50 protein-coding genes (2 of these 50 cut by a window edge) are annotated in these 57671 nt (G+C 60.8%); 28 read left to right on the top strand and 22 right to left on the bottom strand.

Annotation, left to right across the window (positions count from 1 at the left end; all coding sequences use genetic code 11):
- Positions 1-76 carry the beginning of a RimK family protein gene (locus HBO19_RS08635; protein WP_178121143.1) on the bottom strand. Its footprint begins 1511 nt before the window's first position, so only the first 76 of its 1587 coding nucleotides appear in the window; its start codon is at positions 74-76; its stop codon lies beyond the left edge, outside the window.
- Between the two features lie 92 nt (positions 77-168).
- Here HBO19_RS08635 and HBO19_RS08630 point away from each other — a divergent pair, with 92 nt between their 5' ends.
- Complete coding sequence (locus tag HBO19_RS08630; protein WP_170057288.1) at positions 169-1260, top strand: GNAT family N-acetyltransferase/peptidase C39 family protein; 1092 nt, start codon at positions 169-171, stop codon at positions 1258-1260.
- Here the strand turns inward: HBO19_RS08630 and sfnG are convergent.
- Entirely contained in the window at positions 1249-2358 is a 1110-nt protein-coding gene (gene sfnG, locus HBO19_RS08625; protein ID WP_170057287.1) for a dimethylsulfone monooxygenase SfnG, read from the bottom strand. The two genes, HBO19_RS08630 and sfnG, sit on opposite strands and share 12 nt — an antisense overlap.
- Positions 2359-2631: 273 nt before the next feature.
- Between sfnG and HBO19_RS08620 the strand changes: the two genes are divergently transcribed.
- Complete coding sequence (locus HBO19_RS08620; protein WP_029291538.1) at positions 2632-3411, top strand: TSUP family transporter; 780 nt, start codon at positions 2632-2634, stop codon at positions 3409-3411.
- On the opposite strand, the gene nudC is transcribed toward HBO19_RS08620, so the two are convergent.
- The 4 genes from nudC to HBO19_RS08600 form a co-directional block, all read right to left on the bottom strand.
- Positions 3379-4212 carry an NAD(+) diphosphatase gene (gene nudC, locus HBO19_RS08615; protein ID WP_169951847.1) on the bottom strand — a complete coding sequence of 278 codons (834 nt, stop codon included), beginning with the start codon at positions 4210-4212 and terminating at the stop codon, positions 3379-3381. The two genes, HBO19_RS08620 and nudC, sit on opposite strands and share 33 nt — an antisense overlap.
- Positions 4213-4218: 6 nt before the next feature.
- A complete protein-coding gene (locus tag HBO19_RS08610; protein WP_169951849.1) occupies positions 4219-5031 on the bottom strand; it encodes a crotonase/enoyl-CoA hydratase family protein in 813 nt (270 codons plus the stop codon).
- A 255-nt stretch (positions 5032-5286) separates the two neighbouring features.
- Positions 5287-6582, bottom strand: coding sequence for an ATP-binding protein (locus tag HBO19_RS08605; RefSeq protein WP_169951851.1), 1296 nt, complete (start codon positions 6580-6582; stop codon positions 5287-5289).
- 4 nt (positions 6583-6586) lie between these two features.
- Positions 6587-7288, bottom strand: coding sequence for a response regulator transcription factor (locus tag HBO19_RS08600; RefSeq protein ID WP_170057286.1), 702 nt, complete (start codon positions 7286-7288; stop codon positions 6587-6589).
- A gap of 198 nt (positions 7289-7486) precedes the next feature.
- On the opposite strand from HBO19_RS08600, the gene HBO19_RS08595 reads away from it, so the two are divergent.
- The 4 genes from HBO19_RS08595 to HBO19_RS08580 all read left to right on the top strand — a co-directional run bounded on the left by HBO19_RS08595 (position 7487) and on the right by HBO19_RS08580 (position 13123).
- The gene (locus HBO19_RS08595) at positions 7487-8644 is read left to right on the top strand and encodes an efflux RND transporter periplasmic adaptor subunit (protein WP_169951855.1); all 1158 of its coding nucleotides are present in this window, start codon (positions 7487-7489) and stop codon (positions 8642-8644) included.
- Positions 8645-8662: 18 nt separating this feature from the next.
- On the top strand, positions 8663-11755 hold the full coding sequence (locus HBO19_RS08590) for an efflux RND transporter permease subunit (RefSeq protein WP_170057285.1): 3093 nt from the start codon (positions 8663-8665) through the stop codon (positions 11753-11755).
- An 80-nt stretch (positions 11756-11835) separates the two neighbouring features.
- Positions 11836-12477 (top strand): DUF1345 domain-containing protein, encoded by a 642-nt coding sequence (locus HBO19_RS08585; RefSeq protein ID WP_170041349.1) that lies wholly within the window; start codon positions 11836-11838, stop codon positions 12475-12477.
- A gap of 184 nt (positions 12478-12661) precedes the next feature.
- Positions 12662-13123 (top strand): hypothetical protein, encoded by a 462-nt coding sequence (locus tag HBO19_RS08580; protein WP_170041348.1) that lies wholly within the window; start codon positions 12662-12664, stop codon positions 13121-13123.
- A 64-nt stretch (positions 13124-13187) separates the two neighbouring features.
- On the opposite strand, the gene HBO19_RS08575 is transcribed toward HBO19_RS08580, so the two are convergent.
- The 4 genes from HBO19_RS08575 to HBO19_RS08565 form a co-directional block, all read right to left on the bottom strand.
- On the bottom strand, positions 13188-14915 hold the full coding sequence (locus tag HBO19_RS08575) for an autotransporter outer membrane beta-barrel domain-containing protein (protein ID WP_346266484.1): 1728 nt from the start codon (positions 14913-14915) through the stop codon (positions 13188-13190).
- Between the two features lie 6 nt (positions 14916-14921).
- Positions 14922-15452 carry a hypothetical protein gene (locus HBO19_RS28695; protein ID WP_346266483.1) on the bottom strand — a complete coding sequence of 177 codons (531 nt, stop codon included), beginning with the start codon at positions 15450-15452 and terminating at the stop codon, positions 14922-14924.
- A gap of 259 nt (positions 15453-15711) precedes the next feature.
- Entirely contained in the window at positions 15712-17730 is a 2019-nt protein-coding gene (locus HBO19_RS08570; protein WP_170057284.1) for a hypothetical protein, read from the bottom strand.
- 195 nt (positions 17731-17925) lie between these two features.
- On the bottom strand, positions 17926-19158 hold the full coding sequence (locus tag HBO19_RS08565) for a hypothetical protein (RefSeq protein ID WP_170057283.1): 1233 nt from the start codon (positions 19156-19158) through the stop codon (positions 17926-17928).
- 265 nt (positions 19159-19423) lie between these two features.
- Here HBO19_RS08565 and HBO19_RS08560 point away from each other — a divergent pair, with 265 nt between their 5' ends.
- The 5 genes from HBO19_RS08560 (at position 19424) to HBO19_RS08540 (ending at position 24558) form a co-directional block, all read left to right on the top strand.
- Positions 19424-20443 carry a LacI family DNA-binding transcriptional regulator gene (locus HBO19_RS08560; RefSeq protein ID WP_170057282.1) on the top strand — a complete coding sequence of 340 codons (1020 nt, stop codon included), beginning with the start codon at positions 19424-19426 and terminating at the stop codon, positions 20441-20443.
- Between the two features lie 63 nt (positions 20444-20506).
- Positions 20507-21289, top strand: a complete 783-nt coding sequence (locus tag HBO19_RS08555; protein WP_170057281.1) for a TIM barrel protein — start codon at positions 20507-20509, stop codon at positions 21287-21289.
- Positions 21282-22226, top strand: coding sequence for a sugar kinase (locus HBO19_RS08550; protein ID WP_170057280.1), 945 nt, complete (start codon positions 21282-21284; stop codon positions 22224-22226). Before HBO19_RS08555 ends, HBO19_RS08550 begins: the two co-directional genes overlap by 8 nt.
- 59 nt (positions 22227-22285) lie before the next feature.
- Positions 22286-23581, top strand: a complete 1296-nt coding sequence (locus tag HBO19_RS08545) for an MFS transporter (RefSeq protein ID WP_169951876.1) — start codon at positions 22286-22288, stop codon at positions 23579-23581.
- The gene (locus tag HBO19_RS08540; protein WP_170041341.1) at positions 23581-24558 is read left to right on the top strand and encodes a D-glycerate dehydrogenase; all 978 of its coding nucleotides are present in this window, start codon (positions 23581-23583) and stop codon (positions 24556-24558) included. The genes HBO19_RS08545 and HBO19_RS08540 overlap by 1 nt, the downstream gene beginning before the upstream one ends.
- A gap of 568 nt (positions 24559-25126) precedes the next feature.
- On the opposite strand, the gene HBO19_RS08535 is transcribed toward HBO19_RS08540, so the two are convergent.
- A complete protein-coding gene (locus tag HBO19_RS08535) occupies positions 25127-26752 on the bottom strand; it encodes a methyl-accepting chemotaxis protein (protein WP_169951880.1) in 1626 nt (541 codons plus the stop codon).
- A 234-nt stretch (positions 26753-26986) separates the two neighbouring features.
- On the opposite strand from HBO19_RS08535, the gene HBO19_RS08530 reads away from it, so the two are divergent.
- Genes HBO19_RS08530 through HBO19_RS08520 form a run of 3 tightly spaced genes read left to right on the top strand, consistent with a single transcriptional unit; the run spans position 26987 to position 29444 of the window.
- Positions 26987-28414, top strand: coding sequence for a nucleobase:cation symporter-2 family protein (locus HBO19_RS08530; protein WP_169951882.1), 1428 nt, complete (start codon positions 26987-26989; stop codon positions 28412-28414).
- An 8-nt stretch (positions 28415-28422) separates the two neighbouring features.
- Complete coding sequence (locus tag HBO19_RS08525) at positions 28423-28890, top strand: LEA type 2 family protein (protein ID WP_170041338.1); 468 nt, start codon at positions 28423-28425, stop codon at positions 28888-28890.
- Between the two features lie 5 nt (positions 28891-28895).
- Entirely contained in the window at positions 28896-29444 is a 549-nt protein-coding gene (locus HBO19_RS08520) for a GNAT family N-acetyltransferase (RefSeq protein WP_170057279.1), read from the top strand.
- A 17-nt stretch (positions 29445-29461) separates the two neighbouring features.
- On the opposite strand, the gene HBO19_RS08515 is transcribed toward HBO19_RS08520, so the two are convergent.
- A complete protein-coding gene (locus tag HBO19_RS08515) occupies positions 29462-29713 on the bottom strand; it encodes a hypothetical protein (protein WP_038441493.1) in 252 nt (83 codons plus the stop codon).
- A 165-nt stretch (positions 29714-29878) separates the two neighbouring features.
- On the opposite strand from HBO19_RS08515, the gene HBO19_RS08510 reads away from it, so the two are divergent.
- Positions 29879-30199, top strand: a complete 321-nt coding sequence (locus HBO19_RS08510) for a DUF883 family protein (protein ID WP_169951888.1) — start codon at positions 29879-29881, stop codon at positions 30197-30199.
- Between the two features lie 39 nt (positions 30200-30238).
- Here HBO19_RS08510 and HBO19_RS08505 read toward each other — a convergent pair whose 3' ends face one another.
- The gene (locus HBO19_RS08505) at positions 30239-31270 is read right to left on the bottom strand and encodes an Ldh family oxidoreductase (protein ID WP_170057278.1); all 1032 of its coding nucleotides are present in this window, start codon (positions 31268-31270) and stop codon (positions 30239-30241) included.
- Between the two features lie 129 nt (positions 31271-31399).
- Here HBO19_RS08505 and HBO19_RS08500 point away from each other — a divergent pair, with 129 nt between their 5' ends.
- Positions 31400-36541 (top strand): DUF6543 domain-containing protein, encoded by a 5142-nt coding sequence (locus tag HBO19_RS08500; protein ID WP_170057277.1) that lies wholly within the window; start codon positions 31400-31402, stop codon positions 36539-36541.
- 11 nt (positions 36542-36552) lie between these two features.
- Here the strand turns inward: HBO19_RS08500 and HBO19_RS08495 are convergent, their stop codons facing one another.
- On the bottom strand, positions 36553-36822 hold the full coding sequence (locus HBO19_RS08495; RefSeq protein WP_170041335.1) for a PepSY domain-containing protein: 270 nt from the start codon (positions 36820-36822) through the stop codon (positions 36553-36555).
- A gap of 151 nt (positions 36823-36973) precedes the next feature.
- Between HBO19_RS08495 and HBO19_RS08490 the strand changes: the two genes are divergently transcribed.
- The 7 genes from HBO19_RS08490 to HBO19_RS08460 all read left to right on the top strand — a co-directional run bounded on the left by HBO19_RS08490 (position 36974) and on the right by HBO19_RS08460 (position 43003).
- Positions 36974-37972, top strand: a complete 999-nt coding sequence (locus HBO19_RS08490) for a FecR family protein (protein WP_170057276.1) — start codon at positions 36974-36976, stop codon at positions 37970-37972.
- A 328-nt stretch (positions 37973-38300) separates the two neighbouring features.
- The gene (locus HBO19_RS08485; RefSeq protein ID WP_170041333.1) at positions 38301-38759 is read left to right on the top strand and encodes a hypothetical protein; all 459 of its coding nucleotides are present in this window, start codon (positions 38301-38303) and stop codon (positions 38757-38759) included.
- Positions 38756-39304 carry an adhesin gene (locus tag HBO19_RS08480; protein ID WP_169951902.1) on the top strand — a complete coding sequence of 183 codons (549 nt, stop codon included), beginning with the start codon at positions 38756-38758 and terminating at the stop codon, positions 39302-39304. The genes HBO19_RS08485 and HBO19_RS08480 overlap by 4 nt, the downstream gene beginning before the upstream one ends.
- A 68-nt stretch (positions 39305-39372) precedes the next feature.
- Complete coding sequence (locus tag HBO19_RS08475) at positions 39373-40128, top strand: hypothetical protein (RefSeq protein ID WP_169951904.1); 756 nt, start codon at positions 39373-39375, stop codon at positions 40126-40128.
- 59 nt (positions 40129-40187) lie between these two features.
- Positions 40188-40868, top strand: coding sequence for a C39 family peptidase (locus tag HBO19_RS08470; protein ID WP_170041332.1), 681 nt, complete (start codon positions 40188-40190; stop codon positions 40866-40868).
- Positions 40869-40905: 37 nt separating this feature from the next.
- Entirely contained in the window at positions 40906-41652 is a 747-nt protein-coding gene (locus HBO19_RS08465; RefSeq protein ID WP_169951910.1) for a hypothetical protein, read from the top strand.
- 49 nt (positions 41653-41701) lie between these two features.
- The gene (locus HBO19_RS08460; RefSeq protein ID WP_169951912.1) at positions 41702-43003 is read left to right on the top strand and encodes a hypothetical protein; all 1302 of its coding nucleotides are present in this window, start codon (positions 41702-41704) and stop codon (positions 43001-43003) included.
- A gap of 83 nt (positions 43004-43086) precedes the next feature.
- Here the strand turns inward: HBO19_RS08460 and HBO19_RS08455 are convergent, their stop codons facing one another.
- The gene (locus tag HBO19_RS08455; RefSeq protein ID WP_169951915.1) at positions 43087-44412 is read right to left on the bottom strand and encodes a sigma-54 dependent transcriptional regulator; all 1326 of its coding nucleotides are present in this window, start codon (positions 44410-44412) and stop codon (positions 43087-43089) included.
- 341 nt (positions 44413-44753) lie between these two features.
- Here HBO19_RS08455 and HBO19_RS08450 point away from each other — a divergent pair, with 341 nt between their 5' ends.
- Together HBO19_RS08450 and nhaB are read left to right on the top strand one after the other, a co-directional pair.
- A complete protein-coding gene (locus HBO19_RS08450) occupies positions 44754-45020 on the top strand; it encodes a hypothetical protein (RefSeq protein ID WP_170057275.1) in 267 nt (88 codons plus the stop codon).
- 216 nt (positions 45021-45236) lie between these two features.
- Positions 45237-46739 carry a sodium/proton antiporter NhaB gene (gene nhaB / locus HBO19_RS08445; protein WP_170041330.1) on the top strand — a complete coding sequence of 501 codons (1503 nt, stop codon included), beginning with the start codon at positions 45237-45239 and terminating at the stop codon, positions 46737-46739.
- Here the strand turns inward: nhaB and HBO19_RS08440 are convergent.
- The 3 genes from HBO19_RS08440 to gnd are packed head-to-tail and all read right to left on the bottom strand — an operon-like array spanning position 46727 to position 50048.
- A complete protein-coding gene (locus tag HBO19_RS08440) occupies positions 46727-47551 on the bottom strand; it encodes an HAD family hydrolase (RefSeq protein ID WP_170057274.1) in 825 nt (274 codons plus the stop codon). The genes nhaB and HBO19_RS08440 overlap by 13 nt on opposite strands.
- Positions 47548-49071: a glucose-6-phosphate dehydrogenase gene (gene zwf / locus HBO19_RS08435; protein ID WP_169951935.1), complete on the bottom strand. Its 1524-nt coding sequence runs from the start codon at positions 49069-49071 to the stop codon at positions 47548-47550. The genes HBO19_RS08440 and zwf overlap by 4 nt, the downstream gene beginning before the upstream one ends.
- Positions 49068-50048 carry a phosphogluconate dehydrogenase (NAD(+)-dependent, decarboxylating) gene (gnd, locus tag HBO19_RS08430; protein ID WP_169951938.1) on the bottom strand — a complete coding sequence of 327 codons (981 nt, stop codon included), beginning with the start codon at positions 50046-50048 and terminating at the stop codon, positions 49068-49070. The genes zwf and gnd overlap by 4 nt, the downstream gene beginning before the upstream one ends.
- A 266-nt stretch (positions 50049-50314) precedes the next feature.
- On the opposite strand from gnd, the gene HBO19_RS08425 reads away from it, so the two are divergent.
- From HBO19_RS08425 to HBO19_RS08415, 3 genes are all read left to right on the top strand, one after another.
- The gene (locus HBO19_RS08425) at positions 50315-50479 is read left to right on the top strand and encodes a DUF6026 family protein (RefSeq protein WP_169951417.1); all 165 of its coding nucleotides are present in this window, start codon (positions 50315-50317) and stop codon (positions 50477-50479) included.
- A gap of 147 nt (positions 50480-50626) precedes the next feature.
- Positions 50627-52372, top strand: a complete 1746-nt coding sequence (locus tag HBO19_RS08420) for a phosphoethanolamine transferase CptA (RefSeq protein WP_170041328.1) — start codon at positions 50627-50629, stop codon at positions 52370-52372.
- A 134-nt stretch (positions 52373-52506) separates the two neighbouring features.
- Positions 52507-52728 carry a hypothetical protein gene (locus HBO19_RS08415; RefSeq protein WP_170041327.1) on the top strand — a complete coding sequence of 74 codons (222 nt, stop codon included), beginning with the start codon at positions 52507-52509 and terminating at the stop codon, positions 52726-52728.
- A gap of 43 nt (positions 52729-52771) precedes the next feature.
- Here the strand turns inward: HBO19_RS08415 and HBO19_RS08410 are convergent, their stop codons facing one another.
- From HBO19_RS08410 to HBO19_RS08395, 4 genes are all read right to left on the bottom strand, one after another.
- Positions 52772-53263 (bottom strand): GNAT family N-acetyltransferase, encoded by a 492-nt coding sequence (locus tag HBO19_RS08410; RefSeq protein ID WP_169951944.1) that lies wholly within the window; start codon positions 53261-53263, stop codon positions 52772-52774.
- 150 nt (positions 53264-53413) lie between these two features.
- A complete protein-coding gene (gene zapE / locus HBO19_RS08405; protein WP_170057273.1) occupies positions 53414-54520 on the bottom strand; it encodes a cell division protein ZapE in 1107 nt (368 codons plus the stop codon).
- Positions 54517-57174: an aminopeptidase N gene (gene pepN, locus HBO19_RS08400; RefSeq protein WP_170057272.1), complete on the bottom strand. Its 2658-nt coding sequence runs from the start codon at positions 57172-57174 to the stop codon at positions 54517-54519. Before pepN ends, zapE begins: the two co-directional genes overlap by 4 nt.
- A 13-nt stretch (positions 57175-57187) precedes the next feature.
- Positions 57188-57671 carry the 3' portion of a DUF2797 domain-containing protein gene (locus HBO19_RS08395; RefSeq protein ID WP_178121140.1) on the bottom strand. The gene runs 347 nt beyond the window's last position, so the window shows 484 of its 831 coding nt (coding positions 348-831); its start codon lies beyond the right edge, outside the window — the gene reads right to left on this strand; it ends in the stop codon at positions 57188-57190.

The following is a 57671-nucleotide window of genomic DNA, read 5'->3' as shown; positions in this document are numbered from 1 at the left end:
AATATCCGCTGGAAGTTATTGTCGCCGAGACGGTTTGCTCGGATACTTCTCGCCAATGACTTTGTACCGCTGACATATTGATTGATCCGCTAGAGAACTTGACCTTTTCTATTAAGCACGATCTTTCACAGAAGTCTCGTTTAGTTACGCAACTTTTACGGCGGTTATATGACTCTTTCCTTTCGCGTTGCAACCCTCGAAGACTTGCCAGCATTGGTAATGTTGGAGCAGCACTGTTTCACCACTGACCGGCTGTCTGCCCGCAGTTTCCAGTGGATGATCAGCCGTGCCCACGCGCAGTTGCTGGTGGCCGAAAATGCCGGGCAATTGGTCGGTTATGCCCTGGTGCTGTTCCATCGCGGCACCTCGTTGGCGCGCCTGTACTCCCTGGCCATTGCCGCGCCGGCCCGGGGCATGGGCCTGGGCCGGCAGTTGCTGGCGCGCATCGAAGCCTGCGCCGTGGCCCACGACTGTGCGTACCTGCGCCTTGAGGTACGCACCGATAACCCAGGCGCCATCGCGTTGTATGAGCGCGCTGGCTACCGGCGTTTTGCCCTGATCAACGACTATTACGCCGACCATACCGACGCCCTGCGCCTGGAAAAACGTATCCTCCAGCCCGCGCACGCCCGCGCCTTGAGTGTCCCCTACTACCAGCAGACCACTGACTTTACCTGCGGCGCTGCCTGTTTGCTGATGGCCATGGGGGCCCTGTTACCTGGGCGTGAGTCGCTGCGCCGCGAAGAACTGCAGATCTGGCGCGAAGCAACCACCGTGTTCATGACCGCCGGCCACGGCGGTTGCAGCCCCCAGGGCCTGGCCCTGGCCGCGTGGCGCCGGGGGTTTGCTGTACGCATGCAGGTCAACGTGCGTGGGCCGCTGTTTCTCGATGGCGTGCGCAACCTGCATAAAAAAGAGGTGATGCGCCTGGTGCATGAGGGATTCGCGGATGAGTTGGCCCGCAGCAATGTGCAGCAGGTATTTGGCGGTGCGCTGGACCTGCCGCAGGTCCTGGACGGCGGCGGCCAGCCGCTGGTGCTGATCAGCAGTTACCGGCTGACGCGCTCCAAGTCACCGCATTGGGTGATCGTGACCGACTGCGATCAAGAGTTTGTCTACCTGCATGATCCCGACGTGGACCATAGCCAGCACCGCCAGCCCATGGACTGCCAGCACCTGCCGGTCAGCCATGGGGAGTTCGAGCGGATGTGCCGCTTTGGCAACAACCAACTGCGTGCGGCAGTGGTGCTATACCGGTAACGCCGCCTTGGCGCTGCCGGCCGCCGCGGCCTTGGCTTCCAGCTCGCGCACCAGGGGCAGCACGCGCTGGCCAAAATACGCCACCTCCTCCTGAAAATGCAGGAAGCCCGCCAGCACCAGGTCCACCCCCACCGCCTTGAGCGCGACGATGCGCTCGGCGATCTGCCGGGGCGTGCCGATCAGGTTGGTCTTGAAACCGTCGTTGTACTGCACCAGGTCAGCGAAGCTGGACTTGGCCCAGTTGCCCTCACCTTCAGGCGATGCCTTGCCTGCTTGCCTGGCCGCATCACCAAAGGCGTTGACCGCGTCCGGGTCGGCCTTGTCGATGATTTCGGCCAACACCGCCTGGGCCTCTTCTTCGGTGTCACGGGCGATCACAAATGCGTTGACCCCGATCTTGACCGAGTGGTTATTGGCGGCGGCCTTGGCCCGGATGTCATCGACCTGGGCCTTGATCCCCTGCGGCGTATTGCCGTTGGTGAAATACCAGTCCGACACCCGCGCCGCCATATCCCGTGCCGCACGGGAGCTGCCACCCTGGAAAATCTCCGGGTGCGGTTGCCCCAGGGGCTTGGGCTTGAGGGTGTAATTGTTGAAACGGTAGAAATCACCCTTGAAGGTAAAGTCATCCTGGGTCCAGATACCCTTCAGGGCACGGATGAACTCTTCGGAGCGCCGATAGCGTTCGTCATGCTCCAGCCAGTGCTCGCCAATGGCCTGGAACTCGCCCTTGAACCAGCCGCTGACGATGTTCACCGCCACCCGGCCATCGGTCAGTTGATCGATGGTGGCCAGCTGCTTGGCCGCCAACGCCGGCTGCCAGGGGCCCGGCAGGATCGCCGCGATCACCTTCAGTTTGCGGGTGGCGGCCAGCAGCGCGTGGCTGAAGGCCACGGATTCATGCTGGTATTCGGCACCGTAGCCGGCGGTGAAGCGGATTTGCGTCAAGGCGTACTCAAACCCTGCCTCCTCGGCCAGTTGGGCCAGCTTGCGGTTGTAGTCGATGCCCCAGTCGGTACGTTGTTCGACCTTGCTAACCACCAGGCCACCACTGACATTGGGCACCCAATAGGCAAATTTCACGGCTTGCTGAGTCATGGCTCGGTACCTCGCACACAAAGATTGTGCAAGTGGTGGAGCAGCAAGCGTGCCAGTGTGGGCCAAGCCACGTGGCACGGGCGTTTGGCCCCTGCGAGCCTGGGCCGGGCAATGTTGCCTTGGTGGATGGTTTGTTGGATCACTGTTGCTGGCACAACACCTACCGCACCTGCGCGGGTGTGTCGCAACAGTCGCCCTGACAATCGGTTATAGGTAAGCTATCGGACTTTCGCGCAGCCCCTTTCTGCGCCTCGCCGAAAATAAGTCGCCTCCATGCCTTTTGAACTCAGCGTTGACCTCACCACCCTGGCCATCCTCGCCGTGGTTGCCTTTATTGCCGGTTTTATCGACGCCATTGCCGGCGGTGGCGGCTTGCTCACCACCCCGGCCCTGCTCACCGCCGGCATGCCGCCCCACCTGGTGCTGGGCACCAACAAACTGAGTTCGACCTTCGGCTCGGCCACCGCCAGCTTTACCTTCTACCGGCGCAAGCTGTTCCACCCGCGCCAATGGGTGCATGCCATCGTCGGCACGCTGGTCGGCGCGCTGGTTGGGGCCGTCGTTGCCCATTACTTGCCCGCCGAGTGGCTGAACAAGATGCTGCCGGTGATCGTCTTTGCCTGCGGCATCTACCTGTTGTTTGGCGGCACGCCCAAGGCGCCGCTGGACGCCGATGCGCCGATCAAGAAGAAATGGCAGTCGACCCAAGGCTTCGGCCTGGGTTTCTATGATGGTGTGGCGGGCCCCGGCACTGGGGCGTTCTGGACCGTCAGCACGCTGCTGATGTACCCGGTGGACCTGGTCAAGGCCAGCGGCGTGGCGCGCAGCATGAACTTCGTCAGCAACGCGGCGGCGTTGTCGGTGTTTATCTTCAACGGTTCGGTGGACTGGATTGTCGGCCTGAGCATGGGCCTGTCGGTGATGGTGGGCGCGTTCTTTGGCGCTCGCAGTGCCATCAGCGGCGGCGCCAAATTCATTCGCCCGGTGTTTATCACCGTGGTCCTCGGCCTGACCGTGCGCCTAGCCTGGCAGCACTGGTTCAGCGTGGCCTAGACGGCGCGCCACATACAGGTCGATGAGGTAGCGGGCAATCGAGCGCGAGGCCGGCAGCGGCGGCAACTGGTGGATGTTGAACCACTGCGCATCTTCAATCTCATCGGCCTGGGGCACGATCTCGCCCCCGGCGTACTCGGCGTGAAAGCCCAGCATCATGGAATGGGGGAACGGCCAGCACTGGCTGCCCACGTACTGGATGTTCTGCACTTCAACCTGCACTTCCTCGCGCACTTCGCGGATCAGGCAGTCTTCGGCAGACTCCCCGGGCTCGGCAAACCCGGCCAGGGTGCTGTAGACCCCAGTGACGAAACGCGGCGAACGGGCCAGCAGAATCTCATCGCCACGGGTGATCAGCACAATCATGCTCGGTGAAATACGCGGGTAACTGCGCAGGTCGCACGCCTTGCAGAACATCGCGCGCTCGCGGGGCACCTGCACCATCGCCTGCCCGCAACTGCCGCAAAAGCGGTGCTCGCGGGCCCAGGTGCCGATTTGTGCGGCATAGCCCAGGACTTTGTACAGGCGGTGATCGCCTTGCAGCATAAACGCCCGCAAGCCTTGCCAGCGGCAACCTGGCACGTCGCCGGGGCTGTTCAGCTCCAGCAGATACACAGGCTCGCCGTCCAGATGGCCAATGCCATGCTCGGCCAACACTGGCAGGTCCTGGCGCTTGAGCCACTCCCTGGGAAACAGCGGCCCGTTGTCATCCACCAAAAAGCCTTCGCGGCTGCGGGCCACAGCCCAGCCGCCGGGGGCGTCGTTGTCCAGCAGCGTTGTGGTAATCCAGCCTGGGGTCATGTTCAGTCAATCCACGAATTCGGGTTTCTGCTTACTCATATGGGCCGCAATGGCCACGCGCAGGTCGTTGGATTGCAACATAGCAGCGTTCCAGGTGGCAACGTATTCCAGGCCGTCGTTGATGCTGTGGTCACGCATGTAGCTGATCATGGCCTTGGTGCCGGTCACGGCAATCGGCGATTTGGCGGCGATTTGCGCGGCAAGGTCCATCACCCCGGCCAGCAGGCTTGCGTGGTCGGCAAAGGTCCGGTTGACCAGGCCGATGCTGCGCGCTTCTTCGGCGCCAAAGGTGCGCCCGGTGTAGGCCAGTTCGCGCAGCATGCCGTCGCCGATGATGCGTGGCAGGCGTTGCAGGGTGCCGACGTCGGCGGCCATGCCGATGTCGATTTCCTTGATCGAGAATTGCGCATCGTCAGCGGCGTAACGCATGTCGCAGGCGCTGATCAGGTCGATGGCGCCGCCGATGCAGTAGCCCTGGATCGCCGCCAGCACCGGCTTGCGGCAGTTATCCACGGCGTTGAACGAGGCTTGCAGTTGCAGGATCTTGCGCCGCAGCAGGCGCGCATTGCGCCCCACGTCCTTGCCAAACTCATTGGCCACCGAGGCCAGCATCATCAGGTCGATGCCCGAGGAAAAGTGCTTGCCGGCGCCGCTCAACACCACTGCGCGCACCGCGTCGGTGTCGTCGATCCATTGGAAAATCTCGATGATTTCGCTCCAGAACGCCGCATTCATGGCGTTGATTTTTTCTGGGCGATTGATCTGCACATGGGCGACGTTGCCGTGGAGTTCGACGACAAAGGCTTGGTATTCGGACATGGCAGTGATCCTTGGCTGGCGGCTGATAAGGGCCGAACTATAGCAAGGGTGCGTCAGGGGCGGTAAGGCTGCGCATATGCCAAAAGCAGGACTGCAGAAAAACACCCATCAATGTGGCAGCGGGCTTGTGTGGGAGCGGGCTTGCTCGCGAAAGCAGTGGGTCAGTCAACATCAATGTTCGCTGGGCCGACGTCTTCGCGGCGATGCGGCGATCCGACAAGCCCGCTCCCACACAAGCCCGCTCTAGACAGACAGTCAGGTAGGCAGCCACAGGCGCAGGCGTGCGCCACCCAGTGGCGAGGCCTGGGCGGTGAGTGTGCCGCCCTGTGCTTCGACGGCCCGGCGGCTGATCGCCAGGCCCAGGCCGAAGCCACCGGTGGCGCGGTCGCGGCTGCGGTCCAGGCGATAGAACGGTTCGAAAATCCGCGCACGTTGCTCTTCGGGGATGCCGATGCCGTCGTCATCCACCCAGATCTCACAGCCCTTGGCGCAGACCTTGACGCCAATCTGGATGCGTCGCTCGCAATAGCGCATGGCATTGCGCAGCAGGTTTTGCAGGGCGCGGGCGGTGAGGCGTGGGTCGAGGGTAAAACGCTCCACGGCGCAGTCCAGCACCACATCAATCACAATCTCGGGGTTCTCCAGTTCGTCGTCGATGCTGCCCAGGATGCTGTCGATAAACTCATCCAGCACCACTTCCACCCGCTCGGGCAGTTGTGCCGGGTTTTGCAGGCGGCTGTAGGACAGCAGTTCCAGCACCAACTCATCCAGCTCGCGGATGTGCGCCACCAGGCCTTGCAGGCGTTCGCGGCTGGCGGCCGGTTGGTCTTCGGACAACGCCAGGGCCAGGCCGAAGTCCAGGCGGGTCAGCGGGGTACGCAGTTCGTGGGACACGGCGTTGAGCAAGTCACGCTGCTGGTTGAGCAGGTGTTCGATGTCATTGGCCATGGTGTCGAACACCGCCGCCAGGCTGCCGATGTTGGAGCTGGGCGGAATGTGCGTGCGTTCTTCCAGATGACCACGGCCCAGTTGCGCGGCCGTGGCCTTGAGGCGCTCCAGGTCGCGCCAGTGCGGGCGCAGCCACAGCAACAGGCCCCCCAGCAGCGCCGCGCCGATCAGTACGTTCATGGTCCAGTACAGCAGGTTCATGTCCAGCGGGTCGGGCGGGATGGTCAGCTTGACCGCCAATTGGTCATTGAGCGGCGAGCTGATTTCTTCCATCCAGCCCCACTCCCCCAGGCGGATGACCGGTTTGCCCTGCTCCAGCAACCGCTCCTCGGCCGGCGTATAGCGGGCATCCTGGCGATGCAGCAATTGCACCTTCAAGGGCGCAAAGTCCCGGGCCAACTGGTCGGTGACCTCGGACCAGCGCTCCACCGGCCGGCTGTGGTACTGACGCACGATCAGGCTCTGCAAGCCCCGGGATTGCTCGAGGTTGTAGTTCATGTAGCGATGATGGAAGACCTCGATGATGCCCATGGGAATCAGGTAGATCGCCGCGCTGTAGGTCACGATGGTCAGCAGGTAGAGACGGATCAGGAGCCGGAACATGCTGTCAGCATTCCCACTCGGAACGGCTGAACAGGTAACCCTTGCCCCACACCGTCTTGATCTTGCGCGCCTCGCCGGCATGGTCGTCGAACTTGCGCCGCAGCTTGGAAATGGCCACATCCACCGAGCGGTCGGTGCCGTTGAACTCGATGCCGCGCAGGCGCTGCAGGATCTGGTCGCGGCTGAGCACTTCACCGGCATGCCGGGCCAGCACCACCAACAGGTTGTATTCACCGCTGGACAGCTCCACCGCCTGGTCGCGCCAGGTCACGGCGCGCTCCGACAGGTCGATGCACAGGTTGCCCATGATGATTTGGTCATTGGCCGCCTGTGGCTCGCTGAGGCTGCTGCGGCGCAACAGAGTGCGCACCCGGGCCAGCAGCACCCGTGGCTCGCAGGGTTTGGTCACGTAGTCATCGGCGCCCATCTCCAGGCCCAGCACCTGGTCATGGCTGTCATCGCGGGCGGTGAGCATCAGGATCGGCAGGCCGGCCGAGTCGGCGCGCAGCAGGCGGCAGACTTGCAGGCCATCCAGGCCCGGCAGCATCAGGTCGAGGATCACCAGGTCCGGTGGGTTGAGCCTGGCCCGCTCGCGTACGTGGTCGCCACGGCTGAGCACATTGACGTGATAGCCATTGCGTTCAAGGTAACTGGCAATCAGCTCGGACAGCGCGGCGTCGTCTTCGACCAGGAGGATGTTGGGCATGGTGCTTCCAAATAATACAGTTTCACATTAGATCGTCATTGATCAGAAGAGCTTGTTAGGATCCACGGCCGTGAAGGATATACGCAGGCGCCTCGGCGTGCGCCGTACCTTACATTTCTTCACACACCACCTACACAGCTTCACAGCACCGAGCCGGGGGCGTCCGTAGGATGCGCCAGTCAATATTGGGATAAGAGCATGTCAAAGAATCTGTTTGCGCCGTTTTGCCTGCTGGCACTGACGTTGGCCCTGGGTGCCTGTGGCAACTCTGCGGACGACGCCCCGCAAATGCCCCTGGCCAAGGTACGGATCGAAACCCTCGAAGCCAAACCCCTGTCCATCAGCAGCGAGCTGAGCGGACGGATTGCCGCGCCACGCATTGCCGAAGTGCGCGCCCGGGTCGCAGGCGTGGTGTTGCAACGGGTGTTCAACGAAGGCCATGACGTCAAACAGGGCGACGTGCTGTTCCGTATTGATCCGGCGCCGTTCAAGGCCGACCTCGACAGTGCCCAGGCCAGCCTGCGCAAGGCCGAGGCCAATGCCTTCCAGGCGCGTCTGCAAGAGCAGCGCTATAGCCAACTAGTCGAAGGCAATGCCATCAGCGCCCAGGACTACGACAACGCCCGCGCCGCCGCCCGGCAAACGGCCGCTGAGGTCGCGGCCAACCAGGCAGCGGTGCAGCGTGCCAAGCTCAACCTCGGCTATGCCACCGTCACCGCACCGATCTCCGGGCGTATCGGCCGTGCGCTGGTGACCGAAGGCGCGCTGGTGGGCCAGAACGAAGCCACGCCCATGGCCGTGATCCAGCAGTTGGACCCGATCCACGCCGACCTCACCCAGTCCACCCGCGAACTCAATGACCTGCGTCGCGCTTTCCGCGCCGGGCATTTGAAGCAAGTGGGCCAAAACCAGGCCAAGGCCACGCTGATTCAGGATGACGGCAGCCTCTACCCGCTGCCGGGCAAGTTGCTGTTCGCGGAAATCTCCGTAGACCCCGGCACCGGGCAGATCATCCTGCGCAGCGAATTCCCCAACCCGGATCTCGACCTGTTGCCCGGCAGCTTTATCCGTGTGCGCCTGGAGCAGGCCGTCGACCAGCAAGGCCTGAGCGTGCCGCAGCGCGCAATCACCCGCGACAGCGCCGGCATCCCCATGGTGTTGCTGGTGGATGCCGAGCAGAACGTCAGCCAGCAACCGGTGGAATTGGGCGCAGCGGTCAATGATCGTTGGGTGGTCAACAGCGGCTTGAAGGCCGGGGACCGCATCATCGTCGAAGGCCTGCAACATGCGCGCCCCGGTGAAAAAGTCGAAGTGGATGCCAGCACCGCGCCTGTCGCCCAGGCAGCCGGCCAGTAATCATAGGGATCAGAGACAATGCCGCAGTTCTTTATTGACCGCCCGATCTTCGCCTGGGTGGTCGCCCTGTTTATCCTGCTGGCCGGCGCCCTCGCCATCCCGCAGTTGCCCGTGGCGCAGTACCCCAACGTCGCGCCACCGAAAGTGGAAATCTATGCGACGTACCCCGGTGCGTCGGCGCAGACCCTGGACGAAAGCGTGGTCAGCCTGATCGAGCAGGAGCTCAACGGGGCCGACCACCTGTTGTATTTCGAATCCCAGAGCAGCCTAGGCTCGGCCACCATCACCGCGACCTTCCAGCCGGGAACCAACCCGGAAATGGCCCAGGTCGATGTGCAGAACCGCCTCAAGGCCGTAGAGCCGCGCCTGCCGCAAGCGGTGACCCAGCAAGGCCTGCAGGTGGAGAAAGTGTCCGCCGGCTTCCTGCTGCTGGTGACCCTGACCTCCAGCGACGGCAAGCTCGACGACGTGGCGCTCAGCGACTACCTGGCGCGCAACGTGATGAACGAACTCAAGCGCCTGGACGGTGTGGGCAAGGCGCAACTGTATGGCGCCGAGCGGGCGATGCGGATCTGGATCGATCCGCAGAAACTCATTGGTTTCAACCTGACCCCGGCCGACGTCAACGCCGCGATTACCGCGCAGAACGCCCAGGTTTCGGCCGGCAGCATCGGTGATTTGCCAGGCACCAATACCCAGGAAATCACCGCATCGATTCTGGTCAAGGGCCAGCTCTCCACCCCCGCCGAATTTGCCGACATTGTGCTCAAGGCCAACCCGGACGGTTCCACCGTGCGCATTGGTGACGTCGCGCGGGTCGAGGTCGGCAGCCAGGAGTACCAGTTCTCCACGCGGTTGAACGGCAAGCCTTCCACCGCCGTCAGCGTGCAGCTGTCGCCCGGCGCCAATGCCTTGAGCACCGCGACCCTGGTGCGGGCGAAGATGGATGAGCTGTCGCGCTACTTCCCGGCCAACGTCGAGTACAAGATCCCGTACGACACCTCGCCGTTCGTCAAGGTCTCGATCACCAAGGTGGTCTACACCCTGCTGGAGGCGATGGCGCTGGTGTTTGCGGTGATGTTCCTGTTCCTGCAGAACATCCGCTACACCCTGATCCCGACGCTGGTGGTGCCGATTGCACTGATGGGCACCTTCGCCACCATGCTGTTGCTGGGTTTCTCGATCAACGTGCTGACCATGTTCGGCATGGTGCTGGCCATCGGCATCCTGGTGGACGATGCGATTGTGGTGGTGGAGAACGTCGAGCGGATCATGGTCACGGAGGGCCTGTCGCCCAAGGAAGCCACACGCAAGGCCATGGGCCAGATTACCGGGGCGATCATCGGCATTACCCTGGTGCTGGTGGCGGTGTTCCTGCCGATGGCGTTTATGCCGGGTTCGGTGGGGGTGATCTACCAGCAGTTCTCGCTGTCGATGGCCACCTCGATCCTGTTCTCGGCGTTTCTTGCCCTGTCCTTGACCCCGGCCCTGTGCGCCACGTTGCTCAAGCCAATTGCCAAGGGCGAGCACCATGCCAAGGGCGGGTTCTTTGGTTGGTTCAACCGGCGCTTTGAACAACTGACCGACCGCTACGAAGGCTGGGTCGCCTATGCCCTCAAGCGCAGCGGCCGCTACCTGCTGATCTACCTGGTCCTCCTGGTGGGCCTGGGCTTCCTGTTCAGCCGCCTGCCCGCCTCGTTCCTGCCAGTGGAAGACCAGGGGTATACGATCACGGATATCCAGTTGCCGCCAGGCGCGAGCAAGAATCGTACGGTGCTGGTGGCCGAGCAGATCGAGGCGCACAACGCCACCGAGCCGGGCGTTGGTGATACGACGATGATCATGGGCTTCAGCTTCTCCGGCTCCGGGCAGAACGCGGCGCTGGCGTTTACCACGCTCAAGGACTGGTCCGAGCGCAGCAGCGACGATTCGGCGGCCTCGATTGCCGATCGCGCCAACATGGCCTTTACCGAACTCAAGGATGCGATGGCCTATGCCGTGCTGCCGCCACCGGTGGACGGCCTGGGCACCTCCAGCGGCTTTGAGTTCCGTTTGCAGGACCGTGGCGGCGTGGGCCATGCCGCGTTGATGGCGGCGCGTACCGAGCTGCTGGCGGCGGCGGAAAAAAGCCCGATCCTGGCCAATGTGCGCGAAAGCGCCCTGGCCGAGGCGCCGCAAGTGCAGTTGGAGGTGGACCGCAAGCGGGCCAACGCCCTGGGCGTGTCGTTTGCCGATGTGGGCAATATCCTGTCCTCGGCCGTTGGCTCGGCCTATATCAACGACTTCCCCAACCAGGGCCGCATGCAGCGCGTGGTGGTGCAGGCCGAAGGCGACCAGCGCAGCCAGGTCGAAGACCTGATGAAGATCCATGTGCGCAACAACGCCGGGAAAATGGTGCCGCTGTCGGCGTTTGTCCAAGCGCGCTGGGTCCAGGGCCCGGCGCAGTTGACCCGTTACAACGGCTATCCGGCCATCGCTATTTCGGGTGAAGCTTCACCGGGTCATAGCACTGGCGAGGCAATGGAAGAAATCCAGCGTCTGGTCAGCCAATTGCCCGCGGGCCTGGGCCAGGAATGGACCGGGTTGTCGTTGCAGGAGCGCTTGTCGGGTTCCCAGGCGCCGCTGCTGCTGATGCTGTCGCTGCTGGTGGTGTTCCTGTGCCTGGCAGCGCTGTATGAAAGCTGGTCGATCCCCACTTCGGTGCTGCTGGTGGTGCCACTGGGGGTCTTGGGCGCGGTCATGGCGGTGTCACTGCGCGGCATGCCCAACGATGTGTTCTTCAAGGTCGGCCTGATCACGATCATCGGGCTGTCAGCGAAAAACGCGATCCTGATCATCGAGTTTGCCAAGGACTTGTATGACCAGGGCGAAGACTTGGTCGAGGCGACATTGAAGGCTGCTCGCTTGCGTCTGCGACCGATCATCATGACTTCGCTGGCGTTTATCCTGGGCGTGGTGCCGTTGGCGATTGCCACCGGCGCCAGTTCGGCGAGCCAGCAGGCGATTGGGACCGGGGTGATCGGCGGGATGATCACTGCGACGCTGGCGGTGGTGTTTGTGCCGGTGTTCTTTGTGGTCGTCATGAAACTGGTGCGCAAACGCAAAGATTGATACCCCCCTGTAGGGGCCGGCAAGCCGGCTCCTGCAGGAATAGGCTATGGTGCTCACATGTCCTGTGTTTGTGAGCCATCATGCCTTTTCTCGCCCGTACCCACCCTCGCCTGTCCGCTGCCGCCGTCCTGGGACTGGCAATCGGCATCCTGGCGCCCGTCGACTCAATCCTCAGCAAAATCCTGATCGGCTGGAACGTCGGGGTCTGGACCTACCTGGTGCTGATGCTGCGCCTGACCATCCGTGCCAAGGCCGAAGACGTCAAGCGCATCGCCGAGGTCGAGGACGAGAACGCCGGCCTGGTGTTATTTATGGTGTGCATTGCGGCGATTGCGAGCCTGGCCACCATTGCGGTTGGCCTGGCCGGCAGCAAGGGCCTGGATACGACCGAACGCCTGTTGCATTACGGTTTTACCGGGGTGACGGTGATTGGTTCGTGGTTGCTGATCGGGGTAATTTTCAGCGTGCATTACGCCCGCCTCTATTACACCTGGGAGGGCAAGGAACCGGCGCTGCGCTTTGCCGAAGGGCTACTGACCCCCAACTACTGGGACTTCCTGTACTTCTCCTTCACTATCGGCGTTGCCGTGCAGACCTCGGATGTGGGGGTGGCTACCCGGGCCATGCGCAAAGTGGTGTTGGGGCAATCGTTGATCGGTTTTTTGTTCAATACGGCGATCCTGGGTTTTTCGATCAACATCGCGGCGGGGTTGTTCGGTTAGTCTAAGTGCCAAAGAGTATTAACAGCGGCGTGCTTAGATTGTCATTAGATCATTCATAAGTCGTTGTCTTCGTATACTGTTAGTTCTGACAGTTTACAGCGCAGGTGCGGTGCTATTTCATGACTCAGACAGAGCCGTCAACATCTCTGTTACTCGCACAATCATCAGCGATGGAGAAGCGATCATGACCGAACAAGCGCAACAGTTGACCCCCGAGCAAAAAAAATTGCTTTACCCCAGGTTCCTTCTTGCAACTGGCACATTCGATGCACGTATCGATAATATACCGCTCCACTTTCAGACCTTGAAACTGCTGCATGACCCTATAGAAGCCATGTACCGCCTTAATGCGCGACATGCTGATAACTCAATCACAGTGAAAAAAATCACGATTGGGCTGCCCAACACCGTTCGTCAGGGGCAGGTACTGGATCTGAGTAAGTGGCAGACCAATGAGGTTAGTGTCTGGTATGCCATTGAGGGCACTCCGAATCCTAACTCCATGCGGTGTTCCACAGGAACTTTGATCGTTAATCGCTTGCAAGCAGGCACTGTCAAGTTCGGCGGTGAATTGAACGGTACCACCGATCCGGATGAAAACGGCAACAGGCATACAATACAAGTCGACTTTGATCTAACCAGTTGATCGCTTATGCAAGAGAAAAAAACGCCCGTATCCTTCGATACGGGCGTTAATAAGCGTCCTGTTTTTACCAGCTGTAACGCATACCTACGTTGGCGCCCCAAGGCTGCTCGACCCGGCCACCACTGCTGTGCTCAAGGTCAGCGTGCAGTTGCAGGTTCTGCGACAACTTCACCGCAACCCCTGCGCCGAACTCAGTGCGTGAGCCTGACAGGTCGTTGTTGAACACATTGTTGTTCACCTTGACCTTATTGTTGTTGGCAAACTCATGCACCATCGCTGCCCGCAGGTACGGCTGGACGACACTGCCACTGTCGAGTTGGATATCACGCCCAATCGTCGCGCCGGCCTTGGCCATGATCGAGCGGGTGCGCTCGCCATCGGCGTGCAGGCCATTGTCCAGGTTGTAATTGGCACCCTGGATGACCACGGTGGACAATTGTGCATACGGTTCGACGAAGTAGCCGTCATCGAGCTTGATGTTGCGCCCGAGCTCTGCCGACAGACCGCCACCGGTGTTGGCGTACTTGCCCTTGGACTTGGTACCGTCGCTCATGCCGACCTTGGACTCGTTGTTGAAGCGGTTGAGCTTGGCCACGGCGTCAAAGTACAGGCCACTTTCCTCATCCAGCCAGGTGGCATAGGCACCCACGTAGTAGCTTTTCACGGTGCCGGACGTACCGCGCTTGAGGTTCAGGTCCGAGGTACTGTGACCGGCCATCACACCTACCAGCCACTGGCTGTCGGCCAACGGCATGTCGGCACCCAGGGTGAAGCCTTGCTGGTTCTGGTCATAGCCCACACCAGTGCTCTCGGCCACCTTGTACTTGTTGCCGTAACCGCGCATCCACACACCCGCCTGACCAGGCTCGAAACGCAGTTCGCCCATGCGCGTACGCAATGAGGTCGCCTCGCCGTACCAGACGGTCGGTGCGGTGTTGAACAGCGCCATCACCGAGCGGGTGGACGGGCTGATCACACGGTTTTCCGGGTCGAGGAACCAGTCGGTGCCGTCCTTTTTCAGGCCGTAGGAGTAGGCGCCCACGTCGACGAAATCATTGGCCAGGGAGAACTGCGCGTCCCCGCCTTCGGTGTGCACGATACGAATCGCTTCAGGGTTGAGCGGCTCCACGCCAGTGGCCTCAAGCAGCAGGCTGTGGGTGCCGTTGGCTTGGCCATTGATATTCAGGAAGTCGGTGATACCCCGGGCAAAATCGGTGCCCATGACAAAGGTGCCGTTACCGTCGAGGCTGTCCAGGTCCAACTGATAGAACGCGTCGCTGTCGCCGAACTTCACCGTACCGCCGGCCAGGTTCAAGGCACCCACCTGGCTGTCGCCGGTCAACTCCCAGTAGGACTGGTCGCCGATGTTCAGGCTGCTGACATTGTGCAACTGGCCCGTCAGCCCGGCGTTGTTGTCGAGGTTCAGGTGCGCGGTGCTACCGTCTTCGACAATGATATTGCCGTTCAAGCGGCTGTTGTCGACGTTCATGCTCGCCTGGGCGCCGCCGTTGACTTCCAGCAACGTGCCATTGCCGCCGCTCAGGGTCGAACCATTGCGCACGTCGATTTCAACGTCCATCGGCTCGCCAGGCTCACCTTCGACAACAATGGCCGAGCCGCTGCGGCCTTCGACGCTGGAATTGTCCAGCACCAGCTTGCCGGCAGTGGTGCTGCCAAGGTTGTTGGTGAACAGCACGCCATTCTTGCCGCCAATGATGCTGCTCTGGCTGGCAGTCGCCGTTGCACCATCAAGCAACACGCCATAGCTGTCGGCGCCAGTGCCTTCGACCACGGTGTTCTAGTTGAAATGCAACTCGGCGTTGCCGTTGGCTATTGCCCCACCCTTTACACCGCGGATGATGCTGTTGAACACCTGGGCAATGCCGCCCGTTTGCGAGTTGAAGCTCTGGAACGCTTGCAGGCCGACAACGGTGTTGCTGGTGATGGAGCTGTCACGAATGATGGCTGTGCTGTCATCCAGGCGCACCGCGCCCCATGTCGAGTTGTTGGAATTGACCGTGGCACCGTTAAGACTGACGGAGGAGCCCTGTGTCGCGCGGATATCCTCGATCAGGCTGCCGGGATTGACATTCAGCGTCGAATCGTTGGCCAGGATATGGCCCGCACGGGCGCCGTTCATGGTCAGCTCGGACTTTTGATCGAGTTGCCAGTGATTTGTCGGTTCATCGGCGCCAATGACCTTGGACTCGCCAATCAGATGGCCGGCTTGCACATTGGTTTGCACTGCCGCAAACAGCAGGACAGTCATGGCTGGGACTTTCATCATCTTGCTCAAGGGTTTGAGCTCGAAGTTAATGGGTGCTGACATCGGGTTCACTCTCTGGGGTAGAGCCACTAAAAACGGCTTGGCTCGTTCCCCGCGGAATGAGGCCTCACCTGTACAGCGCAGAGGTTACGTAGTGAACATACCGACGACTGTAGGACTAATCTGAACGAGCAGTGTTAATCGGCAGCGCAGATGCATGGAAAGTGGCGCCCCCGGCAGACGGAACCGTCTAAACGCGCCAATCCAAGGCTTGCAGACGCACAAAAGGGAAGCCAGGCTTCCCTTTTGTGCTTGCAGCGGTTTATTGACTTATCAGAGTGGTTCCCAGGCTAGCCGGTACGCCATCACAGAATGAGTCAGGGTTGGAGAATACCGTGTATACCTCGGCCAGTTCGCCGCGACCGAGTCCCCCACCTGCCACGCCCGTGGTGTAGGTGACCTCGCACGGCCCAAACGCCACTTGAGCCAGGAACGGACGGTAGATGATATTTACCTCAATACCGTTGGCCACCTCGGCAGCGGTCAAGGGCGGGGTTGTAATAGTCAGTGTAAATGGCCCTGACGGATGCCCTGGGCGTTCGCTGGTAATGGTGATCGTAACATCCACGGTATTGCCCACTACCAGTCTTGCATCGCCCGGGATCAACACAGTGGCAGCCAGTACCGGTGGCGAGCCAGCCTGGATTGGTACCAGCGACTGACAGTTCCACTCACCAAATACGAGGCGCTGATACCTTGCAGGTGCCAGCTCCACCGTCACGGCATCGATCACATTGACCATGGTCACGGGCGATGGGTTTTCATTGGTGGTGCCGGGGCCAATCACAGAGTAGCTGACCGGTTGCATATTGTTGCCGTGGCGCGCCACTACGTCCCAGGGAATGGTAAACGTTGCGTCGGCGCCGGGAACTGTAGTGCTTAAAGGGAACGGCCCGACACGCTCTCTGGAGGTGCCCCAATACAGGTAAAACTCATTAGCTGCATGAGGCAACGCCGCAATGGTCCAAAGGGGGATCACAATAGTGACAGGCAGGTTCGCATCCCCGATGCGCAAGGTGTTCAACTCGTTGGAGTTGGCACCAAACACTTGCGGCGGGTTCAGCCCAGGGTTCACATCGCCTGGCTCCAGCGTGCCCGGCAGGACCGGCCCTTCGACCGACAAATCGAGCTGCAGGGTTTTATCTGGCGAGATGAAGAACACACCGTTGCGCTCGATCCGGTAACGCACATTTACCGTCTGCGGGCCCAGAGTCGCGGTATAGGCGGCCTTGATTGCGTCATTCATATTATTGAACACCACCGGGAAACCAGTGAGTTCGGTAGTTTGCGGGCCAAAGGGCTCGGCTTCCCATTGCGTCTCGAACTTGTCCAGCCCGGTCACGAAATTAACATACTGCTCAATATGCAGATCGATCCCTTGCACATAGTCCGCAATGCTGAGCAGGTCATCAGTGCTGCCGTTACGAGGGGCAGGCGCAAGTGGCAGGAACGGCGCCAATGGCACGGGATCGGCCAACAACGAAACCGTACGAAACTCATTGAACGACGGGCGACTGACGTTCCCTGCCCGGTCCCTGATGGTGTAGAAAAAGTAATAGAGCCCACTCAAGGTGATCAGGCTGGCTGGCAGGAAAAAAGTGCTCGACGCAGGTGGCGGCAGCATAGGCACACCTGGACCACTGACCAAATACTCGGGTCGAGGGTCCATGACCGGGCCGTAGTACACGTCAATTTCGTCCCCCGGTTCAAACCGTCCGGGCTGCGGCCCGAAACTGTTTGCCAGGATACGCACCTCCACGCCGCCCTGGTTGATCAGGAAAGCATTGTTGATAACCGTACCCGGCGGGGCATTGACTAACACTGGAGCGGTCGGCTGTTCACGGGACGCCGCTACGGCGTAGGGCGCAATGAGGTCAACCCGGAATGCGGCGGGGTTGGACTCATCCATCGCAGGACCCGGTACACCACCGGCATTACGGTATTGCGTGACTTTGAGTTCATAAAAGCCATGGGCGAACTCAAACTCGGGAGCCGGAGCAGGAACAAATCTATCGATTATTGCCGGCACGGGGTTCAAGTTGATCTGGAAGGGGGGCACGAAGGTGGTCCAACTGGGCACCGTATCTGTGGTTCTGCGAATTTCGACACTCAGCCAGTCGGTGCGCAATGAAATCAGCCCGGTTCGCAGTTGAAGGGTTATACCCGCCCGTGCAACGGCTACCGGGATGAGCCCGGATGCATCATCCAATGCTTCTGCAATCGTGGGGGCATCAATAACGAACGGCGCTGGTGTAATGGTGACGTCAGGGTTGCTGCTCATATCAGTCTCTCCTTAGTACTTAATGTAGGCGTCGAACAAACACTCATTAGGTGGCCAAGCCGCCATCGCCCGATACTTGAGTGATTGCCTGGTGACTGAAATCGCAGCAACACTCTCTCCAGCACGTAAAACACGCGGCCAAACAAACCACCTTTCGAATTACCCATCTGTTGTTAAAGCAAACGTGTAGGGTGTTCAGTCCTCGGGGCCATTGCCGTCAATCCAGCAATAAATAGGCGTGGGCGGTGGCGGTGAGGTGGGCACCACGCGGTCGAACTCCACATAGCGCGAAGAAGAACGGCCGATCACCACGCCGCCCCTGGACACCGTGTAACTGGCCTCGCCGCCGGCGTTTTTTTTCAGGGGCCGAATCACGCGCTCGACATCCAGAATCCAGAAGGTATAGCCCGCCGCATCGGCGACCCCATCCCAATAATGCGTGAGGGTTTCCACGATATTGGGGTCCGGATTGACATCCGGGTACTTGCCATACCCCTGGAACCGCAGCGTGATCAGGTCGCCAGCGTGTATGTCGGCGTGAGGGGCGACATACACCTCGACTCCCAACCAGATCGGCGGTTGGGTGCTGCAGGTCAGGAAACGGTTTGGATGCGACTCCGACTGCGGGAAACTGGGCCGAGGGTACCTGGATGGCGGCTGGCCGGTTTGCAGGCCCACTTGCGCCACCTGTGAAAACAGCGGATTGACGTTGCCTGCGCGATCCTTCAGGCGATAGAAGCAGAAGATCCAGAGCGCCCCCGGGAAACTGCGGAACACGGTGCTGGGCACATCCACGAATATACGGCCGGTGGCGCTGGTCAGCGGCGCTGAAACCAGGGTAGGCGCGCCGGTTGGCAAGGTGTTCATATCTGAAAAATACATCAGCACCTGATCACCCACCTCACGATCCAGATAGCCCTGGGGGATTTCCATGGGCACCTGGGGGTTGGCAATCAGGTAGGCCTCGGTGATCGGATCGATGGGAAAAATGGCCGGTGGCAGCAACGCCCCCCCACCGGGCGCATCGCGGTCGATCCTGATGGTCACAACCTCGGAGGCATCAACGCTGGGGCTGTTCGGCGTGCGGTTATGGATGCGAAACCGCAGATCAACAATTGCACTGTTGAGCAGGAATGCCTGAGGTATCTGCAGGGCGTAGGGAAAGTCGGCAGGCGTCATCGGGTTAGGCAGCAAAATCGGCGGCGTATCCAAGGGCCGGGCACCGCGAACGTTCCACTCGAACACCAGATACTGATCTCTGCCCGGACCGGGTAAAAACGCCCAGGGCGTCGGAATCTCAAGCTGCAGATCAGCGAAATAAAACTGTGCCGGCAGCAACCCATCAGGCAGCGCGTCGACGACGATAGGCGCTTCAATCAACAGGATGCCGCCTGGGCCATTGGATTGGCCAGCATTGTGGGTGCTCATCAAAACCTCCCATCACCTAGACACGCGCCAGGGCGTCGATGGATCACGGCGCTTGCGGCTCAGTTGGGATAATTGAACACCTCCAGCAGTGCTGCGGATACTGTCAGAACTAACAGGTCGGCTCGCCGCTCGTCGGTTTCACGCAGCCGGTTTTGGCAGTGTTCCAGCAAAGATTTTCTTGACGAAAGGGGCTGGCTGGTGTTTTCTGAAACCGGTTTCAATGCCCAGCGCACTGCCACCTCACACTAATAAGAAAGGCCCCGCCGTGACTTCATTCTCCGCCGCCCAACGCAGCCGCGTGACCATGCTTGATGTAGCCGAACGCGCCGGCGTCTCCAAAGCCAGCGTGTCGCGTTTTATCGGCGATGACCGCGCCCTACTCTCCGACGCCATCGCCCTGCGCATCGAGCAGGCTATTGATGACTTGGGCTACCGCCCCAACCAGATGGCCCGAGGCCTGAAACGTGGGCGCACGCGCCTGATCGGCATGCTGGTGGCCGATATCCGCAACCCCTATTCGATTGCCGTGATGCATGGCGTGGAAACCGCCTGCCGCCAGCACGGCTACAGCCTGGTGGTGTGCAACACCGACCGCGATGATGAGCAGGAGCGCCAGCACCTGGCAGCCCTGCGCGCCTATAACATCGAAGGCTTGATCGTGAACACCCTGGGCCATCACCTCGAACAACTGCTGGAACTGCAACGGGAAATGCCCCTGGTGCTGGTGGACCGCAAGGTCGACGCCCTGCACAGCGACCTGGTAGGCCTGGACAACCCACTGGCCGTGGGCATGGCGCTGGACCACCTGGAACACCAGGGCTACCGGGATATCTTGCTGGTCAGCGAGGCGGCCGATGGCACCAGTTCGCGGGTTGAGCGTATGGAGAGTTTCCAGGCCCAGATCCGCCGTCGCAAAAAAATGCGCGGCGCCGTATTGGAAATAGACCGCGACCTGCCCCACCGCTTGCAGACGTTTCTTGGCGCAGGCCAAGCCGGGCCCAAAGCGTTGTTCTGTGCCAACGGCATTGCCGCGCTGGCCTGTACCAAAGCCCTGCGCGAACTGGGTTGCCGATTGTTCGAGGACGTGGGCTTGCTCGCCCTGGATGATCTGGAATGGTACCCGCTGGTGGGCAGCGGCATCACCGCCCTGGCCCAGCCGACCGAAGCCATTGGCGCCAGTGCTTTTGAGTGCTTGCTCAAGCGCTTGCGCGGCGATACCGCGCCGACCCGTTCCGTGGATTTTGCCCCGCAACTGATCGTCCGAGGCTCAACCCAACCCGTGTAGGCATAACCGCCTGCACGAGCATTTTTTATCTTCAAATGAAACCGGTTTCAGAGATCAATAACAATGCACAGATACCCCGTTTCCATCAGCCTTTCCAGCTACGGCGCCGACCTGGTCCGCCAGCGCGGCCAACTGAGTTTTGTCGACCTGCTGACCGCCGCCGGCGCCACGCGCATTGAATGGCGTGAAGAACTGCTGACCACCGAACAGCCCGCTGAACTGGCGCAAGCCGCCGCAGCGCAAGGCCTGGAGTGTGTATTTTCCTCGCCCCTGGAACTGTGGGTTGCCGGGCGGGCGCAAGCCAACGCCGAGCTGGCCGCCACCCTCGACCGCGCCCAGGCGTTCGGTGCGCGCTGGTTGAAGGTGTCCCTCGGTTACTTCACCGACACCAACGACCTGCACAGCCTCAGCGCCTTGCTCAACCGCCACCCGGTGCGCTTGCTGGTGGAAAACGACCAGACCCTGCACGGCGGGCGCATCGAGCCGCTGCAACGTTTCTTCGATGAAGCTGAGCGCCTGGCGGTACCGGTGAAAATGACCTTCGATATCGGCAACTGGCACTGGCAGGACCAATCGGCGCGCACCGCTGCGCGCCTGCTGGGCCGCCATGTCGACTACCTGCACTGCAAGGCCGTAGAGCGTCGCGCCGACGGCAAGCTGGTGGCGTTGCCGCCGGGCACCGCCGACCTGCATCTGTGGGAACAATTGCTGCAACTGATGCCCCAAGGTATCAGCCGCGCGGTGGAATTCCCGCTGCAAGGCGCAGACCTGGTGGCGGTCACCACCGTGCAAGTCGCCGCCCTCACCCACCTTGGCCAACCGCGTGTGGAGAATGCCCATGTCTGAGATCGATATCCTCTCGTTCGGCGAGACCATGGCGATGTTCGTCGCCGAACAAACCGGTGACCTGGCCCAGGTCGGTCACTTTGAAAAACGCATTGCCGGCGCCGACAGCAATGTGGCGATCGGCTTGTCGCGCCTGGGCTTCAATGTGGCTTGGCTGAGCCGTGTGGGGGATGATTCATTGGGCCGCTTTGTGGTCGATACCCTAGAACGCGAAGGCCTGGATTGCCGGCATGTAGCGGTCGATCCGGCACACCCCACCGGCTTTCAGCTCAAGTCGCGGGAAGAGCGCGGCGACGATCCCAAGGTCGAGTATTTCCGTCGTGGCTCGGCGGCCAGTCACCTGTCCAGCGCCGTGATCACTCCACAGTTGCTAAAAGCACGGCACCTGCACGCCACCGGGATTCCGCCAGCATTGTCGGACGCTACCGCCGAGCTGTCGCGCGAGTTGATGAACCAGATGCGCGCGGCAGGCCGCAGTGTGTCGTTCGACCCTAACCTGCGCCCGTCACTTTGGCCCAGCGAGCAGAAAATGATCCGCGAAATCAACGCCCTGGCCTGCCTGGCCCACTGGGTGTTGCCGGGGCTGAGCGAAGGTCGCCTGCTGACAGGCTTCGAAGACCCGGCGGATATTGCCGCCTTCTACCTCGACCAGGGTGTGGAAGCGGTGGCGATCAAGCTCGGGCCCCACGGCGCCTACTACCGTAGCCATCTGGACCAAGGGTTTGTCGCCGCGGTGCCGGTGGCCAAGGTGGTGGACACGGTGGGCGCCGGTGATGGTTTTGCCGTGGGCATGATCAGCGCCCTCCTCGAAAACCTCAGCTTTGCCCAGGCGGTGCAGCGCGCCAACTGGATCGGCAGCCGCGCCGTACAGAGTCGCGGCGATATGGAAGGCCTGCCCATGCGCGCCGACCTGCCAGCCCTGCAAAAGGCCGGCTGACCCCCGGCGCTAAACCCGTTACCTGTTGCCACAACTACAACAAGCTCAGGAGCAAACCCATGACGACCAAACTCGCCACCCGCCGCTGGTGGTACATCATGCCCATCGTGTTCATCACCTACAGCCTGGCGTACCTGGACCGCGCCAACTATGGCTTCGCCGCCGCCTCCGGGATGGCCGAAGACCTGATGATCACCCCGGGCATGTCCTCGCTGCTCGGCGCGCTGTTCTTCCTCGGCTACTTCTTCTTCCAGGTGCCGGGGGCGATCTATGCCCAACGGCGCAGCGTCAAGAAGCTGATTTTTGTCAGCCTGATCCTCTGGGGCGGCCTGGCCACGCTGACCGGCATCGTGTCCAACGCCTACATGCTGATTGCCATCCGCTTCCTGCTCGGGGTGGTCGAGGCCGCCGTGATGCCGGCGATGCTGGTGTACCTGTGCCATTGGTTCACCCGTGCCGAACGCTCGCGGGCCAATACCTTCCTGATCCTCGGCAACCCGGTGACCATGCTGTGGATGTCGGTGGTGTCCGGCTACCTGGTGCAGCATTACAGCTGGCGCTGGATGTTTATCATCGAAGGCCTGCCGGCGGTGTTCTGGGCCTTTATCTGGTGGCGCCTGGCCGATGAGCGCCCAGCCGATGCCAAGTGGCTGAACGCCGGCGAGAAGCACGACCTGGAAACCGCCCTGGCCGCCGAGCAGGTTGGGCTCAAGGCGGTGAAAAACTACGCCGAAGCGTTCCGCTCGCCACAGGTGATCATCCTCGCGCTGCAGTTCTTTTGCTGGAGCATCGGCGTGTACGGCTTTGTGCTGTGGCTGCCGTCGATCCTCAAGGCCGGCTTGCAGATGGACATGGTCGAAGCCGGCTGGCTTTCGGCGTTGCCGTACCTGGCGGCGGTGATTGGCATGCTCGTGGTGTCCTGGGGCTCGGACAAGCTGCAAAAGCGTAAACGTTTCGTGTGGCCACCGCTGCTGATCGCTTCCGTGGCGTTTTATGGCTCCTACCTGCTGGGGGCCGAGCATTTCTGGTGGTCCTACACCCTGCTGGTGATTGCTGGCGCCTGCATGTATGCGCCCTACGGGCCGTTTTTTGCGATCGTCCCGGAAATCCTCCCGGCCAACGTTGCCGGGGGCGCCATGGCGCTGATCAACAGCATGGGCGCGCTGGGTTCGTTTGGCGGTTCGTACCTGGTGGGCTATCTCAACAGCAGCACCGGCTCGCCCGGTGCGTCCTACCTGCTGATGAGCGGCGCGTTGCTGCTGTCGGTGGTACTGACGATTTTTCTCAAGACCGGTGCCCGTGAGCCGTCCCCGGCAGCACCGTTGCACTCCTTGGATTTGAAGGTAAGAACCTGATGAAAAAACATGTCGTGCTGTACAAAAAACTCTCCGCGCCGCTGATGGCCCGCCTGCACGAGGCGGCCACCGTGACCCTGATCGAAAGCCTCGACGCCACGGGCCTGGCGCAACTGCGTGAGGCATTGCCCACCGCCCACGGCCTACTGGGCGCCAGCTTGCGCCTGGATGCGCAACTGCTGGACCTGGCGCCGCGCCTGGAGGCAGTGGCCAGTGTTTCGGTGGGCGTCGATAACTACGACATCGACTACCTGACCCAACGCGGCATTTTGCTCAGCAACACCCCGGATGTACTCACCGAAACCACCGCCGACACCGGCTTTGCCCTGATCCTCGCCACCGCCCGGCGCGTGGTGGAGCTGGCCAACATGGTGCGCGCCGGCAACTGGAACCAGAACATCGGCCCGTTGCACTTTGGCAGCGATGTACACGGCAAGACCCTGGGCATCATTGGCATGGGGCGCATTGGTGAAGCTCTGGCACAGCGCGGGCATTTTGGCTTTGGCATGCCGGTGATCTATCACAGCCACTCCCCCAAGCCTGCGGTGGAACAGCGCTTCGGCGCGCAATACCGCAGCTTGCCCGACCTGTTGCAGCAAGCCGACTTTGTATGCCTGACCTTGCCGTTGACCGCCGAGACCCAGGGGCTGATTGGCGCCAGGGAATTCGCGCTCATGGGCCCGGAGACGATCTTTATCAACATCTCCCGGGGCAAGGTGGTGGACGAGGCGGCGCTGGTAGAAGCGCTGCAACAGCGTACGATCCGCGCGGCGGGGCTGGATGTGTTCGAGCGTGAACCGTTGAACCATGACTCGCCGCTACTGCGCTTGAACAATGTGGTGGCGACGCCGCACATCGGCTCTGCCACCCATGAAACGCGGGAAGCGATGGCGCGGTGTGCCGTGGATAATCTGCTGGCGGCACTGGCGGGAGAACGACCGAAAAACCTGGTCAATCCCGGCGTATGGAAAGCCTGACAGCTCGACCAAATGGCGTGTGCCAGCCACCGCCATCGCGGGCAAGCCCGCTCCTACAGGGGATCTTCATCGGGACAGAAGTCTGGGCCACACCACCAATCAAGTGTAGGAGCTGGCTTGCCTGCGATAGCGGTATGCCAGCCACCGCAAACAGTGGCTGAGCCACCGCCATCGCGGGCAAGCCCGCTCCTACAGGGGATCTTCATCGGGGCAAAAGTCTGGGCCACACCACCAATCAAGTGTAGGAGCTGGCTTGCCTGCGATAGCGGTATGCCAGCCACCGCAAACAGTGGCTGAACCACCGCCATCGCGGGCAAGCCCGCTCCTACAGGGGATCTTCATCGGGACAGAAGTCTGGGCCACACCACCAATCAAGTGTAGGAGCTGGCTTGCCTGCGATAGCGGTATGCCAGCCACCACAAACAGTGGCTGAGCCACCGCCATCGCGGGCAAGCCCGCTCCTACAGGGGATCTTCATCGGGGCAAAAGTCTGGGCCACACCACCAATCAAGTGTAGGAGCTGGCTTGCCTGCGATAGCGGTATGCCAGGCACCCAAGCCTTCCCTGCTTAGATAACAAACCGCGCCACCATCGCATTCAAATCCACTGCCAGGCGCGACAGTTCGTGACTGGCGGCGCTGGTCTGGTGGGCGCCGGCCGCCGATTGGGTGGCCAGGTCGCGGATGTTCACCAGGTTGCGGTCCACTTCGCGGGACACTTGGGCCTGCTCTTCGGACGCGCTGGCGATCACCAGGTTGCGCTCGTTGATCAGGCTGATGGACTGGGTGATCTGCTCCAGTGCCACACCCGCCGCGCGGGCCATTTCCAGGGTGCTTTGGGTGCGCTGGTTGCTCTGTTGCATGGACTGCACCGCCTCACCCGTACCGTTCTGGATGCCGGCGACCATTTTTTCGATCTCCTGGGTCGACTGCTGGGTGCGGTGGGCCAGGGCGCGCACTTCATCGGCCACCACGGCAAACCCGCGCCCGGCTTCACCGGCGCGTGCGGCTTCGATGGCGGCGTTGAGGGCTAGCAGGTTGGTTTGTTCGGCAATCGCCCGAATAACATCCAGCACCTTGCCGATATCGCGGCCCTGGGTCGCCAGGCCTTCGATCAACACCGAGGTGTTCTGCACGTCCTGGGTCATGGTCTGGATCGCGCCCACGGTTTCCACCACGCGGTCGCGCCCTTCCCGTGCGGCCTGGTTGGACTGGGTCGAGGCCTCGGAGGTGGACACCGCATTACGCGCCACTTCTTCCACGGCAGCGGTCATTTCATTGACGGCGGTGGCGGCCTGGTCGATTTCATTGTTCTGTTGCTGCAAGCCCTTGGAGGCTTCCTCAGTCACCGCGCTCAGCTCTTCGGCGGCGGACGCCAATTGTGTCGCCGAGCCGGCGATATGCTGGATGGTCTGGCGCAGGTTGCCCTGCATGGTCGCCAGGGCACTGATCAGCCGCGCAGGCTCATCCTGGCCATCATCCTCAATAACCTTGCTCAGGTCGCCGCTGGAGATGGTCTCTGCGGCTGCCACGGCCTTGCGCAAGGGCGTGACAATGCTGCGGGTCAGCAGCCAGGCGAGCAATACGGTCATCAGTGCCGCGACCACCGACACCACGATTATCCCGCTGATCGCATCGCGGTAGCTGCGCCCGGCGTCGTCCCCGGCCTGCTTGGCATCGGCAGCGTTGATCGCAATCAACTTGTTGAGCTGTTCACCCATCTGATCGGTGCCGTCCTTGATCCGGCTGTTGATCAGGGCTCGCATCTCCTCGACCTTGTTCTGCTGGGACAATGTCAGCATTTCAGCCTGGGCTTTAAGGTAGTTGTCCAACGTTACTGCAAAAGTCTTGTAAAGCGCCGCTTCTTCGGCGCCGGCCGGCATCGCGGCGTAACCCGCCTGGGCTTGGCGGGCCTTGTCGACCAGGACATCAATGCGCGCCTGGGCATCTTGCAGGGCGCCAGGCTCGCGGTTGACCAGCACCCGGAACGACAGAATGCGCAGGCGTAATACGCTCTCGGTCATATTGGCCAGGTAGCCGACACTCGGCAGCTGGTTGGCGCCCATGTCCAGCGCGGCCTGGCGAATCAGGGTCATGCGGTTGACGGCAAACACCCCCAGAACAATCACAAGCAACGCAATAAACGCAAAACCGAGAAACGCCCGAGGTGCGATATTCAAATTACGGAGGGACATAGGAAAGCTCTCAAAGAGGGATGGCTGCGAGCGTCCTTGCCGCGACACGGTCACTTAGCGTCAACGCACCGAGATGACTGTTCGGCGCCACTGTTATAAGGGTTGTGTGGGCCTATAAGAGGTATCGGCCGGCTTGAGGCTTTTTGCACAAACCGGAGAAATATATTTTCACACTTTTGACAGTGGGCGCTTTCTGGCATCCTGCGCCTCCATTTTCTGACCCGAGCACGTATCTTGTCTGACGCTCAAGCCCCCCGCCCCCGTTATAAATCGGACCTGATCTATGGTCTGGAAGACCGTCCGCACTTCACGGCGGCGATTTTTGCCGCCCTGCAGCATGTGCTCGCCAGCTTCGTCGGGATCATTACCCCGACCCTGATCGTCGGCGGCGTACTGGGCCTGGAAAGCGAAGTGCCCTACCTGGTCAGCATGGCGCTGTTCGTCTCCGGCCTGGGCACCTTTGTCCAGGCGCGACGCTTCGGCCCGGTGGGTTCGGGCTTGCTGTGCCTGCAAGGCACCAGCTTTTCCTTTATCAGCGTGATCCTCAGTGCCGGCTTCATGGTCAAGGCCCGGGGCGGCGGCACCGAGGAGATTCTCTCGACGATCTTCGGCATCTGCTTCTTCGCCGCATTTATCGAAGTGGTGCTCAGCCAGTTCATCGGCAAATTGCGCAAGCTGATCACCCCGGTGGTGACCGGCACCATCATCACCTTGATGGGCCTGTCGCTGATCAAGGTCGCCGTGACCGACATGGCAGGCGGCTACGGTGCCGCAGACCTGGGCGCAGCGGGCAATATGGGGCTCGCGGCCCTGGTGCTGCTGACCATCGTGGTGCTCAACCGCTTCAATAACCCGTTCCTGCGCCTGGGCTCGATTGTCATCGGCCTGACATTGGGGTTTGTGGTGGCCTGGTGGCTGGGGCGCGTTGACTTGGCCGCATTGCCCCAGGTGCCGCTGATCAGCGTGCCGGTGCCGTTCAAGTACGGGTTCTCGTTCGACTGGGTGGCGTTTATCCCGGTGGCGGTGATCTTCCTGATTTCGCCCCTGGAAGCGGCCGGTGACCTGACCGCCAACTCGATGATTTCCCAGCAACCGGTCAAGGGCCCGCTGTATATCAAACGCATCAAGTCCGGCCTGCTTGCGGACGGCCTGAACTCGGTGATGGCCGCCACCTTCAACAGCCTGCCGATGGTGACCTTCGCGCAGAACAACGGGGTGATCCAGTTGACCGGCGTGGCCAGCCGCTATGTGGCGTATTTCATTGCCGGCCTGCTGGTGTTGCTGGGCCTGTTCCCGATGATTGGCGCGGTGCTGCAACTGATGCCCAAGCCGGTGCTTGGCGGCGCGACCCTGATCATGTTCGGTACGGTGGCGGTGGCCGGGATCAAGATCCTTGCCGAGGCCGGGCTGCATCGGCGCAATGTGCTGATCGTGGCGATTTCCCTGGGTATGGGCCTGGGCGTGGCGGCGGTGCCGGAAGTGCTGCGCGAACTGCCCAAGGCCTTGCATAACATCTTCGAGTCGCCGATTACCGTGGGTGCGTTCTGTGCGATCCTGCTGAACATTTTCCTGCCTGAAGAGTTCATAGAGCTGGAAGAAGATGAATTTGACCCGGAAGCCTCTACCCTCAAAGTGATGCAGGACCCGGAACCGACCAAATAGGAACCCTTATGCGCAGATTGATCGGCCTGACCCTGTCTTTGATATTGCTCAGCCTGAGCGCCTGCGCCTTGTTCCCCAACCGTGACCCGCTGCATATCAATGTGGTGGGCATCGAGCCGCTGCAAAGCCAGGACCTGGAAGTGCGCTTTGCAATCAAGCTGCGGGTGCAGAACCCCAACGACACGGCCATCGACTACAACGGCGTGGCCCTGGACCTGGAGGTCAATGGCCGGCCGCTGGCGGCTGGGGTCGCTGATCAACAGGGATCCATCCCGCGCTTCTCCGAGACGGTTCTGACCGTCCCGGTCAGCGTTTCAGCGTTTTCGGTATTGCGCCAGACCCTGGGCCTGAGCCAGACCCAGAGTTTGAACAACCTGCCCTATGTACTGCGCGGCAAGCTGGCAGGCGGGTTGTTTGGCACGATGCGTTTTGTCGATCGCGGTACCCTGGACCTGCCCAACACCGTGACTTGGTAAATAGCATGGACACCTTGCCTACCCTGTACACCGAACGCCTGATCCTGCAGCCGCTGACCCTGGACGATGCCGAGGGCATACAGCAGCAGTTTCCCCACTGGGAAGTGGTGCGCTACCTCAATGCCCTGGTGCCCTGGCCCTACCCGGCCGACGGTGCGCGCAGTTACCTGGAACAGGTGGCTTTGCCTGCCATGGCCCAGGGGCGCGAGTGGCATTGGTCGATCCGCCTGCGCGAGACGCCCGAACGGTTGATCGGCAACGTGAGCCTGATGGATGAGCAAGACAACAACCGTGGCTTCTGGCTCGGGCCGCAATGGCAGGGCCAGGGGTTGATGAGCGAAGCCAGCGCGGCAGTGACCGCGTATTGGTTCAAGGTGCTTGGGCGACCCGTGCTGCGGGTGCCCAAGGCGGCGCCGAACCTGGGCTCACGCAGGCTTAGCGAAAAAACCGGGATGCGCTTGATCCGCACGCAAGAAGGACAGTTCGTGGAGGGGGCGTTCCCCAAGAACATCTGGGAAATCACCCGCGAAGAGTGGCTCAAACAACAGCTGTAGGCACCGGCCAGCCAGGCCTACTTGGCGGCCATCAGGCGGTTGACTTCGCTGCGTACCATGTTGGCAAATTCCGGTGGCGACATACCGTCCAGTTCCGAACGCACCCATTCGGCCCATTTGCCCTTGCGCTTGGCGCGCTCGCCAAACAGCCGCGCGCCCTCGCCCTTGGCCTTGCCCAGGTTGCTTTGCCACAAGTCATACAGACGGGACTTTTCATCTTCAAGCGCCGCACGCTCGGCTAAGGGCTTGTTGGCCAGATTGAAGCTCATGTGGAATTACCTGCTGCACAAATAGGTGACATCTTACACTGTAGGTGGAAAGGTCCGAATTCGGATTTTGCATAGACTCAGTAACCCACGAAAAAAAACTGCAACTTTTGCCGTGCTGCAAGACTCCATTGTTCACTGCCCACTTACCCCGCAAGGAGCTACTCAATGGCCCGTAAAACCGCCGCCCAAGCTGTCGAAGAGCAAATCAAGGACCAGGCGTTCAGCGAACTCCAGGCCCTGATCGAAGAATCCGACAAACTGCTCAAGAGCAGCGCGTCGCTGGTGGGAGAAGAAGGTGAAACCCTGCGCGAACAGGTCGCGATAAAGCTCAAGCAGGCCCTGGACTCGGTATCCAGCGTGCGCGAGCGCAGCAAGCCGGTGGTGGATGCCACCGAAACCTATATCGGTGGCCACCCTTGGCAGACCGTGGCGATTTCCGCAGGCTTCGGCCTGGTAGTGGGCCTGCTGCTGGGCCGTCGCAACTGATCGATAACACGGCTGGCGCGGCTCAGCCCGCGCCCGCCATCAGCCTTGCGCCAACGCGCGCAACCGCGCCAGCTCATCCCCATCCAACACAATTCCTTCCAGCGCGGCCTTGTCCCGTGCGCGATGACGCCGATCGCCCGGCAGACGCCGCAACCCCGCCGCATGCATCTGCCGCACTAGTTCCTGGCTGCGTTGGGCGAAGTCTTGCCCGGCGGTTTTGCTCGGGTCGATCACGATCAGCAACTGGCCGGTCCAGGGCGTCTTGGCGCCGGGGTGGTTGGACCAGTCGAATTCAAACGAAAAATTCCCCCCGGTCAAGGCCCCCGCCAGCAGCTCGACCATCATCGACAACGCCGAGCCCTTGTGCCCGCCAAACGGCAACAACGCACCGCCTTCGAGGATCGCCCTGGGGTCCTGGGTCGGCTGGCCCAGGCTGTCGACACCGGTGCCCGGGGGCACCCGTTCGCCCTTGCCCGCGGCGATCTGCACATCGCCATGGGCGATGGCGCTGGTGGCCAGGTCAAACACAATCGGCGGCCCATCTGCGCGTGGGGCGGCAAACGCGATGGGATTGGTACCGAACAAGGGCCGATCCGCACCGTGGGGCACCACGCAGGTCATGCTATTGACCACACTCAGGGCGACCAGGCCTTCTTCGGCAAACGGTTCGACATCCGGCCACAGGGCGGCAAAGTGATGAGAGTTACGAATCGCGAGTACGGCGATCCCGGCGCTGCGGGCTTTTGCCACCAATAATGGGCGGGCGGCAGCCAAGGCCGGTTGGGCAAACCCATTGGCGGCGTCTACCCGCACGAAGCCCGAGGCAACATCCTCGACCAGCGGCACCGCCTGGCCATTGACCCAGCCGCTGTCCAGGGTCGAGACATAGCCCGGTATGCGAAACACCCCATGGCTATGAGCCCCATCCTGCTCGGCGCGGGCGCAGTTGTCGGCCAGTACGCTGGCAACCTCATGCGAGGCCCCATGACGGGTAAAAATAGCCTTGAGCAGAGTCACAAGTTCAGTGAAGCCGATTGAAGTATTCACTGCGGTAATGGGAGTGGCTGACATCTGAAGCTCCAGAATTGTTATTGGAAGGGGCAACAGCCTGCTGGATTCAGCTGCTTGATTAACAACGCGTGACAAGTGAGCTGTCAACCACCGCTGCGGTTTCAAGCCTATTTATTTAGGGCCCTGCGGATGCCCGCCACGCCTAGGCTCGATGCCTTCTATAACCTGCACCGAGCCTTTGCGATGGACGACCTGCAACTCCCCTACTTTTTCCCCGAGGCCATGCGCCTGGCCAAGCGCCTGAGTGAGCGCGAACGCCAGCGCGATATCGGCGATCAAGATCGCCAGTTCCTGCGCAATCTGTTCTTTGCCAGCGCCACCGGCCGTAAAGCCCAATCCCCGCCAATGATCGCCGAGCGCTTGCTGCTCAACTGCCCAGGCAAGGAACCGATTGAACTGGCCGGGGCATTCGCGATGGGTTCCGAGGGCGACTACAGCGCGGTTTTTTTCTATGGCCCGCAGACCGGACTGGAGAAATTCAGTGATTACGGGCAATTGTCGCAAGCACTGGAAACCAGGCTGGGCGATGAGCACAAACGTGGCGAGCTATTGCATTTCCTGTCCATTGGCCAACGCGCAGATTTCAGCTTTGCGGCCGGTTCTACGCTCACTCGGCAACTGATCGAGGGCAACGTATTCGACGAGCAAAAAGCCTGCATCGAGCGTTACCAACAACTGAATGTGCAGGCAATGCTCGATCAATTGGGCCAGTTGCCGTTATTGGAGACGTTGCTGGACCAACTGCTGAACAGCACGTTGCGCAAGGCCTTTCCCAACGCTGATCAACACAAGACCCACGTCTTTTTGTATGCCCTGGCGGCCTCCCCTACCGAGCAGGACCGCTGGGTCGACGCGCTGCGCCTGCGCGATGCCCTGCTGTTGTTTTATCGCCAGCAGTCCTGGCCCGTAGGCCTGCGCCGGGCGTTCGTGAACCCTGAGGTGGCAGCGACCCAAGGCACCAACACACCGTGGGAAGAGGGGCTGAAACAAGCCTCGCGCCAGCTACATCTGTTCCTCCTCAACTCAATAGAGACCTACTGGAACGCTGACATCCATCCCGGGCAGTCGAGGCGCGAGTACTTCGCCCAGGCGATGAGCGACAAATCCAGGGTCGATCTGCTGTTCAAGCGCCAGGAGGATGTGATTTCGGCGCAACAGTGGCAAGAATTGCAAGCGCTTTACCTGGAGGGCAACCGCCGGGGAACAATCCCTATCGAGAAAGTCCGGCTATGGGAGTACCCACCCCATTTTGTCGAGTTGGCCAGTACGCTGGTGATTACCGATAGCCTTAACTGTCTCTACACCCAATCCAAGGGATTGCAAGTACTTGCAAGCTATGACGACTTGCAGGCAACGCTCAAGGCAATGGCCCAGGCGAGGGGGCATGAAGATGATTTTTTCGGCTTCCTGGGATTGGAGGAACGGGCGCGGTTCATAGGTTTTAAACATCCACAGATCAGTTCGGCCTCTATCAATGGGCCGGTATTCAACACCTTGTTTGAAGGCATCATCAACAAGCAGCGGCAGAACCTCGAGTATTGCCTGGATATCTACCGGCGTAACCTGGGAACGGTCAATGCCTACGCCCTGCTTGATCACGGCCTGGATATCCGTGCCATGCTTGACCATCGTCTACTGGGACTGGATGCCAAGGGTCGCTGGAGCACTCACCCATCGCCACCTTCGGTACCCGCTGAAAGGGCGCGACTGACAATCCGCAAACTGCACAGCCTGGTCAACGCACAGGGCGATCTGATAGCGCGGATTCCCAACCTTGAGACGCTGATTACCGACCAACTGCGCCGCACCTTCAACCTCTCTACCGGGATCGCCCTGGATCCGGCAAACCTCTACATCAGCCGCTATGCCACCCATGCCGACGCTCAGGAACGCCGTACGCCCCAAGCTAGCCAGAGCATCCTCGCCCATTGCATCGCCCGGCTGAAGGGAGAGGCACAGGCCATCCCTGACTCTGCGCAGTACGGCGTGTACGGGCCACGGAACCACGGCGTGGCAGCAAAACGGCCGGAACTGAGCATTGCTCGACTCAATAGCATGCTCACCCAGTGGTTGCTCGTGCTAAACCTCCAGGCCGTCGCCCAGACTCCCCGCGCGGGCCTGGAGGCATTGATCCCCACGCTGGCACACAGCATGGCAGTGGGGATTCTTGAAGAGGCTAGTCTCAGACTGCTCGATAAAACCCTGGACGAACGTGATGTCGGCATCCTGCGGGCCGTCCTCAATCCGGACACCACCAGCACACGCCAGCCTCTGACCTTGAACGGCTTCACACCCGAGGCCTTCACCCTGTCGCTGCTGGCGAAAGGCCAAACCACCTTGCGTCAATTGGCCAACTGTTTTGTGCTGACCGAGCGCGGCGGGCTTGATCAGCATCACTCCGGACATGCGTTGTTGTGGACGCCCGCCAGCGGCGTGGAAGCCTTTACTACGATCAGCTACCTGCGCGACGCATTGGCGCACCGGCTGAACGACTCGGCGCTGCGCCTGAGCCTGCTGGAAAACCTGGACGCGCTTAAGCGGCTCCCCCATCAACGCTATGAGCTGGGACCGCTTCAATCAATCAGAGAACCGGTGCTGCATAGGTGCCAGCGATCGTGGATCGATCAGCACATCGCCCAGCGCCAACACACTCTGGCGTTCAAGACCGATGCCCAGTCATTGGTCCAGGCGCTCGGCGAAGTGCAGCGCCAACAGCCGGCCAATAATCTGCAGCGCGCTATCGATATCGCCCGCTGGGCTGAACTCAGGCATTCGCTGCCCGACAGGCTTGGGGCCGCGCCGGCCAGGGAACAAAGACGCCACGCGGAGATTCTCGAGCAATATCGCGTCAGTACGTTGCATGGCCGGGACTATCTTTATGAGCTCCGGTCATTGCGCCAGCATGTGTCGGATCGCCTTAACGAAATGCTCGTCGATTACTCGCTGTTTGCCGATGGGGTGCAGATCGTTCCCAAGCTGGCCCTGGCAGGGCTACGCCAGAGCCTGCTGGATTTCGCCATGAACCCCGCCAGCCTGCAAAGTGCCAGGTTCGATGTGGTCTGCACGTCTGCCGACCTTACGGAAACCGTGGTGCGCCAGATGCTGACCCAGTTGAAAATCCACGATGACTACCACACCTACCTGGCGCGACACCTGGCTGGCGGTGCGCCCGGAATCGAGCAGCGGCGCAGGGACTTCAGCCAGCAACTGCCGTGGCAGCTGCTGCAGCATGCCCATGCCCTGAAATTACAGGAGCGCCTGTCAGACCGAGGCTTGGACCTGATCCAACAGGTTGTCGACATGCCAGACGCGATTGCCCGCGCGTCGGTCGCAGGCGCGAGCGCCATCATCAGGCCGCTTGAGCTGCTAGCCACGGCCGGTGCCACGCGCGCGCCCGTGCTCGGCCTCTACCTTATTAGCGCAGGACGCGAGGGGATCCAGGTGTTGTATGCACCCTATCACCCGACACTGAGCTTTACCGAGTTTGAAAGCGAAGCGCAGTTTCTTGAAGCCCTGAACCTGCCGGGTGCCTTGCAAGACTGCGTCCTCAATCGCTTGGCCGCGCCTCAGGACGCGACCTATCGCAATCTGCTGGCCAGCACGCTGGGGAGAGATTCGGAAATCACCCTGGATTTCAATCCAATCCAGGGCAACCTGTTCAGCCAGCTGTTCGACGACAATCGGCAACTGCTCCTCAAGTGGCTCGGCGTCCAATGGGTCGAGGGGGCGCAGGCGGAATGGGAAACCGTCAAGCAGGTGCTCAGCGGTTCTGCCGAGAGTGTGCTGAGTTTGCTGCCTGGCAAGCTGGCGCTGCCGTGGAATATCTGGCGCAGCATTTCGTTGTTCATGGACTCCGCCGAAGCATTGCAAGACCATCATTGGCGCCGGGCCTTACAGACGTTTATCGAAGGCATTGCGCAAATGGCGTCACTGGCTCAGCAATTGCACGACGCGCAGTCATTGCTCTTCGATCCCGAGCAGCAAACGCCCCAGGCTGCGCCGCAGACCTTTGTGAAATGGCCGGGACTGGACATCACCGCCCCACAACGCACCCAGCTTGCACCCAGCGAAGTGAGTGATGTGGCCCTGGTGAACATGAACAAGAATGAGCTCAACGGTACTTACCAGCATCAAGGGGCCGCCTATATTCCGTTGGCTGGCAAGGTGTACAAGGCGCTGTCTCTGGGGAACGACTGGCGCATTCGCACACCCGATCAAAACGGCCCCTTCATACATCGCAACAGCGCCGGGCAATGGGCGATCGACACCCGCGGCAATATCGCACGCTATGGCCAGGCTTTTGGTCGCCTGCTGGATCGCAGGGAAATCCGGGCGTCAGCGCGCAGGACAATGAATATCGAGGCTGTCGGGATGAGGGCCATTCGCCAACTGTGCCCTGATCGGGCCAGGATGATTGTCGAGGCGATCGACCTGGCAACTTTTTATGTGCAGAACTGCAAGTTGAACCTGGCCTTGCTGGAGCCTGGGGTAGCGCCGGTCACGCGTATCCATCGCTTCGTCAATGAGTTCTTTGGCATTGATATCGACACCGATCAGGGCCCGCAAGTGGTTGATCCACTCCTGGTGCAAAAGCTGCATCGTATCGTCGATCTGATCCTGGCAGCGCTGTTGGACCCCAAGCTCAGCGCGCTTGATTCCAAGCGTTTCGTGGCCGGTTCTCATCGAACGGACCCACACGGCAATTGGGGGTTCACTATCGATAAAGATCCTGATCGGCGGATTTACTTGTCCGAGCATTTTTTTGCACCGCCTTTGAGCATTTATGACAACTGCCTGCCCGACCATTTCGACTGGGCGGCCCATGCGCGGGCGACGCTGCTGATTCATGAGTTGAGCCATGTGGTTGCTGAGACAGCCGATGCAGCGTACCTGGACTCCGTGGCGCCGTTTTCCGACCTGATCGAGACGTTGACAGAGGCCGGGCGCACTCTGTCTGGCGCCCTGAAAAAACAGCAATCCCAAAGCTACTCGCGCAGGACACCCGTGGGCCAGCTATTCAAGTTTGCGGACGTGAGCGGCACGCTATGGAGCGACTTCGGACAAGCCTCAGACACCGAGTACATCAGGGATCAGATACTTCGCACCACCGGGGGCGCGAATTTGGGCAACGCAAGGGGGATTTTCATGAGCAACCTGGCAAGGCGAGTCGACACCATGCTGGATAATGCCGACTCGGTGGCGTTCATGATCAGTAACCTGGGACGTCAGTTAGACCCAGTGCCCTCCAGTCGAAGGGCATCGCTGGACTGATCCCGCGGGGGTCAGTCCTTTTGATCGCGCAGTACATTGCCCGAGGCGCCGTCGATGCGTGCTTCATAAACGATACCGTCAGCCTTGCGACCTTTTACTTCCCAGTAACCGTCGTTATCAGCTTCGGCCTGGTAGACCTCGATGTAACCGGCCTTGGCCTTGGCGGTTTCAATGGCTTTCTCGATGGTGATCCAACCTGCCCCGGGTTTGTCGGCCAGGGCGGCGCCAGCGCCGAGCAAGGTGGCAGTGGCAAGCATGGCGGTGAGGGTTTTCTTCAGCATTTTCTTACTCCGTTAGAGAGAATGACTTACAGATCCAGATTTTTAGGGTGTTTGGACCCCGAATTAGTTCCACATTGATGCTCATTCGCCATGATGGCTGTTCTCGGCACCCTGCCGGGAAGGTTAGAATGTAGGAAATCAGGAAGCACCAATGACCGAGCAACCCCTTTCAGAAGCTGACTACGACGCAATCACCGATGCCGCCGCGCATTGGTGCATGCGCCTGCACGCTTTTGATTGCACAGAGGCCGAGCGCCAGGCGTTCGAGCAATGGCACGACGCACATCCCCTGCATGCGTTCGAATATGCGGCCATGCTGGAAATCTGGGATGTAGCCGACCATTTGCCCCGCAGTAACGAACCCGCCCCGCCCCTGGCGCTGGTTCCACCGCCCAGCCGCTGGCGCAAGTATGCCGTGGCTGCCGCCATCTCTCTGGTGGCGTTGCCCCTGGCCGCCTTCACTGGCTGGGAAGCCGGTTGGCTGCCCAGTTCCTATGAGCATTACGCCGCCGAAAACGGCCTGCGCCAAGTGACACTGGCCGACGGCAGCGTCGTGGAACTGAACCTGGGCACCGAGCTGGTCTACAGCAACTATAAAAACGAGCGCCGGGCCACCCTGAAAAAAGGCGAGGCGTTCTTCAGCGTCAGCCACGACCGCGAGCATCCGTTTGTGGTGCGCGCCGGCAGCGGGCAGATCCGTGTGACAGGCACCCAGTTCAACGTCTGGAAGTATGACGAGCAGGTGCGGGTCATGCTGCTGGAGGGCTCGGTGAAGATCACCAGCGATGCCAGCCACAGCGGGCTGAACCTCACACCCGGGATGCAGGCCAGCTACAACCGGGGTGATGCGCAACCGCAGCTACAGGCATTCTCCCCCCACGACCCGGCACTGGCCTGGCGCACGGGCAAGTTGATCCTCGACAACCTGGCACTGGTAGATGCCTTGCCCCTGATCAACCGCTACCTGGGCAAACCGGTGATGCTGGCCGATACCGGCACCGGAAATATCCGTATTGGCGGGATCTACGATATCCATGAAGTTACCCATCTGGTGTCCTCCCTGCCCAAGGTGCTGCCGGTCTACCTGACCCAGAACCAGGATGGCAACACCGTGCTCAATTCGATCCCACGCAAAACTCCCAAACGCTGAACAGCAATCGCTCCCCAAGGGATTGCTCGCACCATGATGTCCACTTTTGAAACACCCACCGCCGCGCAAGCGCCCTGCGGCTGCGGATTCATCGATTGGTCATCAATAGTGTTGCGCTGCTGAAACACCCCTTTCGCCCTGCCTGCCCATGCCAGGTGCCGGTCATCCGCTGGCGTCCTGTTTCATAGCTGATACACCTTTGCACCTGCCTGCCCTGCCATACATCCCAAGCCTTTGAAAAAGCTGCAAATATAAAAAACGGCACAGCTCCTGCTCTATTCCCTACAGCGCTGTTTAGGGTCAGCGTCATAGAACAAGGAATGATGCCGTGGCAACTCTCAATCAAGGCTCCATAGGCCTACTGCTGATCAGCTGTGTACTCGGCGCCAGTGTGAGCCTGCCCGCCTCTGCGCAGGACGGCATCATCGTTACAGGTCGCAATGTGCAAGGGTTCATGGTCGGTCGGCCTGCGTTTGGCAAGGACCCGTACCCTTCCACCGCCAACGCCAACCCCAGCCAACAGATCCTGCGCGCTACTGGCAGCGAACTCAGCGATAACGATTTCGCCGGTGTCAGCAGCGGCTCGACCATCACCCGCGCCATCCTGCCTAACGGCGACCTCCCCGGCTTGAGCAATACCCTGGGCAACAGCTCGACTGGCCTGGGCGCCGGTGCCGCGGCCGGGCATGCCAGCGGCAACACCCTGGGCGGGCAGATCAGCGGCTCGATTGAGCGCGGCCTGGCACCGCTCAACAACATTGGCGCGATGATGGGGGTCCAGCCATGAATCGCGCGTGGCTGTTACTCAGCGTACTCGGCTGTTCGGCGGCCATGGCCGACAGCAGCAACCAGGCCTCGATCGACAATACCGGCAAGCAGTACACCGGCGTGCTGTCGGTCAACCAGGCCGCCGGCAATCAACAACAGCAGATCAACAGTCGGGCGATCAGCCTCGGTGGCCAGGCCAGCGAGGCGCTGATCCAGAAACTCGACGGCAAGGTTGATCCCGCCCTGAACGCCAGCGCGGCGATCCAGGGCAGCTCATTTAGCAATGGCAACGGCATCCTGGGCGTCAACCAGGCGGCCGGCGCCAATAACCAGATGATCAATGCGGTGCGGATCAGCACAGGTCCGCAAAGCATCGATGACAGCGTCCTGTCGCAACAGAACATGACGTTGTTACCAGACTCACGATCCCCCTCTACCACTGGCAGCCGCCAGGTCGTTACCAGCGACCAGGCCTTCACCGGCAGCCGTGGAGTGGTACAGGTGAATCAGAGTGCAGGGGTGGGGAACCGAATGGCTAACACCCTCGGTGTGACTATCAAGTAACCCCTTGATAGGTGTTTGTTAGACCGTACCAACACTTAACCAACTAATTAGAAGCAAGGAGATACACCATGAAACCTACAATGGCTCTCAAACCACTGGTTTTCGCTCTGGCTGCGCTCATGGCTGTTGCTGCACAGGCAGGTCCTGCCGAAAAATGGAAACCAACCCCAGCGCCAACCGGCACCGTGGCCGCTGCCGTGACCGACACCCAAGTGAGCAAGGACAACAAGTTCGACGACACCAAGACCCTCAACAACGCCGGGGCCAACGGTTCGCTGAGCAGCAGCAAAGGCAACCTGGGCGCCAACATCGCGGCGGGTTCGGGCAACCAGCAAGATAACGCTGCGGCAATCACCAGCAGCGCTGATGATGATATTAAAAGTACCTTCGCTTTGGCCGATATCTATCAAGAAAGCAAAGACAACAAGTTCACCAACAAAGGCACGCAAAACAATGCTTCGCTGGTCAACTCGGCCAACAACAGTTCCGGCAACGTCGGTGTCAACGTGGCGGCCGGTCAAGGCAACCAACAGAAAAACAACCTGGCAATCGTGACGGCTGACGGCAAAAACGTCGCGGCTGCCTCGAACACCGAACAAGTGTCCCTGGATAACCACTTCCTCAACGAAGCGGCCTCCAAACACAGCTACAAGCCTCAGTATGTGGTCAACAACGCTGGCCTGCTCAACTCCGCCAACAACGCCTCGGGCAACATCGGCGTGAACGTGGCAGCGGGTTCGGGCAACCAACAAAGCAACACCCTCACCCTGGGCAGCGGCTGCACCGTCTGCGCAGCGGGCACTGGCAGCAAACTGGCGTTCTGATGCAACGGGGCCTTGGCAACAAGGCCCTTTTTATTTCCAGTGTCCATCAGGTCATGATCATGCGCCTCGCGACGCTTTGCCTTCTGTTATTGCTCGCCGGCCCCTCGTGGGCAGGGCAAATGGCGATTTCCGCCATGCCCGGCGGTGCAGTGATTTTCAAGAAGGTCGAGAGCATCCGCGAACGCCGGTTCGCCAACCTGGTGGAACAGAAAACCGATTTCAGCTGTGGTGCTGCGGCACTCGCTACCATCCTGCGCCAGGCCTATTGGCTGGACGTGGATGAAGAACACATCATCAAGGGCATGCTGATCAACGCTGACCAGGACCTGGTACGCACCCAGGGCTTTTCCATGCTGGACATGAAGCGTTATCTGGAGAGCATCGGCATGCGCGCCCGGGGCTACAAGATCGGACCCGACACCCTGCTGACGGTGAAGATCCCGGTGGTGGTGCTGGTGGAGATCCGTGGCTACAAGCACTTTGTGGTGATGCAGCGGGCTGAAAAAGACTGGGTCTACATCGGCGATCCGGTACTGGGCAACAAGCGCCTTTCGCGGGATGACTTCCTCGCAGGCTGGAATGGCATCGTCTTCGCCGTACTCGGTGAAGGCTATGACAAGACCAACGCCCTGCTCGATCCCCCCACGCCGTTGACCGCCAAGACCAAAATGAACGAGTTCCGGCCCGTGGGCGACGCCGAGCTGATGGACTTCGGTTTCATCCAGAGCGACTTCTTCTAGAAGCGCCATAAGGGGCAGGATGCCCCAGGAGCAGATGATGAACACTTCCCGTTGGCTCACGGCCCTATGCCTGGCAGCCTCGATGCCTGCTTATGCCTCATCGGCGTTCAAGCCCATTGAAATGAACGACGCGGAACTGGCTGAACTGCGCGGCCGCTTCGTGATGCCGGGGCGGATTGTCAGTTTCGGCATTGTCATGAGCACCACCTGGACCAATGCGGCGGGTGACACCAGTACGGTGAGCGCCAACATGCATATCGACTCGTCCACGATCACCCCGCAATTCTATGTGCAATCCACCGGCTCGGTGGGTAACGGCACCAACCGCGACCCGGGCACCGGCACCGTGGTCGGTGGCGCCGGGCTGGGCAGCGGCCAGGGCGTGACCCAGACCGTACGCGCCGCAGGCGATGGCAACACGGCGTACAACAACGTCGGGATCAATGTCAGTGAAAACGGCCTGTCGCCGGCCAACGTCGCGCAATCAGGGCATGCGTTGCTGGCGGGCGGCTCGTTCACCACAGACAGCGCGGCGGGCCGGGTCAGTGTGTCCGCCAACAATGGCGGCGTGCAAATGGCCATCGCAGCCCATAACAACCAGGGTAATGCGTTGCAGCAGATCGGCGGCGGCAACGTGCTGCAAGGCACGGTTTTGCAAGGCAACAGCAACTTCGTCAATAACATGACCCAGCTCAACGTCGCGCTTGGCAGCAATGGCCTGAGCGCCGGGGCATTGAACTGCAATCTGGATCAACTCAAGGGCCTACGCACACTCGGTTATTGAACTACGCTGACCCTCGACACTTACGCATTAGAAAAGGACGGCTTATTTCATGCATCGATCGTTATCACTACGTGCCGTTGTCTGTTTAAGTACGCTCTTGCCGGCGAGTCTGTTGTACGCAGCGCCAGACGCGGATATCGAAACCCTCAAACAAGAACTGCTGGAGCTCAAGCAGCGCTACGAAGTACAACAAAAGGCCCTGGCGGTCCTCGAGCAACGGGTACGCCAGGTAGAAGACCAGCCCGCGACGCCAGCCCCCAAACGCCTGGCCAAGTCGCCGGCAGACTTCAAGCAGAGCGGCAGCACCGTGGCCGCCAGCGGCGCCAAGGACAGCAAGGGCGCTGCAGCCGGCGGCAGTTCCTATGGGCAATCGCTCAAGGATGATTCAGAGCCAGCACAAAGCGTGAGTAACTTGTATAACGAAGCCAGCGGTTTCTTCGGCAACGGCAAGTTCAGTTTTGAAACCGGCATCACCTACGCCCGCTACGACGCCCGACAGTTGACCCTCAACGGCTTCCTGGCGCTGGATTCGATCTTCCTCGGCAATATCAACCTGGACCGCATCAAGGCGGATAACTGGACCCTGGACTTGACCGGGCGCTACAACCTCGACAACCGCTGGCAGTTCGACGTCAACGTGCCAGTGGTGTACCGCGAGTCGACCTACCAGTCCGGTGGCGCCAGTGGCGGTGACCCGCAGGCCACTTCCGAAGAGAGCGTGAGCCGGGATCCGACCATCGGCGACGTCAACTTCGGGATTGCCTACAAGTTCCTCGACGAATCGCCGACGATGCCCGATGCCGTGGTGTCGGTCCGCGTCAAAGCCCCCACCGGCAAGGAGCCTTTCGGGATCAAGCTGGTGCGCTCGACGGCCAACGACAACCTGTACGTGCCGGAGAACCTGCCCACCGGCAACGGCGTATGGTCGATCACCCCGGGGCTCTCCCTGGTCAAGACCTTCGACCCGGCCGTGCTGTTCGGTTCGATTTCCTACACCCACAATTTCGAGGGCTCGTTTGACGACATTAGCAGTGACGTCAACCAGAACATCGGTGGCAAAGTGCGCCTGGGCGACAGCTTCCAGTTGGGCGTGGGGGTGGCGTTTGCCCTCAACGAGCGCATGAGTATGTCGTTCTCGGTGTCGGACCTGATCCAGCGCAAGAGCAAGCTCAAGCCTGATGGCGGTGATTGGCAGTCGATTGTGTCCAGTGACGCCAATGCCGGGTATTTCAACGTCGGCATGACCATTGCCGCCAGCGAAAACCTGACCATCGTGCCCAACCTGGCTATCGGCATGACCGATGACGCACCAGACTTCACCTTCAGCCTGAAATTCCCGTACTACTTCTAAACGCTCCTACAGGGAATGGTGAGTTTGAGAAAAGGAAAAGCCCCGCCGCGATAAGGGTCGCGACGGGGCTTTTTTTACCCGCCCTAGCGGATCTGGTGTTTGTGCAGCAACCGGTAGAAAGTCGGCCGGGAAACCCCCAGCACCCGTGCGGCAACGCTCAGGTTGTCGCTATGGCGGTTCAGCACATCGCACAACGCCTGGCGTTCGGCGCGGTGCTTGTAGTCTTCCAGTGTCGCCATGGGCAGCACGATTGCCTGCTGGCTTTGCAAACCCAGGTCGGCCGCTTCGATTTGCCGCCCTTCGGCCAGCACCAGGCCACGCCGCACCCGGTTCGCCAGCTCGCGTACATTGCCCGGCCAACCATGCTTGCCCATGGCGACCAACGCGTCCTCGCTGAAACTGCGCGGCCGGCGCCCGGTCTCCTGGCTGTAGAACCTGGAAAAATGATTGGCCAGCATCCCCACATCGCCATGCCGCTCGCGCAACGGTGCGGTGACCACTTGCAGGACATTGAGCCGGTAGTACAAATCTTCACGGAAGGTGCCCTTCTCGATGGCCGCTTCCAGGTCGACGTGAGTCGCCGCCAGCACCCTGACATCCACCGGGATCGGCTGGCTGCCACCCACCCGCTCGATATGCTTTTCCTGAAGAAAGCGCAACAGGTTGGCTTGCAACTCCATCGGCAGGTCACCGATCTCATCGAGGAACAGCGTGCCACCATTTGCCGCTTCGATGCGGCCGATCTTGCGTTGATGGGCGCCGGTGAATGCGCCCTTTTCATGGCCAAACAGTTCGGACTGGATCAAATGCTCGGGGATCGCCCCGCAATTGATCGCCACAAAGGGCTTGGCGTGGCGCTGGGATTGGCGGTGCAGGGTCTTGGCCACCAGTTCCTTGCCGGTGCCGCTGTCGCCACGGATCAAAATCGGCGACTCGGTGGGCGCCAGTTTCGCCAGCAGCTTGCGCAACTCGCGAATCGGCCGGCTATCACCCAACAGCTCATGCTCCGGCTCGTCCACATGGGTCACGCCTTTGCCCCTTAGCCTCGCCATGCCAAAGGCGCGGCCCAGGGTGACCTGGACGCGCGACACATCGAACGGCAAGGTATGGAAGTCAAAAAACCATTCGCACACAAAGTCGCCAACATTTTGCAGGCGCAGCATCTCGGGGCTGAGCACGGCAATCCATTCGGTGCCGCTGCGACTGATCAGTTCCTTGACCGCTTCGGGCCGCTGCAGGTGAAAAGGCTGCAGGCGCAACAGCCCTACATCACAGGTTCGCTCGCCCAGCGCCTCCAGGGCACAGCTGTCGACATCCCAGCCAGCCGCCCGCAAACCAGGCAATAACTGGTGGCAGTCGTCACAGGGATCGACCACAAGCAAGCGACGCAGGGCTGGTGTAACGACCATGACTATTCCTTGGCGTCAAAATCATTAAAGTTATTTAGAAACAACAGTTTGGGCGAGCTGCTCATAACCCTAGCAAGATCTTGACACTACCCTTGTATCGTTTCGCGATAAAACCCTCACCGATACAGCGTTTAGCGATCAAGCCCCGCGACGAACACTACTGCAATCTTTCATTCACCTTTCAAAATCACGCCTTACATGACGTTAATCACGAAAAGTTGAATTTTCTTGCTCTAACATGTGACCCGTACCCTGTCATCGTGCATCAGTACAGGTACTAGCCGAACGGTAAGCCCAACCGACGGCACATCTTTTGATTGGGCACTTAGAGAGAAGACCCCATGAACGCCCCGCTCCGTTTCAACGAAGCACTGCTGATCGCCGGCCATGCCTTTGAACCCTTTCAATGCGTAGCCTGGGCACTACAAGACGGTACTGGCGCACTTAGCCTGGCCGTGATCGACCGCACCGAAACCCGCATCGGGCGCAAACTGATTTCCAGCAGCACCTACTCCGATCCAGAGCAACTGGAAGCCCTGCTGCTGCAAGCCCGCGCCGAATTGAATGGCGAAGGTTATCAACTTCAATCCTGGGCAATGCCCAAGTAAGTTAACGCAGCTACTGCGACATACCGTCGCTTCTTATATCGGCTGCAACTTGTTAAGACTATTAAACCTGTGGCGAGTGAGTTCAACCCTCGCCACGTGTTTTGCGTGCCTGAAACTTTCGTATCGCCCTTCTTTATATAGCAGCCATGCCATGATCACTTGATCTTCCAGTGAGCCTCGGGCACCTTGCGCACTTCTCGCCCCCAGGAGCACCCCATGTCCGGATCAATGGCCCAGGCCTTCGCCCATAACTTCCTTGGGCACTCGCCTCGTTGGTACAAGGCCTGCATTCTCGCGTTCCTGATCCTCAACCCCTTGGTGCTCTGGGTATTCGGCCCGGTGACGGCCGGCTGGCTCCTAGTGGCCCAGTTCATTTTCACCCTGGCCATGGCGCTGCACTGCTACCCGTTGATGCCCGGCGGGCTGTTGATGGTCGAGGCGCTGTTGCTGCGCATGACCACGCCCCAGGCGCTGTACGACGAGTTGCTGCATAACTTCCCGGTGATCCTGCTGCTGATGTTCATGGTGGCGGGTATCTACTTTATGAAGGACTTGCTGCTGTTCCTGTTTTCGCGCCTGCTGCTGGGCGTACGCTCCAAGGCGCTGCTGGGGCTGATGTTCTGCTTTTTGTCGGCCTTCCTGTCCGCCTTTCTCGATGCCTTGACGGTGACTGCGGTGATTATCAGTGCCGCCGTGGGCTTCTATTCGGTGTATCACCGCGTGGCATCGGGCAATGATCCGCGCCAGGACAGCCAGTACAGCGACGATCGCCATCTGCCCAGCTTGCACCACGCCGACCTTGAGCAATTTCGCGCCTTCCTGCGCAGCCTGTTGATGCACGGCGCCGTCGGTACCGCCCTGGGCGGCGTGTGTACCTTGGTGGGCGAGCCACAGAACCTGTTGATCGGCCATGAGATGGGCTGGAATTTCAGCCAGTTCTTCCAGCGCATTGCCCCGGTATCGCTGCCGGTGCTGGTAGCGGGCCTGGTCACCTGCGTGCTGCTGGAAAAGCTGCGCTGGTTTGGCTACGGCACGCTACTGCCGGACAACGTGCGCCAGGTGCTGGCCAACTACGCCCGTGAAGACAACGCCGAACGCACCCCACGCCAGCGGGCAGCGCTGATTGTCCAGGGCCTGGCTGCACTGATCCTGATCGCCGGCCTGGCCTTTCATGTCGCCGAGGTTGGCTTGATCGGCCTGCTGGTGATCGTGCTGATCACCGCCTTTACCGGGATTACCGAAGAACATCGCATCGGCAATGCCTTCAAGGACGCCCTGCCCTTTACTGCGTTGCTGGTGGTGTTTTTCGCGGTGGTCGCGGTGATTCATGATCAGCAGCTGTTTACCCCATTGATCCAATGGGTACTGGCGCTGCCCGCCGAACAACAGCCGGGCATGCTGTTTATTGCCAATGGCCTGTTATCCGCCATCAGCGATAACGTGTTCGTGGCGACGATCTACATCACCGAGGTCAAGCAGGCGTTTGTGTCCGGCCATATGAGCCGCGAGCATTTCGAGACCCTGGCCATTGCGATCAACACCGGGACTAACCTGCCCAGCGTGGCGACGCCCAATGGCCAGGCGGCATTCCTGTTTTTGCTGACGTCGGCGATTGCGCCGCTGATCCGCTTGTCCTACGGGCGCATGGTGTGGATGGCGCTGCCGTACACCGTGGTGATGGGCGTGCTGGGCTGGTATGCGGTCAGTTACTGGCTGTGAAGGATAAACCGCTCAATTGCCTGGGCGGCGCCGTCCTCGATATTGCTGCCGGTGACCACATCGGCCTGACGCTTGACCGCCTCTTCGGCCTGGCCCATGGCAATCGATAACCCGGCCACCTGGAACATCGCCGGGTCATTGCCGCCATCGCCGATAGCCGCTGTGTGCTCCAGCGCCACGCCAAGATGAGCGGCCAGGGTTTTCAGGGCATCGCCCTTGTTGGCCTGCATCGCGGTGATATCGAGATACACCGGCTGCGAACGCGAGACTTGGGCCAGGCCTGCGACCTTGGGCTGCAGCTGCGCCTCCAGTTCAATCAACAACTGGGCATTAGCGCTGGCGGCGACGATCTTGTCGATCCGCCCCAGGACCGGCCCGAAACTCTCCACCACCACCGGCGCATAGCCCAAGCCATGCTGTTCCCGAGGCACCATGGGGCCCGCAGGATCACGCAGCAGCCATTCGCCATCGGCAAACACCCAGATTTCTACTTCGGGTTGATCGCCTAACAGCGCCAACGTGATCAACGCGGCTTCTTCTGGCAGATGGTGCGCGACCAGGATGCTGCCATCGGGGTTGACCAGGGTGCCGCCATTGAACCCGGCCGTGGGCACGTCGACGCCCAATGCTTCGATCTGCTGCAACATCGCCCTGGGCGGCCGCCCGGTGGCCAGGCTGAAAAACACCCCGGCCTCGCGCAGCGCGCGTACGGCGTCGATGGTGCGCTGGCTGAGGCTGTGATCGGGCAACAACAAGGTGCCGTCCATATCACTCAACAAAAAACGGATGGGTTGAATCGCGGCCTCACTCATCCGAGGCTATGCCAGGCGCGGCCATCGCGAGCCAGTAACTCATCTGCCGCCGCCGGGCCATCTTCGCCGGCCTTGTAGGCCTGGATCCCGTCGTCTTCCTTCCATGCATCGAGAAACGGCTGCACCGCACGCCAGCCGTTTTCGATGTTGTCCGCGCGCTGGAACAGCGTCTGGTCACCGGTCAGGCAGTCGTAGATCAGGGTTTCGTAGCCGGTGGACGGCTGCATCTCGAAGAAATCCTTGTAGGCAAAGCCCAGTTGGATGTTGGCCATGTCCAGGGTCGGCCCGGGCTTTTTCGCCAGCAGGTCGAACCACATGCCTTCATTGGGCTGGATCTGGATCTTCAGGTAGGTCGGCTTGAGTTCGTCGACGTCGGTGTCGCGAAACTGCGCATAGGGCGCCGGCTTGAAGCAGATGACGATTTCGGTGTCGCGCACGCTCATGCGCTTGCCGGTGCGCAGGTAGAACGGCACGCCGACCCAACGCCAGTTGTCGATCATCACCTTGAGGGCCACGAAGGTCTCGGTGCTGCTGTCCGGCGCCACATTGGCCTCTTGCCGATAGCCAGGCAGCGCCTTGCCGCCGATTTCGCCGGCGGTGTACTGACCGCGTACCGAGTTGGCCCGCGCATCCTCCAGGGACCAAGGGCGCACCGCGCCAATCACCTTGGCCTTCTCGCCGCGTACCGCGTCGGCGCCAAAGGCGGCCGGCGGCTCCATGGCAATCATTGCCAACAGCTGGAACAGGTGGTTGGGCACCATATCGCGCAGGGTGCCCGTGTTTTCGAAGAAACTGCCCCGGGTTTCCACGCCGACCGTTTCGGCAGCGGTGATCTGCACGTGGTCAATGTAGTGGTTGTTCCAGAACGCTTCGAACAGCACGTTGGAAAAACGGCTGATCAGGATGTTCTGTACCGTTTCCTTGCCCAGGTAATGGTCGATGCGATAGATCTGCTTTTCGCTCATGACCTTGAGCAGGCAGGCGTTCAGCGCCTCGGCGGTGGCCAGGTCGGAGCCGAACGGCTTTTCGATCACCACGCGGCGGAAAGCCTCGGGGCTTTCCTCCAGCAGGTTGGCCCGGCCCAGGCGCTGCACCACTTCACTGAAGAAGCGCGGCGCGGTGGCCAGGTAGAACACCGCGTTGCCAGTGCCGCTGCCGGCAATTTTGCTGGCGATGTCGGCATAGGTGCCGTCGTCCAGGAAATCGCCCTGCACGTAGCTGATGCCCTTGGCCAACTGGGCCCACAATTGTGGGTCCAGTGCATGTTCGGCATTGCCCTTGACCTTGCTCGCGGCTTCGGTGCGGATGAAGTCTTCGAGTTTCTTGGCGAAGTCGGCATCGCTGATAGCGTTGTGATCCACCCCGACAATCCGCAGGCCCTCGCCCAGCAGGCCATCGCGACTGAGGTTGTACAGCGCCGGCATCAGCAGGCGCTTGACCAGGTCGCCATGGGCGCCGAACAGGAACAAGGTAGTGGGTGGAGCGGGTTCGGCCTTGGGTTTCTTGCCGTTGGCCGTCATTTTTTGGAAGTCTCCACATGGCCGCCGAAGCCAAAGCGCATGGCCGACAGCAGCTTGTCACCGTAGGTGCTTTGCTGGCGCGAACGGAACCGGGCGAACAACGAGTTGGACAGCACCGGTACCGGTACCGATTGCTCCATGGCCGCTTCGATGGTCCAGCGCCCTTCGCCGCTGTCGGCCACGGAACCGGAGTAACCGTCGAGCTTGGGGTCGGTCGCCAGGGCATCGGCCGTCAGGTCCAGCAACCAGGAGGATACGACGCTGCCACGGCGCCAGACTTCGGCGATATCGGCCACGTTCAGGTCAAAACGCTGTTCTGGCGGCAGGTTTTCCGAATTCTTGGTCTTGAGAATGTCAAAACCTTCGGCAAACGCCTGCATCATTCCGTACTCGATGCCGTTGTGGATCATCTTTACGAAGTGCCCGGAACCGGCTGGGCCGGCGTGGATATAGCCACGCTCGGCACGGTCGTCGGTGGCGGTACGGTCCTTGGTGCGCGGGATGTCGCCCAGGCCCGGGGCCAGGGTGGCGAAGATCGGGTCCAGGTGCTTGACGGTCTCGGCGTCGCCACCAATCATCATGCAGTAGCCACGCTCCAGGCCCCAGACGCCACCGGAAGTGCCGACGTCGATGTAGTGCAGGCCCTTTTGCGCCAGGGCCTTGCCGCGACGCACGTCATCCTTATAGAAGGTGTTGCCGCCGTCGATGATGACATCGCCGGGTTCCATCAATTGGCTCAGGTCGTTGATCGTGGTTTCAGTGGGTTCGCCCGCCGGCAACATGACCCAGACGGCCCGCGGCTTTTGCAGGCCGGCCACCAGGGCGGCCAGATCGGCAACGCCGGTCGCGCCCTCTTCACTCAAGCCTTTGACGAATGCTTCATTGCGGTCGTAGACCACGGTGGTATGCCCATTGAGCATCAAGCGGCGCGCAATATTCCCGCCCATGCGGCCTAGTCCAATAATCCCCAGTTGCATGTATTGATGCTCCCAACTACAAATAAAAAAATGTGTGACACAGTTTATAGCGCAATGACGAATTAGTCCGGCGCCAATCGCACTAGTTTCATCAGAAAAAGAGGCCATCGTTTCACCATCACCGCCTGAAAAGTCACAACGACCCTGAAAAATAAAAAAGTTCCATTGAGCTGAAAAAGAAATCAGAATCGCCCCCTGACTCCTGCCGAGGGCCTCGACTCAAGCGCTCTGGCACCGCGACACACCGGCTATTTGCGAGGTAAGCAATGCGCACTGCACAGATGACACGCCCGCCACAGACCCTCTACGTCACCGTCCGCCGCGACGAGTTGCGCCAGTTGAAAGACGAGCGTGAACAGTTGCAACAGGAAGTCATCCGTCTGCGCGCGCAGTTGCAGGCCCAGCTCGCGAATCAAGCCATCAGTTGCTGAGCCCTTGTAGGCGCTGGCCTGCCGGCGCCTTAAAGGATCGTTCCCTCAGATCCAACTCACGAAGTTTTCACCAGCCCTTCCCGATAATCCTCCGCCAGAACGCCGCCTCACGCATGGGCGGTGGTAATTATTGGGTTGGAGCGCTGCATGGCGATGTTCAAACGCAGCACGAAGTCTGCAAAAGGGTTTGATTGGGCAGGTTTTGGCTGGATGTTCCTGTTTTTCTGGTATTTCTCAGGCATTACCCAACTGCTGATCCAACTGACCGGCACCTCCGGTTTCAGTGGCTTCCGCCAGGCGTTCTTCATGAGCGCGCTGTGGTTGGCACCCATGCTGCTATTCCCACGTCGCGCCCGGCTGCTGGCCGGCTTGATCGGTGTTGTGTTGTGGGCCTGTTCCATGGCCAGCCTGGGCTATTTCTTTATTTACCAGCAGGAATTTTCCCAGAGCGTCATCTTCATCATGTTCGAGTCGAACATCTCTGAAGCCGGCGAGTACGCCACCCAGTATTTTGCCTGGTGGATCGTACTGGCCTTCATTGCGCACACCGCCCTGGCCATCTTCCTCTGGACCCGCATACGCCCGGTCTACCTGCCCCGGGGCCGGGCGATGGTCGCAGCCACCGCCATAGTGCTGGCGATCGTCGGTTATCCGCTGGCCAAGCAGATCGCTACCAACGACACCCTGGAGCGGGCCATCGATGGTTTCGAAACCCGTGTCGAACCTGCAGTGCCATGGCAGATGATCGTCGCCTATCGTCGCTACACCCAGCAGTTGAACAACATGCAGGGCATGCTCGACAACGTCAGCAAGATCCCGCCACTGAGCAACTTCAAGGACAGCATGGCCGGCCAACCGTCGACGCTTGTGTTGGTGATCGGCGAGTCCACCAACCGCCAGCGCATGAGCCTCTACGGCTATCCCCGCAAGACCACGCCGGAGCTGGACAAGCTGCGTGACCAACTGGACGTGTTCGACAACGTCATCACCCCGCGCCCCTATACCATCGAGGCGCTGCAACAGGTGCTGACCTTTGCCGACGAAGAGCATCCAGACCTGTACCTCAAGACCCCATCCATCGTCAGCATGATGAAACAGGCCGGCTACAAGACTTTCTGGATCACCAACCAGCAGACCATGACCAAGCGCAACACCATGCTCACGACGTTCTCCGAGCAGGCCGACGAGCAGGTATACCTCAACAACAACCGCAACCAGAACGCCCGCCAGTACGATGGCGACGTGCTGGAGCCGTTCTCCAAGGCCCTCGCCGACAAGGCCGAGCGCAAGCTGATCGTGGTGCACCTGCTGGGCACCCACATGAGCTACCAGTACCGCTACCCGCCAAGCTTCGACACTTTTACCGACCGCCAGGGCGTGCCGGACGGCGTGCGTGACGACCAGTTGCCGACCTACAACAGCTATGACAATGCGGTGCGCTACAACGACTTCGTGGTGTCGAGCCTGATCAAGGATTACGCCAAGACCGACCCCAATGGGTTCCTGCTGTACCTGTCCGACCACGGCGAGGATGTATTCGACTCGGCAGGCCACGACACCCTGGGCCGCAACGAGGGCAAGCCGACGGCGCCGATGTACACCATCCCCTTCATGACCTGGGCCTCGCCGAAGTGGCGCGCCACCCACGACTGGAATATGCAGGGTGATGTGCAACGTCCGTACAGCAGTTCGCAGTTGATTCACACCTGGGCTGACCTGGCCGGCTTGAGCTTCGACGAACTGGACCGCAGCCGCAGCCTGGTCAGTGATAGCTTCAAGCCACGGCCGTTGCTGATTGGCGATCCCTACCAGCGTCCGCAGAAGGCCTTGATCGACTTCAGCCTGATCAAGCCCAAGGCCAGTACCGGCACCCAGAATGTGGTGCTGAAGTAAACGACCCCGCCCCTCACGTTAACTCTGGAGGGGCGTGACGTTAACCCGCACTTAATAAGCGTCCTACAAACTATTCCCATAAATCTGATCAGGGACGGTGCAGATACCGGTCACTTTTAATGGGAATACATGCGATGAAACTTTCCACCTTGATGCTCACCGGCCTGTTGGGCCTGACCTCCGCTGCGGCCTTCGCTGAAGGCGGCGGGGAACGCGTGAAGGAGCACTTCAACAACTTCAGCTTCGTCCAGAAGCAAATCCACGGCGATGCCGAACAGACCGCGGCTGCCGATGCCAAGGGCACTGAATCCGGATCTGCCGAACAGGCGCGGGACGCCGAGCAACCCAAGAGCTAACCCCACCCCCGATCATTCCCACGCAGAGCGTGGGAATGATCCGTTAGAGGACCTTGCTCCAGAACAGCATGCGGCCATGGGCCGGGTCGAAGATTGAGTCGTCGAACCCAAACTTGCGGTACGACGCCTGTGCCACGGCATTACCTTCCAACACTTCCAGGGTGATCTTGCAGCAACCACGCTGGCGGGCGATTTCCTCGACCTTTTGCAACATTTTCTGGCTCAGGCCCAGCCCCCGGAATGCTTCCTTGACGACCACGTCATGCACGTTGACCAGCGGCCGGCAGGCAAAGGTCGAGAACCCCTCGAAACAGTTGACCAACCCGGCCGGCTCCCCGCCGACAAAGGCCAGCACGCTGAACGCATGGGGGCGCTTGGCCAGTTCCGCCGGCAACTGTTGCAGCAGGTCGGCGGACAAGGCGTGGCCGCCGCCCATGGGGTCTTGTGCATAGTGGTTGAGCAACAGGCCAAGGGCCTCGGCGTGCACGGGGTTGCTGTAGCTGGCTTGCAGTACCAGTATTTCTGCGGCTTCCATTTCCTTCCTCGATAACTGCCCGGCAGGGATGAGCTCCCCGCAAAAGCTCGATTGTAAGCGCGGTGTAGGCGTTAGATGAAGGAGATTAACTACAAGTTGGCGCGGGAAAAAGCCAACAAGTAAACGCCAGTGAGCATGGGCAAATAGCCATCACTGACCAAAACGTTGCAACTGCATCTCTTGCAAACGACTGAGGGTGCGGCGGAATGCAAATTCCAGGTAACCCTCGGTGTATAGCTCAGCCAAGGGCACCTTGGCTTCGATGTACAGCGCCACCTTGCGGTCGTAGCACTCATCGACCAGGGCGATAAACCGCCGCACGCTGTCGTCGTGCACCGACAGCGCCGGCAACTCACGGTCGCCCGCCTCCACGCGCTGGGCGCCATCCTCGGTACCACGGGCAATCCGTCCAGGGCGTGTCGAGGCGCTCAAGCCGGGGACTTCGCCCAGTAAAATGGCACGATAGCGATCACACAACAGCATGAAATCCATGGCCGCCAACGGTTGCTCGCACAGGTCAGCGTAGCGGCACCACAGGATGTTTTCGCTGGACCGCACCGTGGCAATCACACGCGAGCCCACGCTCACCGGTGCACTGCTTAAGGCCTGGCCTTTGCTCAAATCCTCAAAGACCCTGGCCAACGCCTCGGGTTGATCCACCCAATAGCGCTGCACGGCCGTGCCCGGATGCAAGCGGTGATCCTCACTGCCATCAACCGCCACCACCTGCATATGCGCCTGGATCGCCTCGATAGCCGGCACGAAGCGCTCGCGGTTGAACCCATCGGCGTACAACTGCCCTGGCGGCTGGTTGGACGTGCAGACCATCACCACCCCTTCGTCGAACATTACCTGGAACAGGCGCCCGAGGATGATTGCGTCGCCAATGTCATTGACGAACAGTTCGTCGAAACACAGTACCCGCACCTCGCGACTCAACTCGCGGGCCAGCGCCTGCAACGGGTCCGGGGTGCCGGTCAATTGGAACAGGCGTTGATGGACCCAGCCCATGAAGTGATGAAAGTGCTGGCGTCGCGCAGGCACCCGCAGGCTCTGGTGGAACTGATCCATCAGCCAGGTCTTGCCCCGCCCCACCGGCCCCCACAGATAAACCCCGGTGACCGGTGCGTCGGCGGCTTGGTGCAATGCCGCATGGCAGGCCTGCAACGCCTCAACCGCTCGGCGTTGCGCGTCGTCAGCCACAAAACCATCGGCCAGGGCCTGTTGGTAGGCAGCCAGCGGTGAGTCAGGCGTCATGCGAGGCTTTTACTGACCACCTCGAACACATCGCTGGACAGCTCGCCCGAACCGCGGATGCGCTCCAGTTCCGCCTTCATCAGCGCCTGGCGGGCGCTGTCGTATTTGCGCCAGCGGGTCAACGGCGCCAACTGCCGCGAGGCAATCTGCGGGTTGAAGGCATTCAGCTCGATGACCAGGTCCGCCAGGAAGCGATAGCCCGAGCCATCGGCCGCGTGGAAGTTGATCAGGTTCTGCCCGGCGAAGGCGCCGACCAGCGCGCGCACCTTGTTCGGGTTCTTGATATTGAACGCCGGGTGCTGCATCAGCGCTTTGACCCGCGCGAGCCCGCCCGGCAACACGCTGCCGGCCTGGACGCTGAACCATTGGTCCATGACCAGCGGGTTGTCCTTGAAGTTCTCGGCAAACACTTGCAGGGCCTTGGCCTTCTCGGCGTCGAACGGCGAGTTGACCAGCACCGCCAGTGCCGTCAGGCGTTCGGTCATGTTGTCACACGCGTCGAACTGCTCCAGGGTTGCGGCCAGCACTTCTGGCTTGCCGCTGAGCATCAAGTACGACAGCGCGATGTTCTGCAGGGCGCGGCGCGCGAAGTGCTCTGCCGAGGCCACGTAAGGCGTGTTGCGCGACAGGTCGCGGTTGGCCTGGTAGCGCAGCCACAAGCCTTCGAACAGTTGGTCGGCCAACTGCTGGCGCGCAAACTCGCGGGCGGCGTGGATCGCGTCGACGTCAGCCACTTCGCTGATTTCGGTCAGGTAGGCCTCGCCCGGCAACGACAACATTTCCGCGACCATGGCCTGGTCCAGGCTTTCATCGCTCAGCACGCTACGCAGTGCGTTGACCAACCGTTGATCGAGCACCAGGGCCTGGCCCTGCTGGTGTTGGCCGATCAGGTCCTGCAACACCTGCACCGCCAGTTGCTGGCCCGCCTCCCAGCGATTGAAACCGTCACTGTCGTGCTGCATCAGGAACATCAACTGGTCACGGCTGTAGGGGAAGCTCAGCTTCACCGGCGCCGAGAAGCCGCGCAACAGCGACGGCAACGGCTGTTCGGCGATATCGACGAAGGTGAATGTCTGCTCGGCTTCAGTCACCGACAATACCCGCGAGGTGCCCTGCGCAGCGGCTTCACCGGCCAGACGCAACGGTAGGTCGACGCCCTTGGCATCCAGCAGGCCCAGGGCCACGGGAATCACGAACGGCAGTTTTTCCACGTTGTCCGGGGTTTGCGGGCAGCTCTGGCGCAAGGTCAGGCTGTAAGTTTTGGCGCCAGCGTCGTAGGACTCGCTCACCACCAGGCGCGGGGTGCCGGCCTGGCTGTACCAGCGCTTGAACTGGGTCAGGTCGGCGCCGTTGGCATCTTCCATGGCCTTGATGAAGTCGTCGCAGGTCACGGCCTGGCCGTCGTGGCGCTCAAAGTACAGGTCGCTGCCTTTGCGGAAACCCTCGGCACCGAGCAAGGTGTGGATCATGCCGACTACTTCCGAACCCTTTTCGTACACGGTCAGGGTGTAGAAGTTGGAAATCTCGATAAAGCTGTCCGGGCGCACGGCGTGGGCCATCGGCCCTGCATCTTCAGCGAATTGGTGAGTGCGCAGGTAGGCCACATCCTGGATACGCTTGACGGTGGCCGAGTTCATATCCGCAGAGAAGTGCGAATCGCGGAACACCGTGAAACCTTCCTTGAGCGACAGCTGGAACCAGTCGCGGCAGGTCACGCGGTTGCCCGACCAGTTGTGGAAGTATTCGTGGGCGACGATGGCTTCTACCCGCTGGTGCGCGGCGTCGGTCGCGGTTTCGGCGCGGGCCAGCACGGCGCTGGAGTTGAAGATGTTCAGGCCCTTGTTTTCCATGGCGCCCATGTTGAAATCGTTGACCGCGACGATCATGAAGATATCCAGGTCGTATTCGCGACCGTAGACCTCTTCATCCCAGCGCATGGACTTCTTCAGGCTGTTCATGGCGTGCTGGCACTTGTCGATGTTTTCCGGCTCGACATAGATGCGCAGAGCGACGGTGCGCTGGCTCATGGTGGTGAAGGTGTCTTCGACGCACCACAGGTCGCCGGCCACCAGGGCGAACAGGTAGGCCGGTTTCTTGAACGGGTCTTCCCAGGTCGCCCAGTGCCGGCCGTCTTCGCCGGGGCCGCTGGCAATCGGGTTGCCGTTGGACAGCAACACCGGATAGCTGTGTTGCTCGGCGATCACGGTGGTGGTGAACGTGCTCATCACGTCCGGGCGGTCCAGGTAGTAGGTGATCTTGCGAAAACCTTCGGCCTCGCATTGGGTGCAGAACATGCCGCCGGACTTGTACAAGCCTTCCAGGGCGGTGTTGGTTTGCGGATGGATGCGCACGCTGGTGTCGACCGTGAAGCGCTCGCTGGTCGGTTGCAACGTCAGGTGGCTGTCGCTCAACTGGTAGTCGGCGGCGCTCAGTTCCTGGTCACCCAGGGCCACGCTCAGCAGTTCCAACTGCTGGCCATCGAGTACCAGCGGCGGCAGGCCGGTGCCGCGCTCGGGATTGCGGCGCATCACCAGCTGCGCGTGGACCAGGCTATGGTCCTCGAACAACTCGAAGGTCAGGTGGGTCTCGTCGATCAGGTACTCGGGCGCCTGATAGTCCTTCAGGTAAATCATCTTCGGTTGTTCGGTGCGCATGCGTGAAATCCTTCTACTGATGCACGGCGAGCTGGTAAGCCGTGTATTTACGAATATTGATAACGCCGGTATCGAAGATCAGGTATTGGCCCTTGATCCCCAGCAGCGTGCCTTCGGCAATCGGGTTCTTGTCCAGGTTGAAGCTGACGATCTTGGTTGGATATTGCTCCACCGGGTAGCGGATTTCGAGGGGCTCGATATCGGTTACCGGTTGGATGGCCTGCAGGCCGAAGCGTTCCTGCAATTGCAGCAGGCCGTCGGAGCAGGAGACGAACAGCTCGTCGCGAACCTGCGCAAGGTCTACCGCTGCCGCGTCACCCTTGAGCAAGGCGCGCCAGTTGGTCTTGTCGGCGACCTGGCTGCGCAGCACATCTTCGACAAAGCCCGATTGCTGGCGCGTGGCTACGCGCATGATCGGCAGTGCCTGGCTCGCGCCCTGGTCCAGCCAGCGCGTGGGCAGTTGGGTGGCGCGGGTGATGCCGACCTTGATCCCCGAC

The sequence above is a fragment of the Pseudomonas sp. WS 5021 genome (assembly GCF_012985535.1).
GTDB lineage: Bacteria > Pseudomonadota > Gammaproteobacteria > Pseudomonadales > Pseudomonadaceae > Aquipseudomonas.
Note: the sequence above shows the minus strand (reverse complement) of the source record. Positions and strands in the feature narration are given on the sequence as shown.

Coding starts and splice junctions, on each gene's coding strand:
- HBO19_RS08470 (WP_170041332.1), top strand. CDS start 40,188: ATGCGCCTCGCGACGCTTTGCCTTCTGTTATTGCTCGCCGGCCCCTCG.
- HBO19_RS08585 (WP_170041349.1), top strand. CDS start 11,836: ATGCCTTTTCTCGCCCGTACCCACCCTCGCCTGTCCGCTGCCGCCGTC.
- HBO19_RS08465 (WP_169951910.1), top strand. CDS start 40,906: ATGAACACTTCCCGTTGGCTCACGGCCCTATGCCTGGCAGCCTCGATG.
- HBO19_RS08535 (WP_169951880.1), bottom strand. CDS start 26,752: ATGTCCCTCCGTAATTTGAATATCGCACCTCGGGCGTTTCTCGGTTTT.
- HBO19_RS08610 (WP_169951849.1), bottom strand. CDS start 5,031: ATGTCCGAATACCAAGCCTTTGTCGTCGAACTCCACGGCAACGTCGCC.
- HBO19_RS08570 (WP_170057284.1), bottom strand. CDS start 17,730: ATGAGCAGCAACCCTGACGTCACCATTACACCAGCGCCGTTCGTTATT.
- HBO19_RS08515 (WP_038441493.1), bottom strand. CDS start 29,713: ATGAGCTTCAATCTGGCCAACAAGCCCTTAGCCGAGCGTGCGGCGCTT.
- HBO19_RS08505 (WP_170057278.1), bottom strand. CDS start 31,270: ATGTCAGCCACTCCCATTACCGCAGTGAATACTTCAATCGGCTTCACT.
- zwf (WP_169951935.1), bottom strand. CDS start 49,071: ATGACGGCCAACGGCAAGAAACCCAAGGCCGAACCCGCTCCACCCACT.
- nudC (WP_169951847.1), bottom strand. CDS start 4,212: ATGACCCCAGGCTGGATTACCACAACGCTGCTGGACAACGACGCCCCC.
- HBO19_RS08425 (WP_169951417.1), top strand. CDS start 50,315: ATGCGCACTGCACAGATGACACGCCCGCCACAGACCCTCTACGTCACC.
- HBO19_RS08600 (WP_170057286.1), bottom strand. CDS start 7,288: ATGCCCAACATCCTCCTGGTCGAAGACGACGCCGCGCTGTCCGAGCTG.
- HBO19_RS08450 (WP_170057275.1), top strand. CDS start 44,754: ATGAACGCCCCGCTCCGTTTCAACGAAGCACTGCTGATCGCCGGCCAT.
- nhaB (WP_170041330.1), top strand. CDS start 45,237: ATGTCCGGATCAATGGCCCAGGCCTTCGCCCATAACTTCCTTGGGCAC.
- HBO19_RS08440 (WP_170057274.1), bottom strand. CDS start 47,551: ATGAGTGAGGCCGCGATTCAACCCATCCGTTTTTTGTTGAGTGATATG.
- zapE (WP_170057273.1), bottom strand. CDS start 54,520: ATGACGCCTGACTCACCGCTGGCTGCCTACCAACAGGCCCTGGCCGAT.
- HBO19_RS08605 (WP_169951851.1), bottom strand. CDS start 6,582: ATGTTCCGGCTCCTGATCCGTCTCTACCTGCTGACCATCGTGACCTAC.
- HBO19_RS08630 (WP_170057288.1), top strand. CDS start 169: ATGACTCTTTCCTTTCGCGTTGCAACCCTCGAAGACTTGCCAGCATTG.
- HBO19_RS08415 (WP_170041327.1), top strand. CDS start 52,507: ATGAAACTTTCCACCTTGATGCTCACCGGCCTGTTGGGCCTGACCTCC.
- HBO19_RS08595 (WP_169951855.1), top strand. CDS start 7,487: ATGTCAAAGAATCTGTTTGCGCCGTTTTGCCTGCTGGCACTGACGTTG.
- HBO19_RS08510 (WP_169951888.1), top strand. CDS start 29,879: ATGGCCCGTAAAACCGCCGCCCAAGCTGTCGAAGAGCAAATCAAGGAC.
- HBO19_RS08555 (WP_170057281.1), top strand. CDS start 20,507: ATGCACAGATACCCCGTTTCCATCAGCCTTTCCAGCTACGGCGCCGAC.
- HBO19_RS08500 (WP_170057277.1), top strand. CDS start 31,400: ATGCCCGCCACGCCTAGGCTCGATGCCTTCTATAACCTGCACCGAGCC.
- HBO19_RS08565 (WP_170057283.1), bottom strand. CDS start 19,158: ATGAGCACCCACAATGCTGGCCAATCCAATGGCCCAGGCGGCATCCTG.
- HBO19_RS08520 (WP_170057279.1), top strand. CDS start 28,896: ATGGACACCTTGCCTACCCTGTACACCGAACGCCTGATCCTGCAGCCG.
- HBO19_RS08590 (WP_170057285.1), top strand. CDS start 8,663: ATGCCGCAGTTCTTTATTGACCGCCCGATCTTCGCCTGGGTGGTCGCC.
- HBO19_RS08455 (WP_169951915.1), bottom strand. CDS start 44,412: ATGGTCGTTACACCAGCCCTGCGTCGCTTGCTTGTGGTCGATCCCTGT.
- gnd (WP_169951938.1), bottom strand. CDS start 50,048: ATGCAACTGGGGATTATTGGACTAGGCCGCATGGGCGGGAATATTGCG.
- HBO19_RS08545 (WP_169951876.1), top strand. CDS start 22,286: ATGACGACCAAACTCGCCACCCGCCGCTGGTGGTACATCATGCCCATC.
- sfnG (WP_170057287.1), bottom strand. CDS start 2,358: ATGACTCAGCAAGCCGTGAAATTTGCCTATTGGGTGCCCAATGTCAGT.
- pepN (WP_170057272.1), bottom strand. CDS start 57,174: ATGCGCACCGAACAACCGAAGATGATTTACCTGAAGGACTATCAGGCG.
- HBO19_RS08480 (WP_169951902.1), top strand. CDS start 38,756: ATGAATCGCGCGTGGCTGTTACTCAGCGTACTCGGCTGTTCGGCGGCC.
- HBO19_RS08540 (WP_170041341.1), top strand. CDS start 23,581: ATGAAAAAACATGTCGTGCTGTACAAAAAACTCTCCGCGCCGCTGATG.
- HBO19_RS08475 (WP_169951904.1), top strand. CDS start 39,373: ATGAAACCTACAATGGCTCTCAAACCACTGGTTTTCGCTCTGGCTGCG.
- HBO19_RS08620 (WP_029291538.1), top strand. CDS start 2,632: ATGCCTTTTGAACTCAGCGTTGACCTCACCACCCTGGCCATCCTCGCC.
- HBO19_RS08490 (WP_170057276.1), top strand. CDS start 36,974: ATGACCGAGCAACCCCTTTCAGAAGCTGACTACGACGCAATCACCGAT.
- HBO19_RS08550 (WP_170057280.1), top strand. CDS start 21,282: ATGTCTGAGATCGATATCCTCTCGTTCGGCGAGACCATGGCGATGTTC.
- HBO19_RS08525 (WP_170041338.1), top strand. CDS start 28,423: ATGCGCAGATTGATCGGCCTGACCCTGTCTTTGATATTGCTCAGCCTG.
- HBO19_RS08580 (WP_170041348.1), top strand. CDS start 12,662: ATGACCGAACAAGCGCAACAGTTGACCCCCGAGCAAAAAAAATTGCTT.
- HBO19_RS08420 (WP_170041328.1), top strand. CDS start 50,627: ATGGCGATGTTCAAACGCAGCACGAAGTCTGCAAAAGGGTTTGATTGG.
- HBO19_RS08460 (WP_169951912.1), top strand. CDS start 41,702: ATGCATCGATCGTTATCACTACGTGCCGTTGTCTGTTTAAGTACGCTC.
- HBO19_RS08410 (WP_169951944.1), bottom strand. CDS start 53,263: ATGGAAGCCGCAGAAATACTGGTACTGCAAGCCAGCTACAGCAACCCC.
- HBO19_RS08495 (WP_170041335.1), bottom strand. CDS start 36,822: ATGCTGAAGAAAACCCTCACCGCCATGCTTGCCACTGCCACCTTGCTC.
- HBO19_RS28695 (WP_346266483.1), bottom strand. CDS start 15,452: ATGTCAGCACCCATTAACTTCGAGCTCAAACCCTTGAGCAAGATGATG.